Origin of the sequence: Conexibacter sp. CPCC 205762 (assembly GCF_030646155.1) — a bacterium.
Lineage (GTDB): Bacteria > Actinomycetota > Thermoleophilia > Solirubrobacterales > Solirubrobacteraceae > Conexibacter.
On record NZ_JAUTDN010000011.1, the window covers coordinates 54,089 to 110,156 of the forward strand.

Below are 56,068 nucleotides of genomic sequence, written 5' to 3' on the forward strand. Positions count from 1 at the left end.
CGCCGCGGCGGCGACGAGCACGAGCAGGCCGACCTGCACGACACGGCGCGGCGAGAAGCCGGCCGCCAGCCGCGGCCCGGCGAGTGCCGCGAGCACCATCGTCACCGACAGCGGGAAGAGCCGCTTGCCGGTCTCGAAGGCGTCGAGGCCGAGCACGACCTGGAGGTAGACCGGCAGCACGAAGAACGTCCCCAGCAGCAGGAACTGCTGCATCGTCAGCGTGATCAGCCCGGCTCGCAGCGGCGGGATCCGCAGCAGCGAGCGGTCCAGCAGCGGCGACTCGCCGCGCCGTTCGCGCCGCTCCTCCCAGCGGAAGAAGAGCGTCAGCAGGCCGGCGCCGATCAGCACCAGGAACGGCACCGCCGAGAAGCCGAGCGGCGTGATCTCCTGCCCGCCGATCGTCAGCGCCCCGCGCGGGACGATCCAGCCCCACTCGCTCGACTTGAGGATCCCGAAGGCGGCGATCCCGAGCCCCGCTGCCGAGAGCGCGACGCCGACGACGTCGAGCGCCGGTCTGCGCGCCAGCCGCGCCGGCACGGGCAGCGCTCTGCGCAGCAGGAGGATCGCGACCACGACGACGGTCTCGGCGGCGAAGACGTAGCGCCAGCTCAGCTCGGTCGTCACCCAGCCGCCGATCAGCGGCCCGACCGCGATCGCCGCGCCGGCGACGCCGCCGACGATCCCGAACGCGAGCGCCCGCGCTCTGCCCTCGTAGGTGGAGGCGATCAGCGCGACGATCGCCGGCAGCACGAGCGCCGCGCCGATCCCCTCGACGCCCGACCAGCCGATCAGCAGCACCGTCAGGTTCGGGCTCAGCGCCGTCGTCAGCGAGCCGCAGCCGTAGATCGCGAGGCCGAGCGCGAAGGCGCGGTCGCGGCCGAGGATGTCGCCGAGCTTGGCCCCGGCCAGCATCAGCGCCGCCATCACGAGCGTGTAGGCGGTGATCGCCAGCTGGACGCCCTGGATCGTCGTGTCGAGGTCGGCGACGATCTGCGAGATCGAGACGTTCATGACGCTGCTGTCGAGCACCATCACGAACTGCGCCGAGGCGAGGATCGCGATCGGAAGCCGGCCGGGGCGGTCCATGACGCGACGCTAGCCCCCGGCGCGGCGCCGGTCTCGGATGCAGGCACGACCCTGCGAGGGGTGTGCGCCTGCTTGCCGCCACGGCCGCCGGGGGCGAGCATCAGCGCAGACGAGGCCCGCGCCGCGCGACGGCTCCCGCCGCGCGCGGCCGGGCGGACAGGAGCCAACCGAGATGATCGTGTTCGCGGCCGACTACCCGTTTCTCGACGTCCTCTGGACGATGATCATCTTCTTCGCCTGGGTCGTCTGGATCTGGATGATGGTCGTCATCCTCACCGACCTGTTCGGGCGCCGCGACATCGGCGGCTGGAGGAAGGCGATCTGGTGCGTCTTCATGATCGTGGTGCCGTTCGTCGGCGTGCTCTGTTACCTGATCGCGCAGCACGACGGCATGACGCGCCGCCAGCTCGAGCGGACGCAGACGGTGCAGCAGCAGTTCGACGACCACGTCCGCGCCGTCGCGGGCGCGAACGGCGGCGCCAGCGGCGCGGTCGCGCAGATCGAGCGCGCCGAGGGCCTGCTCGCGAGAGGGACGATCAGCAGCGCCGAGTTCGACGCGCTCAAGCAGAAGGCGCTCGCCGCCCACTGAGCGCGGCGCGGGCGGCGGGGTGTGGCATGGGTTGCGGCGCGGCGTCGGCGTCGCGGCGGCCGGCGCGGACCTCGTCGCCGGCGGCGTGGGTCAGCGCCAGCAGCGCGGTCGCGAGCCAGTCGCGCGGGAGGTCGTCGCGCATGACGCCGGCGGCGCGGCCGCGATCGATCAGCTCGGTGAAGGCGGCCAGCACCTGGCCGTGGGCGCGATGCATCCGCTCGGGGCCGAGCTGCTCGGCGGCCGCCTGCGCGACGCCGAGACGCACAACGACATCTCGGGCAACTCCGCGTCGATGACGTCGACGGTCACGCCGAGCCTCTGACTCACCCCGCCCGTCGCAGCCCCGCGACGAGCAGCGTCACGAGGTGGCGCGCGTCGTAGTGACGCGCGCCGCCGGCGCCGGCGCAGATGCTGCCGACGCCGCGCATGAACTCGTACGCCTCCTGCCCGGGGCAGATCTCGCCGGCCTCCGCGGCGGCCTCGAGCAGCTCGCCACAGACGGGCACGAGCCGCTCGATGAAGTAGTCGTGCAGCGGGTCGAAGCAGGCGTCGCTCGACTGCAGCACGTGGGCGAGGCCGTGCTTGGTGACGAGGAATCCGACGAACTGGTCGATCCAGCTCGAGAGCGCCGTGTACGGGCTCCCGCCCGCCGCCAGCAGCGCCGGCCCGGCCTCGGCGAGCGCGTCGACCTGGTGGCGGTAGACGGCGACGATCAGGTCGGCGCGCGTCGGGAAGTGACGGTAGATCGTCGCCGTGCCGACGCCGGCCCGCGCGGCGACGTCGCGCACCGGCGCCTCGACGCCGGCCTCGACGAAGACGGCCGCCGCCGCGTCGAGCAGCGCCTTCTGGTTGCGCTGCGCATCGGCCCGCTTCGGTCTCGTGACGCCGTCTGCCATGCGGACATCTTGACAAAACGGAACAACGTCCCGTATCTTCAAAAGCGGGACAGCGTTCCGTTTTCGATCCGAAGGACCCCTCTGATGACCGCCACCGCCACCCCGATCCTCTCTGTCAAGCCCATCGTGCTCGACGCCCCCGAGCGCGGCGGCACGCCGCTGGAGGTCCGCGTCACGACGCCGGCCGACGGCGACACGCTGCCCGTGATCGTCCTCTCGCACGGCTTCGGCTGGTCGCTCGACGGCTACGCGCCGCTGGCCGACCACTGGGCCGCGCAGGGCTTCGCCGTGATCCAGCCGACCTACCTCGACTCGCGCCGGCTCGCGATCCCCGCCGAGGACCCGCGCACGCCGACGATCTGGCGCCAGCGCGTGCTCGACGCCAGACACGCGCTCGACCAGCTCGACCGGATCGAGGCCGCGCTCCCCGGCCCCAGCCGCCGCTTCGACCGCGACCGCATCGCCGTCGCCGGCCACTCGTTCGGCGCGCAGACGTCGAGCGTGCTGCTCGGCGCACGCGTGCTCGACGCCGACGGCACGCCCGGCGAGGACCTCTCCGACGCCCGCGTCAGCGCCGGCGTGATGCTCGCCGGCGCCGGCACCGGCGGCGCCGACCTGTCGCCGTTCGCGGCCGAGCACTTCCCCTTCATGAACCCGCACTTCGACACGCTGACGACGCGCACGCTCGTCGTCGCCGGCGACAGAGACGACTCGCCGCTGACCGTCCGCGGCCCCGAGTGGACGGTCGACCCGTACCGCCTCAGCCCCGGCGCCGAGGCGCTGTTGACGCTGTTCGGCGGCGAGCACACGCTCGGCGGGCTCGCCGGCTACGAGGTCGCCGAGACGACCGACGAGAGCCCCGCCCGCGTCGCGCTGATCCAGCGCGTCACGAGCGCGTACCTGCGCCACGCGCTGCGGCTCGGCAGCGACGACTGGGACGCCGCCCGCGCCGAGCTGTCAGAGCACCCGCTGGGAGCGATCGAAACGAAGTGAAGCTGCGCGGCGGCGGGGCCGGCACTGCTAGATTCGTCAGCAGGACGCTCACGATCCGGCGTTCGAGAGGTCACGACTGCCTCGGTCTCTGTCAGCCCCTGCCTTGAGGAGCCGGCCGTGCACGCGAGTGACCTCAGCTTTCCGACCTTCCCCGCATCCGCCCACCACACCAGCATCCGCTGGGCGCTGTTCACGCACCCGCAGATCCGCGACGTGCTGCCGACCCTCCACGGCGACACGCTGCGAGTCCTCCACGACGGGCCGATAGACGCCGTCGGCTGGAGCGCGACGCTGACCGCCGCCGGCTACCCGGCGCCGCGCGTCGGCGACGCGCCGACGCTCGCGGCGATCGTCGCGCGCTAAGCAGCGCGCCGCAGGTCCGGCGGCCCGACGACGGCGGTGAAGGTGACCGCGCAGAAGGCGTCGACGACGGCCGGGTCGAACTGCGCGCCGGCGCAACGGCGCAGCTCCGCGATCGCCTCCGCGTGGGTCGCCGGCAGCTGGTAGGGGCGCTCGCTCGTCATCGCGCTGTAGGAGTCGCAGACGGCGACGATCCGCGCGCCGAGCGGTATCTCCTCGCCGGCCAGCCGGTCCGGGTAGCCGCCGCCGTCCCAGCGCTCGTGCGAGGCGCGCACGAGTCTCGCGACCGGCCGCATCGCCGGTGACGCCTGCAGGATCCGGTCGCCTATGACCGTGTGCTGGCGCATCAGGTCCCACTCGCAGTCGTCGAGCGGGCCCGCCTTGTGGAGGACCGACTCCGGGATCGCGATCTTGCCGATGTCGTGCAGCTCGGCCGCGCGCGCCAGCTCGTCCAGCCGCTCGCTGCCCAGCCCCAGCCGCCTGCCGACGGCGAGCGCCATCGCCGTGACGCTGTCGGAGTGGTCGCGCAGTTCCGGCTCGCGCTCGCGCAGCACCTGCATCAGCACGTCGCAGGTGCCGCGGCACGTGACCGGCCGAGCGCTCTTCTCCGCGTACATCCGCGCGTCGGCGAGGCCGAGCGCGTCACTCGGCGTCCGCGCCTCGGCCGGCAGCACGACGGCGCCGAGCGAGGCGGTCAGCTCGAAGCCCTCGCCGTGCGAGGCGAGCGCGGCGCGGCAGCGGCGCAGCAGCTCGCCGTCGGCCTCGTGCCGCCCGTCCAGCAGCAGGCAGAACTCGTCGCCGCCGAGGCGGTAGGCGGCACCGGCCCTGCCGGTCTCGGCGCCGAGCGCATGGGCGACGCGCGCGAGCACGATGTCGCCGGCGAGGTGGCCGAAGCGGTCGTTGTACGGCTTGAAGCCGTCGAGGTCGAAGAAGGCGAGCGTGCGGGTGCGGCTGAGCGCGCCGTCGGCGAGCCCGTCGGCGAGGTCGTCCATCAGCTGGCGGCGGTTGGGCAGCCCGGTGAGCGTGTCGGTGCGCGCCTCCTGCTGCGACCGCGCCAGCATCGTCATGTGCTCGCGGAAGTTGGAGCTGGCGCGGTGGAGCGCGACGATCAGCGCCGCCAGCGCCAGCAGCGAGGCCGGCAGCGGCAGGTCGCGCAGCTGGCCGTAGAAGAGGACGGCGACGGCGGCGAGCGCGAACCCGGCCGGGAAGACGAACAGCTCGTGCCGCAGCACGCGGCCGGCGCCGACCGGCGTCCACGGCTGCCATGCCGCCCACGCCCAGCAGATCATCGCGATCGGCCACAGGACCGACGTCAGCGAGCCTTCGCGGTAGCCGCCGGTCGCGAGCTCGACCAGGTAGAGCGCGTCGGCGGCCGCTATCAGCGCGGCGCCGGCGCCGAGCAGCAGCCAGCCGGGGCTCGGCCGCCAGCCCTGCGTCGCGAACGCGACCAGCACCAGCCCGACGAGCGCGAGGTCGCCGATCGGATATGCCAGCTCGATGAAGGTCTGCAGCCCGTCGGTGCCACTCGTGCGCAGCAGCGTCTCGTACAGCAGCGCGGTCGCGACGGCGGCGAGCGCGAGGCCGCCGATCGCCCCGTCCAGCCACAGCCTGCGCCCGACGCGCCTGTCGCTGCCGGCGAGCAGCAGCACGATCCCGGCGCCGCAGAGCGGATACCAGGCGAGGTAGAAGGCGTGGGCGACGGCCGGGTAGTGCGACTGCTGCTCGGTCATCGTCCAGATCGTGTCGCCGATCAGCCAGCTGACGGCGGCGATCGCGATCAGCGTCCAGGCGGCGCGGCGCTGGCGCACGAGCACGGCGCGCGCGACGCACGAGAGCGCGCCGGCCAGCTCCATCGACAGGTACAGCCCATGGTCGAAGAGGTAGTGCGCGACCTCGCTCTCGTCCGGCAGCAGCGCGTGCAGCAGCAGCGCCGCGACGCTCGCGACCGACGCGGCGAGCAGCGTTCGCCGGACGAGCTGCGAGGGAGTGGAAGGCTGTCGAACAGCAATTGCGATAGCCGAGATGATCGGCTGCGAGCGAATGCGATTGATCGGCCTTACACCGTTCCCCTGACGTCGCTGGCACGTCTGTCCTCATACGTTCGTCCAGGCGAACGTGCGATACCCGCCAATGCGTCCTATTGACGGAGCGCCAACGCGCCGCGCGAGCGCCTATTCGGCAGATCCGGTCGCGCGCTCGATCGCACCGATCAGCAGTTCGACGCCGCTGTCGAATACAGCCCGCTGCGGCGGAAAGAGATGCGGCGCGGCAGCGACCGCGTGCGGCAGCTCCGCAGGGTCGAGCGCCGCATAGACACGCCGCATCGCGGCGCGATCGGAGATGCGCGGGTCGCCCGCGTGCTCCAGTGCCGTCGCGTACAGGCCGGAGCCGACGACCCAGTTCTCGATCAGGTGGAACATGTCCGCCGCAGCGGCCGGCGAGAGGCCCGCGTCGGCGAGGATCGCCAGCAGGCGATCGTTCATCCGCACCAGCCGCGGCTCGTCATCAGGCTGACGCGCCAGCAACGTCGCCAGCTCCGGATGGACGCGATAGCGCGCCAGTTCATGGTGCAATTCCGCACGCAAACGATCACGCCAGTCGTCGGCCGGGTCGAGCGCCGGCGACTCCGCGAAGCTGCGGCCGGCCAGCTCGACGAGCAGCTCGTCCTTGCTGCGGAAGTGGCGGTAGAGGGCGGTCGGGTCGACCTCCAGCTCGGCGCCGAGGCGGCGCATCGAGAGCGCGCCGAGCCCCTCGGCGGCGACGATCCGCGTCGCGGTCGCGAGGATCCGCTCGCGGTCGAGCCGTCTGCGTCCGGTCGCGCTCATGCCGGGGACGCTAGCGCAGCAGACGGCGGCCACCGGCTTGGAGTCAACGCGTTGTCAACGCGTTGACTTCGGCTCGACACGAGCGCTAGGCTGCGCATCATGAGCACCACCTCACGCCCCGCCGGGCTGCGGATGCCGGCCGAGTGGGCGCCCCACGAGCGGACCCTGATCGCATGGCCGGCGCGCGAGGAGGCGTGGCGCGGCGGTGCGACGATCGAGGACGCGCGCGACGCGCACGCCGAGGTCGTCGCCGCGGTCGCCGCCTTCGAGCCGGTGACGCTGGTCGCCGACCCCGCCCACGCCGAGGATGCGCGCAGACGCGTCCCGCACGACAGCGTCGAGGTCGTCTCGCTGCCGATCGACGACTCGTGGCTGCGCGACTCGGGACCGATCGTCGTCACCGACGGGATCGCGCGCGCCGGGATCGACTTCAGGTTCAACGCCTGGGGCGAGGCGTTCACGCCCTACGACAAGGACGCGGCGATCGCCCAGAGAGTGCTGGAGCATCTGGAGATCGAGCGCTTCGGCTCGCCGATCGTGCTCGAGGGCGGCTCGATCGCCGTCGACGGCGAGGGCACGCTGCTGAGCACCGAGCAGTGCCTGCTCAACCCCAACCGCAACCCGCTGCTGGACCGTGCCGAGATCGAGCAGGAGCTGCGCCTCCAGCTCGGCGTCGAGCGGATCGTCTGGCTCGGCCAGGGCCTCGTCGAGGACGCCGACACCGACGGCCACGTCGACAACGTCGCCGCGTTCGTCGGCCCCGGCCGCGTGCTGCTGCAGACGGTCGCGGAGCAGGACGACCCCAACTGGGCCAACGCACGTGAGAACAGACGACGGCTGCAGGAGGCCGGCCTCGACGTCATAGACCTCACGCTGCTGCCGCGCACCAAGCACGCCGACGACGGCGACACGGTCGCGGTCCCGTACATGAACTTCTACCTCTGCAACGGCGCCGCGATCGTCCCCGTCGCGCAGCTCGACCACGACATGGACGAGGAGGCGCTGACGCGCCTGCGCGCGCTGCTGCCCGGCCGCGAGGTCGTCGGCGTCCCCGGCCGCGTGCTCGCGCTCGGCGGCGGCGGCGTCCACTGCATCACCCAACAGATCCCGAAGGCGAGCGCATGAGCGACTACCAGCTGATCGTCAACACCACCCCGCCGCCGTCGCTCGCCGCCGGCGAGGGCAGAGCCGGCCCGCGCGCGCCGTTCCGCGTCGGCGCCGTGCAGCAGGCGTGGAACCCCGACGCCGACGCGCACAAGGCCGCCCTCAGCGAGGGCATCGGGCTGGCGGCGCGCGAGGGCGCGACGCTCGTCTGCCTGCAGGAGCTGACGCTGTCGAAGTACTTCGCGATCACGCCCGACGGCCCGGCCGCCGCCGGCGCCGCGCCGGAGCCGCTCGCCGACGGGCCGACCGCGACCTTCGCGCGCACGGCCGCCGCCGCGCACGGCGTCCACGTCCACGCCTCGCTGTTCGAGGCCGCCGACGGGCCGGATGGTCCTGACGGCCTCGGCTACAACACGGCGATCGTCGTCTCGCCGCAGGGCGAGATCGTCAGCCGCACGCGCAAGCTGCACATCCCCGTCACGGCCGGCTACTACGAGGACAGATACTTCCGCGCCGGCCCGACCGCGGCCGAGGGCGGCGATCCCTACAGAGTGGTCGAGCTGCCGGGCGCGAAGTTCGGCTTCCCGACCTGCTGGGACCAGTGGTTCCCCGAGCTGGCGCGGGCCTACTCGCTCGGCGGCGCCGAGGTGCTCGTCTACCCGACCGCGATCGGCTCCGAGCCCGACCACCCCGAGTTCGACACCGAGCCGCTGTGGGAGAAGGTGATCGTCGCCAACGGGATCGCCAACGGCACCTTCATGGTCGCCGTCAACCGCATCGGCCACGAGGAGCCGCTGGACTTCTACGGCTCCTCGTTCGTCAGCGACCCGTACGGGCGCGTGCTGGCGCAGGCGCCGCGCGACGCGCCGGCCGTCCTCGTCGCCGACCTGGAGCTGACGCAGCGCGACGACTGGCTGACGCTGTTCCCGTTCCTGACGACGCGCCGGCCCGACACGTACGCGGGGCTGACGCGGATTCCCTGAATCGCAACGTGACGGGGGTCGCGATCGGGCATATGTTGATCGCGACCCCCCCGCCACCGCTTCGACCAGGAAGGCCGTGCAATGCCCTTCATCACCACCCCGGACGGCGTCGAGATCTTCTACAAGGACTGGGGCTCGGGCCCGGCCGTGATCCTCTCCCACGGCTGGCCGCTGAACTCCGACTCGTGGGAGGCGCAGCAGCTCCACCTCGCGACCCACGGCTTCCGCGCGATCGCCCACGACCGCCGCGGCCACGGCCGCTCCGAGCAGGTCTGGGACGGCAACGACATGGACCACTACGCCGACGACCTGCACGCGCTGATCGAGGCGCTCGGGCTGAGCGAGGTCGCGCTCGTCGGCTTCTCGACCGGCGGCGGCGAGGTCGTCCGCTACATCGGCCGCCACGGCACCGCCAAGGTCTCCAAGCTGGCGCTCGTCTCGGCCGTCCCGCCGTTCATGCTGCAGACCGAGGACAACCCCGGCGGCGTGCCGATCGAGGTCTTCGACGGGATCCGCGAGAACTCGCTGAAGGACCGCTCGCAGCTGTACAGAGACTTCGCCGACACGATCTTCTTCGGCCACAACAGAACGGGCGACGTCTCGCAGGGCACGCGCGACGCCTTCTGGCGCCAGGGCCTGCAGGCCGGCCACAAGAACACGTACGACTCGATCGCCGCCTTCTCGGCGACCGACATGCGCCCCGACCTCGCGAAGGTCGACGTGCCGACGCTCGTGATCCACTCCGACACCGACCAGGTCGTCCCGTTCGAGGTCGGCGGCAAGGCGTCGGCGGCGCTGATCGACGGCGCCGAGCTGAAGGTCTACGAAGGCGGCCCCCACGGTGTCACCGACACCCACAAGGACCGCCTCAACGACGACCTGCTCGCCTTCCTGCAGAGCTAGGCCGCGGCCTGCGTCAGGCGGCTGCCGCGGGTGCGGCGGCCGCCTCGCCGGCCGCCGTCTGGCGCCGGTGGATCGTCATCGGGATGCCGTGCAGCGGGCGGATCGTGACGGTCGGGTCGAGCACGATTCTCGCGCCCGGCACGAGGTCGAAGCGGAAGCGCTGGGCGATCATCGCCGCCAGCAGCGTCGCGTTCATCATCGCGAAGCCGTGGCCGACGCAGATCCGCCGCCCGCCGCCGAACGGCAGGTAGGCGAAGCGCGAGCGCTCTCTCGGCGCGTCGCCGAGCCAGCGGCGCGGGTCGAAGCCGGCCGGGTTGGGCCACACCTTCGGGTCGCGGTGGGTCGACCAGATCGAGACGAACACCAGCGTCCCCTTCGGGATCAGATGGCCGCAGACGACGTCGTCCTGCGCCGCGACCCGCTGGACGTGCCAGACCGGCGGGAAGATCCGCATCGCCTCCTGGAAGCAGGCGGTCGTCCACGGCAGCTGCTCCGCGTCCTCCGCGGTCGGCACGCGCCCCTGCAGGACCGCGTCGACCTCCTGCTCCATCTGCTCGCGCGCTTGGGGGTGCTGCGAGAGCAGGTAGTACATCCAGGCGAGGCCGTGGGCGGTCGTCTCGTGGCCGGCGGCGGTGAACGTCATCAGCTCGTCGAGCACCTGCTCGCGGCTCATCTGCTCGCCGGTCTCCTCGTCGCGCGCCTCCATCAGCAGCTTCAGCAGGTCGTCGCGCTCGCCGTGGCCGTTGCGCAGCCGGTCGTCGATGATCTCGCGCCCGATCGTGGTGAGCACGTCGGCCGCCTTGACGCCTCTGCGCCAACGCAGCGGATGGGTCGTTCTGGCTGCCTGCTGGATCCCCTTCACGCCGGGCAGGTACTGGCCTATCGCGACGCCGGTCGAGCGGCCGATCGCGCCGGCCTCGTGCAGCGCCTCGCCGAGCGCGACGCCGAACTCCTCGGCGCGGCCGCGGAAGTCGTGGCCGACGAGCGCGCGGCCGACGGTGTCGAGGCCGATGTGGAGGATCTCGCTGGCGACCTCGACGCGCTCGCCCTCGCCGCGGGTCCGCTCCCAGGTGTCGAGCGCGTCGCCGGCGGCGGCGGCCATGTGGTCGGCGAACGGGGCGAGGTGGCGCTTGGCGAACATCGGCTGCACGAGCTTGCGCTGGCGCTGCCACAGCGCGCCCTCGCTCGTGACCAGGCCCTTGCCGAGGACCGGCTCCAGCAACTCGTACTGGTTCGACTTGCGGTAGGCGTCTTGGTTGGCGACGAGCACGTGGCGGACGGCCTCCGGCCCGCGCACGATCGCGAGGCGCTGGCGCGGCAGGTCGAGCATCGCGACGTCGCCGTACTGCTCGCCGATGTCGGCGAGCACCTCCAGCGGACCCTCCTGGCGGCGGAACTTGAGCATCCAGCGCCAGGCGTCGGCGCCGGAGGGACCGGGCGGAAGCGGGGCGTCAGTTGCCTCGGAGACGGGTGCGGGGGCGACTCTCAAAGCTGACATGCCCGAATGTTACACGAACCGATGTCACATCAAACTGTGAGTGGAGTCACAGCTCGACGCTGCCGCGCACGAGCGTGCGGGTGCCGCCGCCGACCCAGATCGCGCCGTCGTCGTCCTGCGTCACGTGGACGCGGCCGGCGCGGCCGATCGCGGTTCCCTGGGCCGCCACGTACGGCGCCGTCGCGCGGCCGCTGCCCAGCAGCCACTGCGCCAGCGAGGCGTTGAGGCTGCCGGTGACCGGGTCCTCGACGAGCGCCTCGTCGACCGGGAAGAAGGCGCGCACCTCGAAGGCCGTCTCGCTGCCGGGCGGGTGCGGCCCGACGACGCCGACGTCGAGCCCTCTGCCGGGCGGCCGCAGCGCCAGCACCGCCTCCGCGTCCTTCAGCAGCAGCGCGACCCAGCCCGGCCCGTTGTCGGCCCAGGCCGCGTCGACGACGTCGTCGCGGGCGATCCCCAGCAGCGCGACGACCTGCTCCAGCAGCTCCGGCTCCAGCGGCCCGGAGCGCAGCAGCGGCGGCGCCTGGAAGGCGAGCCCGTCGGCCGTCCGCCGCACCGGCACGAGCCCGGCGCCGCACTCCTGCACGACCGTCTCGCCGGCGCGCGGGCGGCCGCCGGCCTCCAGCCAGGCGTGGCAGCTGCCGAGCGTCGGATGACCGGCGAACGGCAGCTCCAGCGACGGCGTGAAGATCCGCACGCGGTAGTCGGCGGCGGGGTCCGACGGCGGCAGCAGGAAGGTCGTCTCCGACAGATTCGTCCAGCGCGCGACGCGCTGCAGCTCCTCGCTGCTGAGGCCTTCGCCGTCGAGCACGACGGCGACCGGGTTGCCGGCGTACGGTGTGGTGGTGAAGACGTCGACCTGCGCGAACGGGCGGCTGCTGCTCATCCGCGCGACGCTAGCGCGCGCGGATGCCAGGTTCAAGCGGTTGCGCGCACAACCGATCATCTAGATCGATGGGCATTCTCCGCGCACGTTGGCGCTCGCTCCCGATAGCGATCGCGACGCTGATGGTGATGGACGTCGCAGCCGGCACCGTCGCGCTGCTCGGCGGCATCGACCCGGTCAGCGAGGACGCGCCGATCGCGGTCGACTTCGGGCTCGCGGCGCTCGCCTTCGGCTTCGCGCTGCTGTTGCTGCTGCTCGGCGCGCGGATGCCGAAATGGGCGCTGCTCGGCAACACGATCGTCGCGATCGTCGCCGCGAGCGCGATGATCGCGGGCGCGAGATCGCCCGGCGGCGAGCTGCTCGCCGGCTTCGTGCTGACGTGGGTGACCGTCTACGTGACGCTCCACCACAGCCGCCGCAACGCCCGTCTGTGGGCGACCGCGGCGACGGCGGGCGTCACGATCGGCGTGCTGATCGCCAGACACGACGGCGGCGTGACGATCTGGTTCGTGATCACCGCGACGATCTGGCTCGTCGTCTCCGTCGTCGGCGGGCTCGTCAAGCGGCTGCACGCGCAGGCCGAGACCGACGCCCTCACCGGCACGCTCAACCGCGCCGGCTTCGAGCGCGCCGCCCGCCGCGAGCAGGCGATCGCGCGCCGCACCGGCACGCCGCCGACGCTCGTGCTGATCGACCTCGACGGCTTCAAGGCCGTCAACGACCGCGACGGCCACGCGGCCGGCGACCGCGTGCTGATCGAGCTGGCCGACGCCTGGCGCAGCGCGCTGCGGCCGGGCGATCTGCTCGGCCGCCACGGCGGCGACGAGTTCGTCGTGCTGCTGCCGGCGACCGCCCCGCGCGACGCCACCGCGATCGTCGCCCGCCTCGCCGCCGCCCACGACTTCGCCTGGACCCACGGCCTCGAGCCGTGGCCGGCCGACGAGCCGCTGCAAGCCTGCATGGCGCGCGCCGACCGGCGCCTCTACGACGCCAAGGCCGCGGCGGTCTGATTCCGGCGGGGCGCGGTCAGGCCAGCAGCGCGGCGGCGTCAGCGCGGCCGGCGTGCTCGGCCCAGGCGGCCGGAGTCGCGTCGTGGCGCGCGTCGCGGGCGGTGCGATCGGCGCCGGCGTCGAGCAGCGCCGCGATCGTCGCGCGGTCGCCGGACTCGGCGGCGAGATGGAGTGCGGTCGCCTGCTCGCCGTGGCCGTCACCGCCGAAGCTGGTGCGCGCGCCGGGGTCGGCGCCGAGCGCCAGCAGCGTTCTGACCGCCTCGGCGCGGCCGCGTGCGGCCGCCCACGCGAGCGCGGTGCCGCGGTAGACGTCGGCGTCGAGCGACGCGCCGCGCGCGGCGAGCAGCTCCAGCGCCTCGACGCGGCCGTTGCGGGCCGCCCACGCGAGCGCCTCGTCGCGCACCTCGGCGGCGTCGTCGGCCGGCTCCCAGCCGGGGAAGCCGGAGTGCGGGCGGTGGAACTCGCGCGCGCTGCCGGCGGCCGGCGCGAGCGTGCCGTCGGCGGCGATCAGGCGGTCCAGCAGCGGCTGGTCGCCGAGGCCGGCGGCGACGCGCAGGTTCGCGGGTGCGACGCCGCCGCGGGCGGCGAGCAGCTCCGCCGTTCTCGCGTGGCCCCAGAAGAGCGCGACGACGAGCGCGGTGCCGCCCTCCCCGCGCGCCTCCATGTGGGTCGGGGCGCCGGCGTCGAGCAGCTGCTCGGCGAGCGCCGGCTCGCCGACGTAGGCGGCCTGATGCAGCGCGGTCCAGCCGTGGACGTTGACGTGCGCCGGGCTGGCGCCGTGGTCGAGCAGCAGCTCCGCCGCGCGCGCGTCACGCCGGGCGACGGCGAAGGCGAGCAGATCGTTCTCGTTGTCGCCGCTGGCGACGACCAGTCCCGGCCGCCGCACGAGTGCCGCTCTGAGGCCGTCGAGGTCGCCGGCCTCGATCTGTGCCCAGGCGTCGTCGAACGCGCTCATTCACGGAGCATCGCCGATCGCAGCCGGGCGTGTCCAGTGTCGCTGAGCCGCCGCGGGCGCGGTGCGTCGCGCCCGCGGCGGGAGGTCGCTCAGCCGACGGGGTGAATCAGCGGACGGTCACCTTCGCCGTCAGCAGCTTGCCGCCCTTCTGGGCGATGCGCAGCTGGTACGTGCCGCGCGTGACCTTGCGGGTCGCTCTGAGGTTGCCGACGCGGCCCTTCGCGTAGGTCTTGCCCTGCTTCACCAGACGCGCCTTGGCGGACGCCGAGGCGGCTCTCGCGCCGTTGGTGTAAGTGACCGAGCAGGACACTCTGACCGTGCTGGAGCCGGTGATCTTGCACGTCACGAGCGCGTCGCGGCCGTTGGCGCCTCTGGCACCCTGGTCGCCCTTCGCGCCCTGGTCGCCCTTGGCGCCGTTCGCGCCGACCGGGCCGGTCGCGCCGGTCGGACCCGCGACGCCGGGCGTGCCCTGATCGCCCTTGTCGCCCTTGTCGCCGGCGTCGCCCTTGTCGCCCTTCGGACCCTCGGGGCCGGGGATGCCGCCGCCCGGGGTGCCGTCGCCGACCTGGACGATGACGCCCGTCGAGCTGGAGCGCTCGAAGGCGCCGGCGTCGGCCGGCAGGAAGGCGGCCGTCAGCGCGTGCGCGCCGGCCGTCAGGACGCTCGTCTTGAACGTCGCGACGCCGCCGTCGACCTCGACCGGATCGCCGAGCTTGGCGGCGCCGTCGAGGAACTGGATCTGGCCGGCGGCTCTCTGCGCCACGCGCGCCTCGAGCACGACCTGCTCGCCGACGGCGACCGTCGACTTGGCGGCGGCCAGCGTCGTCTTCGTCGACAGCGCGTCCCCGTTGGTCGCCTTCGGCGCGTCCGGATCGTTTCTGAGGTCGATGACGGTCTTGGCGCCGTTCCATCTGTCGCCGGACTTCTCGACCTTGTAGCCGTCGAAGAACTTGCCGTTGGCCAGGCGCGCCTGGTAGGTCAGCGTGTCCTGCGCGACGTCGACCAGCTGGTAGAGCTGGATGTGGCTCGCTCTGACGCGCAGTCTGGCGCCGTTGTCGGCCCAGTTCTGGCCGGCGTTGAGCTCGTACATCTTGCCGCCGGAGACCGAGATCGAGTAGACCGCGCCGTGCGACTTGGTCGGGTCGAGCGCGTCGTCGTCCTTGATCTGGTTGCCGCGGTTGTAGACGTGGTCGTGACCCTGCAGGACGAGGTCGACGCCGTATCTGTCGATCAGCGGGTTCCAGTTGTCGCGCACGAGCTGGTTGTTGCGCGAGCTGGTGCCGGCGTAGACCGGGTGGTGGAACGTGACGACGGTCCACTTGGGACGGTTCGGGTCGCTCAGGACCTCCTCGAACCATCTCGTCTGCGCCGTCAGGACGTCGGTCTGGACCGGGCCGTTCTGGAGCGGGCTGGAGTCGAGCGCGATGTAGCGGACGCCCTGGAAGTCGACGTAGTACGCGCTGCTTCTGACCGCCTCCAGGACGCTGCCGTCAGCGTTCTTGGGGCCGTTGGCCGGGAACGGGAACTGCGGCTTCCAGAACGCCGAGATCTGCGTCGAGCTGTTGTACTCGTGGTTGCCCGGGATCGCGAGGACGTTGCGGGTCTGGTTGTTGTAGCCGCCGGCCTCGAACCACTGGCCCCACTCCTGCTCCTGGCGCTGCATGTTCGCGTCGGTGACGCCCGTCTCGTTGACGAGGTCGCCGGCGTGCAGCATCAGCTTCGACTTCGGACGGTCGAGGACCGCCTGGTGGAAGACGCGCGGGACGGCGGAGTCGATGTAGTTCTGCGCGTCGCCGAAGTAGATGAAGGAGTACGGCTTGAGGCTGTCGTCGGCGGTGGTGAAGTCCTCCCACGCCGTCCAGTTCGTGACGGGCCAGCCGTTGGGGTTGGTGCCGTCGCCGACGCGGTAGGCGTAGCGCGTGTTCGGCTTCAGGCCGGTCAGCTCAGCCGCGTGGTAGTTGTTCAGGTAACCCGTTCTCGGGTTCATCGTCGTCGTGTCGGCGCCGACGGTGACGATTCTCGAGTAGTCGGTGCCGTCGATCGGCGTGAGGCCGTCCAGCATCGTGTCGCCGAAGGCAGCCGGCGCCTCGATGAACTGGACCTGCGGCGCCTCCGAGTTAGAGCGCCAGGAGATCTTCTGGCTGTGGGCCGGATCGGCGGTCGGGATCAGCACGACGCGGTCCGGGACGACCGACGGCGCGTAGCGCTCGATCGCCGACTGGGGCGTGTCGGCAGCCTGCGCCGGAAGCGCGACGACGGCGGGCAGCGTGGCCGCCACGGCGCACGCCGAGAGCGCCCGCCGCAGCATCTTGCCGGCGGCGAGCGATGAAGCGAGACGAGTGGTCACTCGTTCTCCTTGGATCTAAATAATTGAGGGAGGACGGCGAGCGAATTCCTGCTGCGCGCCGCCGGGTACCCTCACTGACCAGGTCGGGAACCTCGTAAAGTTCCGGTAAAGGTTCCCCGACTCTTCACGGGTGAACGTCACCCGCGGCCGATATCACTCCGGAGCGCCCTCGGTGATCGGGTCGACGGTGAAGGTGCCGAGGTGCGAGTAGACGACGCACATCGCGTTGCGGTCATCGCGCTCGACCCACGTCTGCTGCGTCGGCAGCACCGGGTAGACGTCGAGCCGCGCGCGGCCCGAGCCCGGTCTGCCCCACAGCTCGCGAAAGACCTGCTCACAGAGGGCGCTGCCCTCGACGGTGACGCGTCTGGCATCCCATGCGCCGTCTCTCAGCGTGACGAAGGTGAAGACCTCGTTCTCGGAGCCGATGCAGCCGGTCGTGTTCAGCCGCGGCTCGCCCATCGCCGCGTTGATCGCGGGGTCGTGGAAGCAGTCGCCGTTCTCGAACGTGAGCACGCCCGGCGTCTCGGCGTTGATGAAGTGCGGGCCCTTGACGACGTTGGCCGCCGCCGGCGCGGCGTCACCGCCGCGCACGGCAATTGTCACGGTGACAGCAACGATGACGGCGAGCAACAGGGAGAGCAGGAGCGCGCCGCGACGGCGCGTGACGGTGAACGAGCGCATGATCGCGCGTCACCCTATGACCGAGTGGTGACCGCCGGGGGCTTTAGTTGTGAACGCCGCGCGGCGTTCCCGCGCGCACGAGCTGGTCGACGAAGGTCAGCTTGCGCTGGACCGCCGGGCCGAGCACGAACGGGTAGAGGTCCTCGACCCCCATGCTGCGGTTGACGGCGTTGAGCGCCAGCGTCAGCGGGATCCACGCCTCCAGCCGCTCGCTCAGGTCGCCGCCGCGCTCGGCGTCGGCCGGGTCCGACTGCAGCGGCTCGGCCGAGGTGACGGCGCTCGGCGGGCCGGAGACGCGCACGCCCCACGCCGCCGCCGTCTGCAGCGCGTCGTTGACGTGCAGGTAGTGGGCGAACGTCTCGGCCCAGTCCTCCCACGGATGCATCGTCGCGTAGGCGGAGACGAACTGCTCTCTCCAGCCGGCCGGCGGCCCCTCGGCGTAGTGGCGGCTCATCGCCGCCTGGTAGTCGGCGCGCTCGTCGCCGAAGAGGCGCCGGCAGGCCTCCTCTCTCTCCGAGCCGGGCGCGACGAGCACCGTCTGGTACCAGTGGCCGACCTCGTGGCGCAGATGGCCGAGCAGCGTCCGGTAGGGCTCGCCGAGCTGGACCCTCAGCCGCTCGCGGTGGACCGGGTCGGCCTCCGCCAGGTCGATCGTGACGATCCCGTCCGCGTGGCCGGTGACGACCGGCTCGTACGCGCTCGACAGCAGGTCGAAGCCGAGCCCGCCGTCGCGCTCGTCCCAGCGCGCCAGCGGCAGCTCCAGCTCGCTCAGCTCGAACAGCAGCCGCCGCTTGGCGCCCTCGACCAGCGCGAAGCCGGCGAGGCCGGCGGCATCGCCGTCGGCCGGCCGCGTGCGCGTGAAGCGGCAGCTCGCACAGAGCGCGCCGGGGGCGGGCGCGAGCCAGTTGCAGGCGGCGACCAGCGCGTTGGCGCAGGGCGCGCCGGCGCCGCCGTCGGCGCGCGCGATCGTGCGCGCGACCGGGTCGTACGCGAGCGCGGTGCCGCAGTTGACGCACGAGGTCGACTCGAACTGGACGACGTGGGCGCAGTGGGGGCAGGCGAAGACGCGCATCGCAGTGTCAGGCCGCCGCCAGCTCCGCGCTCAGCTCGGGCGAGCGGGCGAGCGTCTGCAGCACGACGCAGTAGCGCTCGGTCAGCTTCAGCAGCGTCACCAGCGCCGCCTCCGGCTCGTCCCGGTAGCGCTCCTTCAGCGGCGCCTGCAGCGGCCGCAGCTCGTCTCGGTCCATGCGGTCCAGCGTAGCCCTGTCGGAGGCCCGAGTCATCGGGTGGTCGCCCGGCCGTGCGCGCGTCATCTCGTGCTCCGCTGTGCGTGCGCCGTCAGGAAGGGGGCGATCGCGGCCGCGACGCGCTCTGGCGCGGTCGTGTGCGCGACGTGGCCGAGACCGTCCAGCGGCGCGACCGTCACGTCCGGCAGCACCGCCGCCAGCTCGTGGCAGTTGGCCTGCGCGCGCGGCGGGCTCTCGCTGCCGACGAGCAGCAGCGTCGGCAGCGCGATCGCGCCGCAGGAGGCGATGTGGCCGGGACCGAGCGTCGCGACCGCGCCGATCTCGCGCGGGACGGTCGCGGCGAGGCGGCGGAAGGCCGGCGTCGGCTTGATCTTCAGCGTCGCGAGCGGGCCGTCGGCGGTGACGAGGCCGGCGCTGTCGAGCACGCGCATCGACAGCGGCACCGCCTGCTCGGGCACGCCGTCGAGCACGCACTGGTTCAGCGCCGCGAGCTGCTCGGCGGAGATCGCGCCGTCGATCCCGACCGCCGGCTCGTACAGCAGCAGCGCGCCGGTCTCGCCCGGCGCCGCGACGCGCGCCGTCTCCAGCGCGACCGCGCCGCCGTAGGAGTGGCCCAGCAGCGCCGCGCCGGGGCCGGCCGCGCGCAGCACCGCGCGCGTGTCGGCGACCTCCTGCGCGAGCGTGTGGGCTCGTGCGCCGTCGTCGCTGTCGCCGCGCCCGCGGCGGTCGACGAGCAGGAACTCGAAGCGGTCGGCGAGCTGGCGCGCGACCGCCTCCCAGCTGCGCCACGAGCCGAGCCCGCCGTGCAGCGCGACGACCGCCGGGCCGCTGCCGAGGCGGCGGTAGGCGATCCGCGTGCCGTCGGCGGAGGTGACCTGCTCGGGCGGCGGGGCTGCGGCGCGAGAGTCCATCGTCCCGCTGACGCTAGCGCGCCTGCGGACAACTACGGAGCAGTGACCGGAGCTTGCGCGCTGCACGGCGACCGTCGCCGCGCCTATCGTCTACGCGATGTCAGACGCCGCTGCCGAGGAGATCCGCGTCGTGCTCGCCGACGACCACCGCGTCGTCCGCACCGGCCTGCGCCTGGTGCTCGACGCCGAGCCCGACATCACCGTCGTCGCCGAGGCCGGCGACATCCCCGCCGCCGGCCGCGCGCTGCTCGTCCACAGACCGGACGTGATCGTGCTCGACCTCAACATGCCGGGCGAGCAGAGCCTGAGCGCGATCCCGCGCTTCGTCGCCGACCATCCGCAGACGGCGATCGTCGTGCTGACGATGCAGCAGGACCCGGCCTTCGCGCGCGAGGCGCTGCGCGGCGGCGCGCGCGGCTACGTGCTGAAGGAGGCGGCCGACGACGAGCTGGTGCAGGCGGTCCGCCTGGCGCACGGCGGCCGCACCTACCTCAACCCCGAGCTGGGCGCGAAGATGGCCGCCGAGCCGGCTCCAAGCGGCCCGCCCGACGACCTCACCGAGCGCGAGCTGGAGGTGCTGAGGCTGATCGCGCTCGGCCACACCAACAGCGAGATCGCCGCCCAGCTCTACCTCAGCGTCCGCACGGTCGAGTCCCACCGCGCCCACATCCAGCAGAAGATCCGCCGCTCGACCCGCGCCGAGCTGGTCCGCTACGCGCTCGACCACGGCCTCGTCGACGCGGGCGGCTGAGCTGCGAGAATCCTCCCGTCGACATCAGATCGGGGGATCGGGGATGAAGGGCATCGAGGGGAAGGCCGTCGCGTTCGCACTGGCGGCGGCGCTCGCGGTCGGCGGCCTCGCCGGCTGCGGCGGCAACGACGACCAGACGGCCGGCGGCGCCGGCGGCGTGCGCACGAGCACGACTGCGAAGCCGGGCTCGCTGGCGGCCGCGGCGGCGGCCGAGGGCGTGCCGGTGAGACCGGTCTCAGGCGCCGAGGCGACCGAGCGGCGGCTGCGCGGGATCCCGCAGCAGGGGCTGGAGCTGGGCGCGCATGACGCGCCGGTGACGGTCGTCCTGTTCGCCGACGTGCAGTGCCCCTATTGCAAGGCGTTCTGGCTCAGAGTGCTGCCGCACGTCGTCGACCACTACGTGCGCGACGGCCGCGCCAAGGTCGTCCTGCGCGACGTCGCCTTCCTCGGCACCGACTCGATCCGCGGCGCGCAGTTCGCCGGCGCGGCGGGCCTGCAGGACAAGCTGTGGGACGTCGTCGACCTGCTCTACCGCCACCAGGGCGCCGAGAACAGCGGCTGGGTGACCGACGAGCTGCTGCGCCGGATCGGCGCCGGCGTGCCCGGCCTCGCGACCGAGCGCGCGCTCGCCGACCGCGGCGACAGACGCGTCAACCGGCAGCTGAAGCAGGCGAGAGCGATCGCCGCCGACTACAGAGTGACCGGAACGCCGACGCTGCTCGTCGGCGAGACCGACGGCTTCGTCTTCCCCGTCCCCGGCGGCGAGACGCTCGCCGGGCTCAGCGCCGCGATCGACGGCGCACTGAGCAATCTGTCAGGAGGATGACGGCCTGAAAGCGGTGCATCGGCAGCGCGCATGAACGTTTTGCTCAACGGTGCGCCAGGAGCCCTAAACCATCTGTTGAGCCCTGCCGATGACCTGGTTCGATGCGATCCAAGTCGAACAAGCCGAAGCGGCAATGGGGCAGTGACAGACGCAGAGCGCTGCCGGTCGTGGCGCCCGTCGCGTCCGAGAGCACGATGCTGATCGGACAGCTCGCGATCGTCGTGACGGTGATCGGCTGGGTGCTGTTCATCGTCACCACGCTGACGCGAACCTCGATCACCGGCTCCCCCGACCGCCCGTCGCTGGGGCTGGCGACGATCAGCTACATGGCGATCATGACGCTGCTGGCGTGCTCCGCGCTCGCCTACCTGACGACGCGTCTTGGCTACTACTCGCGCACCCGCAGTCACCGCCGCGCGACCCGCACCGAGCTGGGCCAGACGGCCGAGGGCGGGGCGCCGAAGCTGAACGTGCTGATCCCCTCCTACCAGGAGGACGAGCGCGTCAACCGGATGACGGTCCTGTCGGCGGCGCTGCAGGAGTACCCCGACCTCGAGGTGACGCTGCTGATCGACGACCCGCCGACGCCGAAGTACCGGCGCGCGGCCGAGATGCTGCAGTCGGCGCAGGCGCTGCCGGAGCAGATCATGGCGCTGCTGGCGGTCCCGAAGCAGCGCGTCCACGACGCGCTCGACCTGTTCGACACGACGTTCATCGAGGGGCGCGAGTCGACGCCCGAGGACGTGCTCGAGGTCGCCGTCGAGTACGACGCCGCCTCACAGTGGCTGCGCGACTACGCCGCCGCCTACGAGATCGCCGACCACACCGACCAGTTCTTCGTCGACAGGGTGCTGCTGACGCTCGCCGACGACATGAGCGGCTCCGCCGAGGCGCTGCGCGCCGCCGCCGCCGACGGCGAGGCGCTGACCGAGCGCCAGCTGCGCTTCATGCTGCGGCGGCTGATGTGGACCTTCGGCGCGCGCATCAACGGCTTCCAGCGCAAGCGCTACGTGTCGCTCTCGCACGAGCCGAACAAGGCGATGAACCTCAACAGCTACATCGGGCTGATGGGCGGCGAGTACAGAGAGATCGCCGTCCCCGGCGGCGGCATAGCGCTGCTGAAGACCGACCACGAGCCCGACATCGCGGTCCGCAACCCCGACTACATCCTCACGCTCGACGCCGACTCGCTGCTGCTGCCCGAGTACTGCCTGCGGATCGTCCACCTGCTGGAGCGCAGAGAGCACGTCAAGGTCGCCGTCGCGCAGGCGCCCTACACCTCCTTCCCGGGCGCGACGACGCGGCTCGAGCGGATGGCCGGCGCGACCACCGACCTGCAGTACATGGTCCACCAGGGGATGACGCACTACGACGCGACCTTCTGGGTCGGCGCCAACGCGATCCTGCGCAAGGCCGCGATCGACGACCTCGCCGACGTCAGCCACGACGGCGACTGGGCGATCACGCGCTACATCTCCGACCGCACCGTGATCGAGGACACCGAGTCGAGCATCGACCTCGGCGTCCACGGCTGGAGACTGCTCAACTACCCCGAGCGGCTCAGCTACTCGGCGACCCCGCCCGACTTCGGCGCGCTCGCGATCCAGCGCCAGCGCTGGGCCAACGGCGGCCTGCTGATCCTGCCCGCGCTGTGGCGCCAGCTGAAGGCCAGACGCGCGCGCGGCGAGCGCACGCGGCTGGGCGAGCTGTTCCTGCGGATCAACTACATGGCGTCGATCGCGTGGTCCTCGACGGCGCTGCTGTTCCTGCTGCTCTACCAGTTCAACGACCGCCTGATCAGCCCGCTCGTGCTGCTGATCTCGATCCCCTACTTCCTGATGATGGCGATCGACCTGAAGCACTGCGGCTACCGGCGCTCGGACGTCTTCGGGCTGTACGGCTTCAACCTCGTGCTGCTGGGGGTGAACCTCGCCGGCGTCGGCGCCTCGCTGCTGCAGCTGCTGGTCGGCGGGCGACCGGCCTTCAAGCGCACGCCGAAGGTCCGCAGCCGCACGACGCCGGGCCTCAGCTTCATCGTGCTGCCCTACGTCTTCGTCGCCTTCTCGATCTGGACGCTGACGATGGACCTCGGTCGCGACCGCTGGGTCAACGTCGCGCTGGCCGGCCTCAACGCCGCCACCGCGACGTACGCGATCGTCGCCTACATCGGCGTCGGCCACTCGATCGTCGACGTCTGGACGAACGTCCTCTCGTGGCTCTGCAAGCCGCAGAAGCAGAGCCGGCGCGCCCGCCGCGCCGCGCGCCGCGCGGCCGCCGCGCCGCAGCCCGCGCACTGGTCGCAGACGCTCGCGTACGCGCCCGCCGACGGCGTCCGCCGCGGCGAGCGCCGCTCCACCTCGCGCCGCGACGGCAGCCCCGCCGACCGCCGTGACGGACCGGACCGCCGCAGAGGCCCCGGCCGCCGCGAGACCGACGTCGCGACCTACATGGGCCGCCGCGCGACCGACCGCCCGTCCGGCACCGCCGAGGACGCGATCGCCTCCGGGCCGCACCCGCTGCGCCGCGCAGGCGACCTGCCGTCCGACGACATCGCCCCGGCCGCCGACGTGCTGCCGGCCCCGACCGATCCTGAGCTGGAGGAGCTCACGTGAGCGCGATCGACCCCGCCTCGCTCCCCGACGAGCCGAGACCGAGCATCTCGCCGCTGCGCGTGCTGGTCGCGCTGCTGATCGTCGCGCTCGTCGCCGGCGGTGCCTACGGCATCCGCGAGGTGACCAGGACCGACCCGGCGATGGCGAAGGTGAAGGGCGGCAGAGGGCCGTGGTTCGCGCCCTACGTCGACGCGACGCTGACGCCGACGATCGCCTTCCAGGACCCCTCCGCCAACCCTGCCGGCAACGCCGTGCTCGGCTTCGTCGTCGCCGGCAGAGAGGATGACCAGCGCTGCACGCCGACGTGGGGCGCCTACCACACGCTCGACGAGGCGGCCGTCGCGCTCGACCTCGACCGCCGCGTCGCGCAGCTGCGCGGCCAGGGCCGTGACGCGATCATCTCCTTCGGCGGCCAGGCCAACGACGAGCTGGCGGTCGCCTGCTCCTCCGCGGACGAGCTGAAGCAGGCGTACGCGGAGACGATCGAGCGCTACGACGCCGACACGGTCGACTTCGACGTCGAGGGCGACGCGCTCAGAGACACGGCCGCGAACACGCGCCGGGCCGAGGCGGTCAAGGCGCTGCAGGACGAGATCCGCGCCAGAGACGGCAGGCTCGCCGTCTGGCTGACGCTGCCGGTCACCCCCGACGGCCTCCAGGACGACGCGCTCGCGGTCGTGCGCGCGATGCTCGACGCGAGAGTCGACCTCGCCGGCGTGAACATCATGGCGATGGACTTCGGCGTCGAGTCGGCGGCGAAGGACATGCGCGGCGCGATCCTGTCGGCGACGAAGGCGACGCGCGAGCAGCTCGCGGCGGTCTTCGCGCAGGCCGGCCTGTCGCTCAACACGCGCAACGTCTGGCGCAAGGTCGGCGTGACGATCATGATCGGCCAGAACGACGTCGCCGGCGAGCGCGTCTCGGTCGAGGACGCCGAGACGGTCGCGCAGTACGCGCTCGACCACGGCCTCGGGCGCGCCGCGATCTGGTCGCTCAACCGCGACCAGCAGTGCGGCGCGACCTTCGCCGTGATCGGCCAGCACTCCAACACCTGCTCCGGCGTCAGACAGAAGCCGCTCGCCTTCTCCAGAGCGTTCGCGAAGCTGCGCGGCAGCGTCGGCGCGGCAGCCTCGTCGGTCACGACCAGAGACCTGCTGCCGGAGGTGAGCAGCGACTCCTCCACGGCCGACGACCCGGCCAGAAGCCCGTACCCGATCTGGCAGCCCGAGCAGGCCTACCGCGAGGGCTACAAGGTCGTCTGGCACCGCGCCGTCTACGTCGCCAAGTGGTTCTCGCAGGGCCAGACGCCGGACGCCCAGAACGTCCCCGCGGGCCAGAACCCGTGGCGGCTGATCGGCCCCGTGCTGAAGACCGACCGCGCGCCGAGAATCCCGACGCTGCCGGCCGGCACCCACCCGAAGTGGAGCGCCGGCGCCGTCTACACGGCCGGCAACAAGGTCCTCTACAGAGGCCTGCCGTACTCCGCGCAGTGGTACACGCAGGGCGACGTCCCGGGCGAGCCGGGCCCGAACGGGACCCCCTCCCCCTGGAAGCCGCTCTACCGCATCCCGGGCGAGCCGGCGCCGACCGAGTAGGTCGGCGGCGGCTCGGCGCAGGGCGGGCGCGGCGGGCGGCGTCAGCGCGGCGCGGCCTCGTCGAGGCGATCGTCGCCCCACAGCAGGCGCTCGCCGAGCGCCAGCGTGGGGACGCCGAAGACGCCGCGGGCGTGGGCGGCGCCGGTCCAGTCGCGCAGCGCCTGCTTGACGGGCGCGGTCGCGGCGGCGGCGAGCAGCTCGCCGGGATCCTGGCCGGCGTCGGCTGTCGCGGCGCGCAGGACGTGCTCCTGCGCGAGGTCCTCGCCGGCGACGAACATCCGCCGGAAGCCGGCGCGCAGCACCGCCTCGCCGGCCGCCGGCGAGCGCAGCCACGCGGCCGTGACGACGCGCATCGGGCGCAGGTAGTCGCCCGGCCACGGCTCCGGCCAGCGCAGCGGCGGCAGCCCGTAGCGCAGCGCCCGCGCCTCGATCTCGGCCATCCCGGCGTTGCGGCGGGCGGCGTCCCCGAGCGCCCACGAGCTGCGCCCGGTCAGCTTGAAGAGCCCGCCGAGCAGGACCGGCTGCAGCCGCGGCGCCGCGCCGAGCACGGCGGCGGCGCGCTCAGCGGCGAGGTAGGCGTACGGCGAGCCGACGTCGACGTACAGCACCGCCTCGCCCGCGGTCGGCGCGAGCGCCGCTTCGCGCGTGGAGTCCTCGTGTTCGGTCATCGTTCGACATACCGTACGATATGTTCGGTATGAGTGCATCCGATCGAGCGGCGACGCACGCCGCGCTGGCCGCCAACGTGCGCCGGCTGCGGATCGCGGCGCGGCTGTCGCTGTCGCAGCTGGCGGCCGCGACCGGGGTCGGCAAGGCGACGCTGTCGGGGATCGAGCGCGGCCAGGGCAACGCGACGATCGACACCGTCAGCGCGATCGCCGCGGCGCTGCGCGTCTCCCCCGCCGAGCTGCTCGCCGCGCCGGCCGTCGCCGCGCCGACGATCGTCCGCGCCAGCTCGCCGCCCACGCCGCGCGGGCCCGGCGGTCCCGCCCGCCGGCTCGACACGCTCGCGACCGAGGCGACGACGAGCGTCTGGGAGCTGACGCTCGCGGAACGCGAGCGGCGGGAGCTGGAGCCGGCGGCGGCCGGCAGCCGCGCGCTGCACGTGCTCGCCGGCAGCGTCGTCGCCGGCCCGGCGGGGCAGATCAGCCAGCTCGACGCCGGCGACTGGCTCTCCTGCCCCGCGACCGTCCCCTTCCAGCTCGAGGCCGAGCGCAGACCGGCCCGGCTGCTGCTCCTGCTCTCGCACAGCCCGCTGCACTGAGATACGTTGCGGCGCATGGAGAGTTCGACTGGCACCGTCATCCGCGGGCTGTGCGCGGCGCTCGCCGCCGCCCTGCCCGCCTTCGCCGCCGCCGACGTCGCGGCCGCCGCCAAGGCCGACCCGGCCAGCTGCAGCGTCCGCGGCCTGTCGCCGAGCAGACACGAGGACGGCGTCACCTACGCGGTCACGGTCTCGAAGCTGCGCGCCGACGGCGCAAGCTGCCGCGCCGCGCGCTCGCTCGCGCGCAGAGCGGCCGTCGCGCTGCTGGACCGCAACCGCGTCCCGCGCCGGATCGGCGACTACACGCTGCGCTCGCAGGCGCCGTGCGCCGGCTGCACGCCGCAGCGGACCGTCACCGCCACCGCGCCCGGCCGCCGCGTCACGTTCGTGCTGTTCGGCTGACGCCGCCGCGGTTGACGGCGCGCGACCGCTCGATACGGTGTCGCCATGACTGAGCACGCGGGCGCGAACGGCGACGAGCGGGTGTGGGAGTCGGCGGCGGTCGCCGACTCGTCTGGGATCGTCGGCTCGGCCGGCGTGACGAACGCGATCGGCGTCGTCGGCTCGGCCGGCGTCGCGGGCGCGGCCGGCGTCGTCGGCTCCGCGGGCGTCGCCGGCGCCTCGGGCGTCCTCAGCAGCGCCGCCGTCGGCGGCTCCTCGGTCGTCGTCGGCAGCCTCGGCGTGGCGCTCAGCATCGGCGTCGTCGGCTCGCTCGGCGTCGTCGCCGGGATCGGCAACGTCGGCTGCGTGGGCTGCGTCGGCTGCATCGGCTGCGTCAACTGCACGGGCTGCGTCGGCTGTGTCGGCTGCGTGGGCCTGACGGGCGCCGTCGGCCAGGTCGGCGCCCGCGCCTGACGCCGGCACGCAGCGCGGCGCCGCCCGCCCGCCGCGCCTGGCCCCGCCGCCCGACGCCGCTCAGCGCCGCTTCTTCGCCGGCGCTCTTCTGCCGGCTCTCTTCGCTCTGAACGTCACCTTGACGGCCTTGATGCGCTTGCCGACGCCGTCGGCGCCTCTCTGCGTCGCCGTCAAGTAGAGCGTCAGCTTGCCCGATCTCTTCAGCAGCCTTCTGCCGGCTGCGTTGAGCGTGACTCTGACCTTCGCTCTCTGCCCGCCCTTCAGCGTCACGAACTTCTGCCCGAGGATCAGCGCGCGCGTTCTTCTTCTGGCGGCTCTCTTCGTCGGCTTCTTCTTCGCGGCGGCTGAGGCGCTCGCGAGCGCGCGGGTTCCGCGGTCGCGGTCGTCGGTTCTCGTGTTCGGGAAGCCGGTCACGTACTCGTGCGCCGAGATGATGTAGACGAGCGAGCACTTGTCCTCGGGCGGGCCGACGCAGATCTGGTCGATCGTCGCCGTGTCGCCGCTGACGGTCGGTCTGCCGGGCGGCGTGGCGGTCGCGCGGACCGTTCTCGGCGGCGGGACCGGCGTCGCCGGCGTTCCGCCGGGAGGCGTCACGCCGCCGCCCGGATCTCTGTTGCCCGGGTCCGGAGTGCCGCCGCCGACGACGCCCGCAAGCCGGCCGAAGCTGCTCGCCGTCGTGCTGGAGATGGCGCTGACCGAGAACCAGATGTTGCCGCGACGGTCGTCGGTGACCGCCAGCGGCTGACGCTCGAAGCCGAGTCTCCAGACGTTGAAGCCGGCGTCCGCGTCCTCTCTCGTCTGCGGCGTGATCTTGACGATCGCGTTCGCCGCCGCGCTCGAGTAGCCGCCGTAGATCGCGGCCCAGATCGTCCCGTCGGAGGCGGTCGTGACCGCGAACGGGCGGCCCGCGGCGAGCGCCGGGTCGATGTCCGCGAGCCGGTACGCCTTGAAGCTGGAACGGTCCGGCGAGAGGCGGCCGATCTCTCTTCTCAGCTCGTTCGTGAACCAGAGCGCGTTGTCCGCACCGACCGCGACGTCGGTGACGCCGGTGCCCGTATAGGAGCCCGAGCAGGGCGCGCCGACGCCGCACGGCAGCGAGATCTCGTCGTACACGGTCGCGCTTCTCGGCGTCGCCAGCCGCCAGCCGGGGTTGCCGGGGTCGGACTCCGCGAACCACGGCTTTCCGTCCGGCCCGACCGCGATCCCGGCCGGCTGGGCGTCGTAACGGAGGCTGTCGATCGATCTCGACGTGCCCTGCACGGCGATGTTCGCGTACTCGAACGGAACCCCGGCGGCGTTGCTCATCGAACCGATCCGCGCACCCGGGAACGGGTCGACGTTGGTCGTGCTGCGCTCGGTGAACCAGACCGTGCCGCTGCCTCTCGGGTCGGCGGCGAGGTCCGCGACGTCAGGCGAGAAGGCGCTTCTGGCCACGTTGTTCAGCTGTGTCCGCAGCAGCACCGCCTCGAAGCCGGTGCTGGTGCCGGGCACGGTCGCCGCCGGGTTGGCGGTGCCGACGATGCCATCGGCCTGCGAGAACCAGATCTTTCTTCTCGACGGCTCGAAGGTGAGGCTGCGGACGAGGTTCGCGCAGCAGCCGACGTCGGGCAGCTTCGGCGTCGGGTACAGCTCGACCGCGCCCGTCGCGACGCGCAGCCGCGCCAGCTCCGGCGCGTCCGATCTGCTGCCGCTGCCGAGCCAGACGTCGCCGTCGGCGTCTGCCGCGATCCCGCCCGCCGCCGGGTGGCCGACGGGCAGGTCGAAGTACTGGGGCGCGACGTCGGCGCGCGCGGCGGCGGCGCTCAGCGCGAGCACGACCAGCAGCAGAGTGGCGGAGAGCGAGATTCGGGGCACCGCGCAGATCTACCACGCGGACACGCCCGTTTCGGCCGCCGTACCCACTATTGACCGCCCTGTCTGCGGACCGTCACGGTCTTCGTTCTGACGACCGATCTGGTCGAACCGCTGCCGGTGCCGCGACCGAGCCGCTCGGGCGCCCCGGCAGTCAGGGGGCGTGCGGCGGCACGAGCATCGCCGCCAGCTCGCGCGCGAAGGCACTCCGCTCGCGGCCGGCGAGCAGCGTCTCGTCGGCGCTGACGAGCTGGGCGAGGCCGACGTAGGCGGCGTAGACGGCGAGCGCGCGGCGGCGAGCGGCGGCGGGCGCGAGGCCGGTGTCGCGGAAAGCGCGCGCGAGGAAGTCGACGCGGCGGCCGCGCGAGCGGTTGAGGATCTCGGCGGCGAGCGGCTCGCGCGTCTGCGCCGCGAGCAGGCGGATGAACAGCGACGGCGGCTTCGAGGTGGCGGCGTCGAGCAGCAGCCGCAGCCGCTCGCGCGGATCCGCGACGGCTGCGAGCGCGTCGAGCACGGCGTCGGAGTGGTCGCGCTCCCAGCGTTCGAGCACGGCGCGGAGCAGCTCGTCGCGGCTGGCGAAGTGCCAGTAGAAGCTGCCGCGCGTGACGCCGAGCCGCTTCGCCAGCGCGGAGGCGCTGACCGCGTCGGTGCCGCCTTCTTCGAGCGCGTCGAGCCCGGCGGCGATCCAGGCCTCGCGGTCGAGCCGCTCGTCACCCGCGCGGGCCGCGTCGCCGCCGTCGCTCGCCTTCGCCGCCTTCGCCATCGCGCGCCAAACCGTACACCCCTGTTTGGAGCCGTGCTACCGTACACCCCTGTATGGAGAGAATCGCCGACGGACTTCAGCTGCTGCGCGGCACGCCGCGCCACGCCTTCAACGTCTACCTCGCGGACGGCTACGTCGTCGACGCCGCGACCCGCTGGGCGCGGCGGCGGATCATCCGCCAGCTCGCCGGGGAGCGGCTCGCCGGCCACGTGATCACCCACGCCCACGCCGACCACCAGGGCGCCAGCGCCGCGCTCGCGCGCGAGCTGGGCCTGCCGATCCTGGCCGGCCACGCCGACGCCGACGCGATCGCGTCCGGCGACCTGCGCGACCGCGCGCCGGTCAACCCGCTCACCCGCTGGCAGCTGCGCAACTGGGCCGGCCCGGCCGCGCCGGTCGCGACCCGCCTGCGCGAGGGCGACCGCGTCGGCTCCTTCACCGTGCTGGAGACGCCCGGCCACGCGCCCGGCCTGATCTCGCTCTGGCGCGAGTCCGACCGCACCCTGATCGCCGCCGACGTCCTCTTCGGCCAGCACCCCGTCACGAGCCGCCCCGGCCTCCACGAGCCGCCCGCCCGCTTCACGCTCGACCCGGCCCTCAACCGCACCCAGATCCGCCGCCTCGCCGCCCTCGAACCGGCCGTCGTCTGCTTCGGCCACGGCCCGCCCTCCCGCGACCCCACCGCCCTCACCCGCTTCGCGGCGGGGCTGCCGGACTAGGCGGCGCCGACGTACTCCGCCAGGTGCTCGCCGGTCAGCGTCGCGCGCGCCTCCACGAGCGACGCCGGCGTCCCCTCGAAGACGACGTCGCCGCCGTCGTGGCCGGCGCCGGGGCCGAGGTCGATGATCCAGTCGGCGTGCGCCATCACCGCCTGGTGGTGCTCGATCACGATCACCGACTTGCCGGCGTCGACCAGCCGGTCCAGCAGCGCGAGCAGCTGCTCGACGTCGGCGAGGTGGAGGCCGGTCGTCGGCTCGTCGAGCACGTAGACGCCGCCTCTGTCGCCCATGTGGACGGCCAGCTTCAGCCGCTGGCGCTCGCCGCCGGAGAGCGTCGTCAGCGGCTGGCCGAGCGCGATGTAGCCGAGCCCGACGTCGCGCAGCCGCTCCAGCACTCTGTGCGCGGCCGGCGTTCTCGCGTCGCCGGAGCCGAAGAAGTCGAGCGCCTCGACGACCGGCATCGCCAGCACCTCGCTGATGTTCTTGCCGCCGAACTCGTACTCCAGCACCGACGCCTGGAAGCGCTTGCCCTCGCACTCCTCGCAGACGGTCTCGACGCCGGCCATCATGCCGAGGTCGGTGTAGATCACGCCGGCGCCGTTGCAGACCGGGCAGGCGCCCTCGGAGTTCGCGCTGAAGAGCGCCGGCTTGACGCCGTTGGCTCTCGCGAACGCTCTGCGGATCGGCTCCAGCAGTCTCGTGTACGTCGCCGGGTTGGAGCGGCCCGAGCCGCGGATCGGCGCCTGGTCGACTGCGACGACGCCCTCTCCGCCGGCGACCGAGCCGTGGATCAGCGACGACTTGCCCGAGCCGGCGACGCCGGTCACGACGCACAGCACGCCGAGGGGAATGTCGACGTCGACGTCGCGCAGGTTGTGGGTCGATGCGCCGCGGATTCTGAGCGCGCCCGAGGCGCTCCGCAGCGAGTCCTTCAGCGCCGCGCGGTCGTCCAGATGCCGCCCGGTCAGCGTGTCGGCCTCGCGCAGGCCCGCGACGGTGCCCTCGAAGACGATCTCGCCGCCGGCCGAGCCGGCGCGCGGGCCGATGTCGACGACGTGGTCGGCGATCGCGATCGCCTCCGGCTTGTGCTCGACCACGAGCACGGTGTTGCCCTTGTCGCGCAGCTGCAGCAGCAGCTCGTTCATCCGCTGGATGTCGTGCGGGTGGAGGCCGATCGTCGGCTCGTCGAAGACATAGGTGACGTCGGTCAGCGATGAGCCGAGCTGGCGGATCATCTTCGTCCGCTGCGCCTCGCCGCCCGACAGCGTCCCCGACGGCCGCTCCAGCGACAGGTAGCCGAGCCCGATCTCGACGAACGAGTCGAGCGTCTCGCCGAGCGACTCCAGCAGCGGCGCGACCGACGGCTCGTCGAGCCCGCGCACCCACTCGGCCAGGTCGGTGATCTGCATCGCGCAGGCGTCGGCGATGTTGATCCCGCCGATCTTCGAGGAGCGCGCCTCCGGCGCCAGCCGCGTGCCGTCGCAGTCGGGGCAGGTGGTGAAGGTGACCGCCCGCTCCACGAACGCGCGGATGTGCGGCTGCAGCGCGTCGACGTCCTTCGACAGGAACGACTTCTGGATCGACGGGATCAGGCCCGAGTAGGTGAGGTTGATCCCCTCGACCTTGATTCTCGTCGGCTCCTTGTGGAGCAGGTCGTACCGCTCTCTTCTGTTGAACTTCCCGATCGGCTTGTCGGCGTCGAAGAAGCCGGAGCCGCGGAAGATCCGCCCGTACCAGCCCTCCATGCTGTAGCCGGGGATCGTGATCGCGCCCTCGTTCAGCGACTTGTCGGCGTCGAACAGCGCGGTCAGGTCGAAGTCGGTGACCGCGCCGCGGCCCTCGCAGCGCGGGCACATGCCGCCGAGGCGGTTGAAGCTCGCTCTCTCGGTCTTCGTCTTGCCGCCGCGCTCGACGGTGATGCCGCCGCTCGCTCTGACCGACGGGACGTTGAAGGCGAACGCGCTCGGCGAGCCGATGTGCGGTCTGCCGAGGCGGCTGAAGAGGATCCGCAGCAGCGCGTTGGCGTCGGTCGCGGTGCCGACGGTCGAGCGCGGGTCGGCCCCGAGCCGCTGCTGGTCGACGATGATCGCCGTCGTCAGCCCCTCCAGCACGTCGACGTCGGGCCGCGCCAGCGTCGGCATGAAGCCCTGCACGAACGAGCTGTAGGTCTCGTTGATCAGCCGCTGCGACTCGGCCGCGATCGTGCTGAAGACGAGCGAGGACTTGCCCGAGCCGGAAACGCCGGTGAAGACGGTCAGCCGCCGCTTGGGCAGGTCGACGCTGACGTCCTTGAGGTTGTTGACGCGCGCGCCGAGCACGCGGATCAGGTCGTGGCTGTCAGCGGCGTGGGTGCTCGACGCCGGCGTTTCCGTCGTAGCCATCGTGGTTCAGCTCACCTGCTGGATTCGGAGGAGGTTGCCCGCGGGGTCGCGGAAGGCGCAGTCGCGCACGCCGTACGGCTGATCGGTCGGCTCCTGCACGACCTCGCCGCTGTCGCCGGCCTGCAGCTTCTCGAAGGTGCCGTCGACGTCGGTCGTGGCGAGGTTGAGGCTGGCGTAGGTGCCCTTCGCCATCATCTCGGCGATCGTTCTCTGCTCGGCCTCGGTGACGCCCGGGTCGGCCTGCGGCGGGTAGAGCACGATCGACGTGCCGGGCTGGTTCGGCGGCCCGACCGTGATCCAGTGCATGCCGTTGTACTCGACGTCGTTGCGGATCTCGAAGCCGAGCGTGTCGCGGTAGAAGGCCGTCGTCTCGGCCGCATCGTTGTGCGGGAGCATGGCCTGGAAGATCGTGATGTCCATGGCGGCCACTCTAGGCACGGGTGGCGGGGTGCGCTTCTCGATTTCTGATCGGTTTGGTGACGCGCTTGGCGACGCACGGCGCGACCCCGCTCAGCTCCCCCGCCGCCTGCTCGCGATAGACGCTCGGCGGCACTCCGACGAGCTGCGCGAAGCGGCTGCTGAAGGTGCCCAGCGAGCTGAAGCCGACCTCGAAGCAGACCTCGGTGACGCTCAGGTCGCCGCGCCGCAGCAGCGCCATCGCGCGCTCGATCCGGCGCGTCATCAGGTAGTTGTACGGCGGCTCGCCGTAGGCGGCCTTGAACTGGCGGCTGAGGTGGCCGGCCGACATGCCGACCGCGCGCCCGAGCGCCTCGACGTCGAGCGGCTGCGCGTACTCGCGATCGATCCGGTCGCGCACGCGCCGCAGCAGCGCCAGGTCGCGCAGGCGCTGCTGCTCCGCGGCCGCTCTCGCTCTGCTGCTCACGTGTCCGATCGTGTCACATCGGATCTGCGCGCGGGCGTCAGCGCACGAGCGTGAACTTGACCGTTCTCGCTCTGCCGCGGTTGCCGGCGGCGTCGGTCGCCACGAGCTGCAGCTCGTAGCTGCCGGCCGGCAGCGCGCGGCCGCCGAAGCGAGCGCTGAAGGGGATCGAGCTGGCGCCGCCGCGGACGCCGCGCGCGAACGTCTTGACGGTCGTGCGGAGCGTGCAGCGTCTGCCTCTGCGCGCGCCCGCGCGGCACTTGCCGCGCTGCTTGCGGCCGCTTCTGACGCGCACGACGGCGATCTTCACGGTCGCCGCCTCGGAGCTGCTGAGGCGGATCGTCGTGCCGCTCGGCGTGCTCGTGCGGCGGCGTCTTCTGGCCGCGGCGCGGGCGCTCGGGGGTGCGGGCGCGGCTGCGCGGGCGCTGCTCGCCCGTGCCGACAGCGCCGTGTTGCCTCTGCCGGCGCGGAAGCGGGTCGCCGACAGGCGCACGCCGGCGAGCGCCGGCGCGGTGCGGTCGCCGCCGCCTCCGCCGCCGGGCGGCGCCGCGACGACGTCGATCGTCGCGCTCGCGCCGCTGGCGTTGCCGACGGCGTCGGTCGCCGTCACGACGACGGTGCGCGCGCCCGGCGTGGCGAAGGTGTGGTCGACCTCGGCGCCCTGGGCGGTGCCGCCGTCGCCGAAGCTCCAGCCGACGGTCACCGGCCCGCTCATGTCGCTGACGTTCGCCCGCAGCTGGACCGGTCTGCCGGCGGTCGCGGTCGGCGGCACCGTCAGCGTCAGCCGCGGCGGGGCGCCGTCGAGCCGCCGCAGCACGATCGTCGCGGGGCCGCTCGCGGGCGCCTCACGTGTCGCGACGAGCGCCAACGGCTGCGCCGCCGTGCCGGCGACCGCGACGCGCGGCAGCGTCACCGCGCGCGTCTGCGCGCCGGCCTCGACCGGCGTGAGCGTGCCGCCGAGCGAGCGCTGCTGCAGCGACAGCGAGGGCGTCGCTCTCGCGCTCGTCTGCGCCGCGAGCGCGATCAGGCCGCTGCCGTCGGGCCAGGTCGCGGCGTGCGGGTCGGCGTAGGGCGCCGACGGCTGATAGCTGGGCGCCCCGACCTCCGCGAGGTCGCCGAGCGAGCCGGTCGCGAACAGCGGACGCTCGATCGCCTGCTGGCTGCCGTCGCCGAGTCTCAGCTGGGACAGCAGCAGCGCGTCGCCGCCGAGCGGGACCAGCGCGGGCGCCGCGATCCCGCCGAGGGCGTCGGCGACCGTCACCCCCATGTTCATCGCGCCGGCGTCGCTCCCGACCGCCGTCAGCAGTCTCGCGCCGACGCGCCAGACGACGATCGTCGCGCCGCCGGCGGTGACGACCGGCGCGGCGGCGTCGCTGCCGGATCCGTACGGCGTCCCGTCGATGCCGTCGACCGTCCAGGGCGCGTCCGCTCTGTTGCGGATCGCGAGGAAGCAGACGTCCGAACCGGGGAGGCAGAGCGTCGCGCTCGCGCGTCCGCCCTCTCCGGCTGCCGCGCGTGCGACGCCGACCTGTGCCGGACAGCCGCCGTTGCCGGACCAGTGCGAATCGGGCTGCTGGTCGCTGGTGAGGACCGTGCCGCCGGAGGTGACCTCGAAGACGCGCAGGACCTGGTCCGAGTACGAGCCTATGACGAGGCAGGTGGGGACAGCGACGAGGCCGCTGCCGTCCGTGCGCAGCGCGACCGACGGCGTGCCCCAGATGCCCGGGTCGAAGTCGCCCGGCCGGTCGATCGCCGTCGCCGCCGCGAAGCCGCCGCGCGGCTGACGCGTCGTGACCCGCAGTCTGCCGTCGGAGCCGGTCCAAGCGGCGAGCGCGTGGCCGTCGGGCGCCATCGCGACGTCGGGGTCGCTGCCGAGACCGCCGTCGACGACGACCGGCGCGGACGCGGACGCGCTCCAGAGCGCGAGCTTGACGGCGCCGGTCACGCTGCCGCCGCCGCGCCAGGCGGCGATCGCGTCGCCGCCGTCGGAGACGCCGACCGCGAGCGCGGTCGTGCTCGGCACGTCGAAGGAGCGGTCGATCGTGCTGTCGATCGACACCGGCGGGCTGAGGGCGGGGGCGGCGTCAGCGGCGACCGGCGCGAGCGCTGCTGAGGCGAACGCGACGACGGCGACGATCAGGGAGCGGCGGGGCCAGGACACGCGCCGCATCGTACTCCGCGCGCGCCAGGCCGGACAGGTTTCCGGCCGAGCGATGACCGCCCGGCGGGTGCGACGGGCGGGCGTGCACACCGGTTGGTCGACCGCCCGCACCCATTCTTGAGTTGAGTCGTAACGACGGTGACAGTTCATGAATTCCCAGTTACGGAGTGAGCGTCTACGTGTCATCGTCACGCGCATGTCCTCCCACTCCTTGCGCGGTCGCGCGCGTGGGGCACGTCGCGCTGCCCTGCCGCTCCTCATCGCCGCCCCGGTCGCGCTCGCGACCCTCCCCGCCGTCGCCCAGGCGGGCACCACCACGTTCAGAACCCAGGGCTGCGGCCAGACCTGGGAGGTCCCGGCCGGCGTCACCTCGGCGACCTTCGAGGTCCAGGGCGCCCAGGGCAAGAGCAGCGGCGGCCGCGGCGCGCTCGTCACCGCCGGCCTCGACGTCACGCCCGGCCAGACGCTGTACCTCTGCGTCGACAGAGGCGGCGGCGCGGGCGGCACGTCCGCCGGCGCCGCCGGCGGCGGCTACAGCTCGGTCGCCACCGGCCCCGACACGAGCGACGTGCGGATCGTCGCGGCCGGCGGCGGTGGCAGAGGCGCGAGCCTCGGCATCGGCACCGGCGGCGCGGGCGGCAACGCCGGCACGATCAGCGTCGCCGCCCAGGGCGGCGACGCCGGTGCCGCGAACGGCGGCCGGCCGGCCTCACCCAGCCCGGCCTCACCCGGCGTCGGCGGCGGCAACGCGGACAACATGGCGATGAGCGGCAGAAACGGCGACGCCTACGCCGGCGGGGCCGGCGGCAACGGCGCCGCCGGATCGGCCGGCGGCGGCGGTGGCGGCGCCGGCTACTACGGCGGCGGCGGCGGGTCCGGCGCTGCCTCCGGCGGCGCCAACAGCGCCGGCGCCGGCGGTGGCGGCGGTTCCAGCTTCTGCGCCTCGCCGACGTGCACGGCCGTGCTCGGCAGCGGCGAGGCCTACGTCACGATCAGCTGGACCGACCCGATCGCGACGACGACGGTCGCGACGGTCAGCAGCGGCCAGGTGCTCGCGGGCGATCCGGTCACGTACCGCGCGACCGTCAGCCCCGTGCCGAGCGGCGGGACCGTCCACTTCAGCGTCGGCGGCTTCACGCTCGAGAACTGCGACGCGAAGCCGGTCGACGCTGAGTCCGGCGTCGCCGAGTGCCAGTCGTGGATCACGGGCCCCCGGCGTGACGCCGAGCTGACGGCGACCTACAGCGGCGACGCCGCCCACGCGGGCTCGGAGGGCAGAGAGAGCTTCCACGTCTACGCCGGCGAGATCACCGCGACGCCGTCGCCGGACGCGCTGTTCGGCGAGGTCGAGTTGGGCGCCAGCACGACCAGAACGATCACCGTCGCCAACGTCGGCGACGCCGACGTCGCGATCAGCGAGCTGACCGGCATCCGCATCGGCGTCTACATGCCGACCGCGCCGATCGAGCTGAGCCCTCACTACAGCGCCGCCGACGACCAGTGCAGCGGCAGAACGCTGGCGCCGGGCGCGACCTGCGCCGTCGTCGTCAGATTCGCGCCGAGCGCGCTCGGCGAGCTGCTGGGCGAGTTCAGCGTCCGCTCCGACGCCTGGACCGGCAACGGTCGCGTCAAGCTGATCGGCACCGGGCTCGAGCCGAGACCGCAGGAGAGACAGCCGGAGACGAGAGATCCGGAGACCAGAGACCCGGAGACGAGACAGCCGCAGACGCCGAGCACGCCGGTCCCCACGCCGTCGAACCCGGCCCCGGCGGCCCCCGCTCCGGTGACGCCCGTCAAGCCGGCTGAGGTGCCTGCGCCGAGAAACCCGGCCGTTCCGGTTGGCGCCTCCTCGCCGATCGGCGTCGCGCAGCCGGCCGTGGTGACGCAGTCCGGCGCCGTCAGACTGCCGCTGGTCTGCCCGCCCGGCCAGCCGTGCAGCGTCTCCGGCACGCTGACGCTGGCGATCACCGGCGGTCGGGCGCGCAGCTCGGCGTCGAAGACGACGCGTGTGCTGGTCCGCTTCTCCGGGATCAAGGTCGCCGCCGGCAAGACCAAGACGCTGCCGCTGAAGCTGCCGGCCTCCTTCGTCAAGGAGCAGCAGCGCAAGGGCGTGCGCAAGCTGCGCACCACGCTGACCGTGAACACGACGCTCGGCAACGGCGCCAGAGTCACCAGACGCCAGGCCGTCACCCTGCTGATCCCGCGCGCCAGAGTCGCGCAGAGAACAGCCGCCCCGAGACAGACGGAGCGGCCCTCCTTCACCGGCTAGGTCAGTCGCGACAGGCCGAGCCGCCGCCCGCGACCGGACCGCCGTCCAGCAGCCCACCGAGCGAGGGCCGCGGGCGCGGGTCGGGCTCGGGCACGACGTAGCCGTCGCGCGCGACGTAGGTCCAGCTCGCGCCGTCGCGCGCGAGCCGCTGCACCGCGCTCAGCAGGCGATCGATGTCGTCGGCGGAGGTGCCGACGCCGATGCTGGCGCGGACGGCGTCGCGCAAGCGCCCGCCGTGGCCGTCGCCGCTGCCAGCGGCGAAGTGGTCCATCAGCGGATGGGCGCAGAAGGCGCCGTCGCGCACGCCTATGCCGTGCTCGGCGGCGAGCGCCGCCGCCAGCAGCGCCGGGTCGACGCCGTCGACGTTGAAGCTGACGACGCCGACGCGGTCGTGGCCGCGCTCCCACAGCTCGTAGGTGCGCACGCCGTCGAGCGCGTCGAGCCCGGCGAGCAGGCGCTCCAGCAGCTCCTGCTCGTGCGCGACGACGCGCTCCCAGCCGACCTCGTCCAGCGCCCGCACCGCCGCGGCGATCGCGACGGCGCCGAGCGCGGCCGGCGTGCCGGCCTCGTGGCGCGCCGCGCCGGTCGTCCACTCGACCTCCTCGACGGTGACGCGGCGGACCGCGCCGCCGCCGGCGATGTACGGCCGCCCCTGGTCGAGCCAGTCGGCCCGCCCGGCCAGCACGCCCGCGCCGTAGGGCGCGTACAGCTTGTGGCCGGAGAAGGCGACGTAGTCGACGTCCCAGGCGGCGACGTCGATCGGCCGGTGGGCGGCCAGCTGCGCGGCGTCGAGCGCGACGCGCGCGCCGTGGCGGTGCGCGAGCTGGGCGATCTGCTCGATCGGCCAGATCTCGCCCGTCACGTTCGAGGCGCCCGTGACGGAGACGAGCGCCGGGCCGCCGCCGAGTCCCGCCAGCTCCGTCTCCAGCGCTGCGAGCGCCGCGGCGGGGCTGGCCGGGATCGGCAGGTGGCGGACGTCGCCGCGCCGCCACGGCAGCAGGTTGGCGTGGTGCTCGCCGGCGAACGTCAGCGCCGTCGTGCCCGCGGGCAGCGCGCCCGCGAGCAGGTTGAACGCGTCGGTCGTGTTGCGCGTGAACAGCACGAGGTCGTCCTCGCGCGCGCCGACGAAGCCGCGCACGATCTCACGTGCGCGGATGTACGCCTCGGTGCTGACGAGCGACGCGAACCCCGCGCCGCGGTGGACGCTGCCGTAGTACGGCAGCAGCTCCGCGACGACGTCGGCGACCTGCTCCAGCGCCGGAGCGCTCGCCGCGTTGTCGAGGTTCGCGTACCGGACCCGTTCGCCGCCCACGAGCGGCACTTCGAGGTCGCTGCCGACGAGCGCGAGCAGGCGCTCGCCGGCGTGGACATGCTGCTCCGTGGCCGACACGCGTGCGACTACTTCTTGACCTTGACGGTGGCGGTCGTCTTGACGGCCAGGTAGCGCGCGTCGCCGGCCCACGCGATCGTCGCCTTCCAGGTGCCCTTCGGCAGCTTCGGCAGCTTCACCGTGACGACGCCCTTCTTCAGCGTGCCGGTGACCTTCTTGGTCGTCTTGCCCTTCTTCAGCGTGATCGTGACCTTGCCGGTCGCGGCGGCCGTGCCCTTGGGCGCGGCGACCGTCAGCTTGAGGCTGCCGCCGGCCTTGCTCGTCGGCAACTTCGTGACAGCGGCCTTGACGCTCTTGGCCTTGACCTTCTTGACCGCCGGCGCCGGCGCCGGGCTTCTCGTCTCCGGCGGGTTGCCGGTGCCGCCGGGCGGCGTGACCGGGGTTCTGTCGACCGGCGGGGGCGGGATGACCGCGTCGGCCGGCGTGACCGTCAGCGAGCCGCTCTTGCTGAACGGCGCGATCTGGTCGTCGCCAGCGTACGCGAGCGTGTAGTCGTAGCTGCCCGCGGCCAACGGCGGCAGCGCGAACGAGGCCGCGTTGCCGACGACCGTCGCCGAGCCCGTCACGACCGTCGCGCCGCCCTGCTTGACGACGAGCGAGACGTCGCCGGCCGGGACGCGCCCGTACTCGTTCGCGATCGCGATCGAGATCGAGCCGTTGGTGCCGGCCTTGAACGGGTCGGCCGTGACCGTCTGCGTCGAGACGACGCCGCCCGGGAGACCGCCGAAGAAGACCTCGGCCGCGCGCTTGGCGGCGGCGCCGCCGGCGATGCTGCTCGGGGTCGTGGCGTTGCCCCAGACTCTGTTGATGCTGTTCTTGCGGTTCTGCGCCAGGCCCCAGGCGGCGACGACCGTCGTCAGCGCCTCGCTCGGCGACGGCTGCGCCGCGACGTAGGCGGCCTTCGCGTCGTTGTAGCTGGCCGGTGCGGAGCCGCCGAGCGTCGTCAGCGCCGCGCTCAGCGCGGCCGGGCTGACCGCTCTCGGGTTGGCGCCGCCTCTGGCGACGGCGACCGTCGAGGGAGCGGTGTAGGTGACCGTCGCCGTGTCGGCGTCGGTCAGGAACTGCGCCGCGTCGGAGTCGATCGCGGTGTTCTGGTAGAGCGTCGCCGGATCGGTCTGCCAGCTGAACGCCGCCAGCTGGGCGTTGAGCGTCGTCCAGATCGGCGCGTCGAGCGGCAGCGTGCTGAGGTTGAGCTGGTTCGGCTGCGGGTTGACGTACGCCCACGACGACATGTACTCGGTGTAGGTGCCGTCGCCCTTGTCGATGATCCACTGGCGCGTGACGCCGGCGTTCGGATCGCTGCTCGTGCTGCCTCTGTAGCCGAGCAGGAACGGGACCTGCAGCTTTCTCGTCGTCTTCAGCGAGCTGCCGCTGTCGCCGCCGGAGTAGTACGTGACCGACTGCGAGGCGCTTCTCGACGGGTCGTACTGCGTTCTGATGTTCGTCAGGTGCTGGTCGACGAGGTCGCCGTAGAGGAAGCTCGCGTTGGCGTTCGTCGTGGCGCCGCTGGCGGCGAGGTTGCGCGTCTGCAGCGGGTTGACCGCGCTCGTCGTCGCGCCGCCGACCGTGCCGCCGTCGAGGACGGTGTCGAAGTTGAAGACGTGGACGTCGTTCTCCTGCGCGTATCTGTTGATCGCGGGGAGGACGGGCCGCGTGTTCGGGCACCAGGTGCCGCCGAAGAGGATGACCGCGTCTCTTCTCGCGTCGCTCTTCAGCAGGTGGACCAGCTCGGGGTAGGTGATCTGCTCGATCCGCCACTCGTCGGCGTCGTCGGCGTCGGTGATGACCGGGACGGTGCCGCCGGCCGAGACGCTGCCGGCCTGCTCGACCTGGCGCTCGTTGCTCTCCTCCTTCCACCAGTGGAACTGGTCGATCTCGGAGAGTCTCGAGGCGCCGCCCGCGGTCGCGATCGCGGTGCCGGCGTCTCTTCTGGCCGAGGCGGAGTCGGCCTGCTCGGTCAGGTTCGTCCAGGAGACGATTCTCTGCGGCTGGCCGCCGGCCGTGTTGTCCTTGTCGTAGATGAAGAAGTACGAGTCCGACGCGTCCGGGTCGAGGTCGGTCGCCGTGTAGTCGTAGAGCGCCCCGCCGGCGGTGTCGCCGACCTTCGTGCTGGTGCCGCTGCCACCCGCGTCGTTGACGACGCTCGCTCTCGTCGTGCCTCTGATGACCGTGCTCTCGGAGCCGACCGCGCCGCCCGAGAAGGCGAGGCTGACGCCGTTGCCGAGGTACTGGCCGACGAGGTTCAGCCAGGCGTTGCCGTAGATCGTCCGCGACGCGGTCGGCAGCGAGGTGATGCCGGCCGGGTTGCGGATGTCGAGGTTCGGCTCGTTGACGTTGCCGACTCTGACGCTGCCCGAGAGGTTCGGGTCGAACCAGAAGACGCGCTCGACGCCGGCGGCGTCGGCGGCGGCCTCGACGTCCTGGGCGCGCGCGGCAAAGCTCGCGTCGAGCGCCGGGTCGCCGATCAGGACGGCGAACTTGCCCTCCTGCTGCAGCAGCCACTGGAAGTGGTCATAGGTGACCGGCTCGATCGCCGGGTCGCTGTCGCTGGTCGACAGGCCGAGCGTCGACTGCAGGAATCTCGCGGTCGTGTAGTCGGTCGTGTTCGCGCTGCGCGACGGCGCGGCAGCGGCGTTCGTCACGCCGACGGCGAGGGGAGCGACCGCTGCCAGGACAGCAGCGGACCGCTTCCAGCGATGGAAGTTCGTCACGATCTCTCGTCTCTTCGTGGGTGTCAGTGTGTGGTGGTGGTGCTGCTGCGCGGGCGTGAGCGCTTGCCGAAGCCGAACAGCAGGCCGAGCCCGGTCAGCCCCGCGAGGGCGGCCAGGATCAGCTCTCCGGCGAGGCGGGTGTCGGTGCCGGCCGGCGAGCTGGCCAGCTCGTAGTCGGCGCTCGTCTCGGTGCCGTTGGCGGGAGCGGCGGCGCCGTCGGCAGCGGTCCCGTCGCCGGAGGCCGCGGCGCCTGCAGCGGCAGCGCCGTCGCCGGAGCCGTCGCCGTTGCCGGCCGCGGCGCCATCGCCGTTGTCGGCCGCGCCGCCGCCCTTGCCGCCGGCGGCCTTGCCGGCGCCGGCCTTGCCCGCGCCGGCCGCGCCCGCGCCCGCCACCGCGCCGGCGGCGTCGCCGCCGTCAGCCGAGGAGGTCGACGAGCCGCCGGCGGTCGAGGTCGACCCGCCCGTCGAGGTCGTCTTCGAGCCGGAGCTGGTCGTCTTGCCGCCCGAGCTGGTCGTCTTCGACCCGGAGTTCGTCGTCTTCGAGCCGGAGCTCGTCTTCTTGCCGCCCGAGCTGGTCGTCTTCGACCCGGAGCTGGTCGTCTTCGAACCCGAGCTGGTCTTCGTGCCCGAGCCGCTCGTCGTGGTCGTCGTGCCGCCGCCGCTGGTCGTCGGCGCGGACGTCGTCGGCGCGGAGGTCGACGGCGTCTGCGTCTGGGTCTGCGTCGGCGTCTGGGTCGCCGGCGGCGGAGTCGTCGTGGTCGGTGTCGTCGTGGTCGGCGTTCTCGTGCCGGTCCCTGATCTCTGCTGCGCCAGCCAGGTTCTGTAGGAGCTGATGCGGTCCCACTCGGTCCAGTTCGCCGTTCTCAGCAGGTTGCCGTCGTCGTCGTAGTACTGGATCTGGTTCGCGCCGAAGTCGTACTCGACGTTGGGGATCGGCGTGCAGGCCTCGTCGTCGTACCCGGGCAGCGTGTCTTCGCCATCGTGGTACGTCTGGCCGCCAATCGTGATGCTGATCGGCGCCGGATGGTCGGCCGGGTTCGTGATCGCGTGTGCAGGTGCCGCCCCGAAGAGGGCGACGCCGAGCGCGATGCCGCCGACGGGGAGCGCGCCTGCTGCGCGCGTCCAAGGCTTCACTGTCTTTTTCTCCTGGCTATCTCTGCTCGTCGGCGACGGCGAGTTCGTCCGCGCCCCAGTAGACCCTCGGGTGGTGCGGCGCCGGGTTGGCCGGCGGCTGCCACGCGGGGTCGGGGACGCCCTCGTACGGCACGACGTAGCGCGGCCAGGTGACCGGGATGCCGTGGTACGGGACTGGAACAGCTTGGTGTGCACCGACCGGCTGCTGCTGCGGCCAGGCGGGTGCGGGAAGGCCGGGGTAGGCGCCGGCGGGCGGCATGCCCGGGTACGCGCCGTTGTGCGCACCGTTGCCGACGACCTCCGACTCCGACAGCTCGTCGTCGTCGTAGAACTCGACGCGGCCGTCGAAGATGTCGTCGTCGAGCAGCCCTGTCTGGCGCGCGACGACGGTCGCGCTGACCGCCGCGGCGGTGACGTTCGTCGACGTCCGCGCCATGTCGGCGATGATGCTGATCGGGATCGTCGCGGCGACGAACTCCAGCGGCAGGTTGGCGGCCGACAGCACGGTCGCGGCCGCGACCGTCGCCGCACCCGGGACGCCGGCGGTGCCGACCGAGACGATCACGCCGAGCAGCGCCAGCAGCGCGTAGTCGCCGAGCGTGTAGTGGAGGCCGTAGGCGTTGATGCCCCAGACGGCGACCATGATCGGCCAGATGCCGGAGCAGCCGGGCATGCCGATCGTGCTCCCAAGCGGCGCCGTGAAGTGGGCGATCTCGGAGTGGACGCCGACCTGGCGGGTCAGCCGCGCGGTCGTCACCGGCAGCGTGCCGACGCTGCTCTGGGTGCTGAACGCGGTCAGCTGCGCCGGGAAGATCTTGCGGAAGAACGGCACGATCGGCACGTCCGCGAACGCCTTCAGGATCGCCGCGTTGACGAGGTACATGTGGATGAAGCAGGCGACCCAGACGAGCGCCAGCAGGCCCAGCAGCGACTTGAACGCGTCGCCGAGGTTGGAGCTGCTGCCGACCATGTGGGCGGTGAGCGCGACGACCGCGTACGGCGTGAGCCGGATGACGTAGCCGACCGCCTTGAAGATGACGAGCTTGAGCGCCTCGGCGCCGTCGCGGAAGATGCGGACCTGGGCCAGCTCCTTCTCGGCGATCGCGAGATAGGCGACGCCGAGCACGACCGCGATCAGGATGATCGGGATGATGTCGTTGGCGCCGAAGTTCTGGACGACGTTCGACGGGAAGAAGTCGACGACGACCTGGCTGAACGTCTGCACCTGACCCTGGACGGCGTCGGTCGAGAGGCCGCCGAGCTGGTTGCCGACGCCCTTGCCGGGCTGGAAGGTGAGCGCGAGGCCGAGCGCGAGCACGACCGCGAGCGCGTTGCTCAGCAGCAGCCAGAAGATCGAGCGCAGGCCGATGCTGCGCAGCTTCGCGAGGCTGTCGAGCGAGGTGATCGCGGAGATGATCGCGATCAGGATCAGCGGCGCGACGGTCGCCAGCAGGACGTTGATGTAGATCGTCCCGATCGGGGCGATCGCGTCGACGTGCTCCTTCGCGACGAGGCCGATCGGCACGCCGACCGCGAGCGCGAACAGCGCGATGAGGCTGAAGTTGAGGTTCCGCTTGCGCAGGAACCAGATGGCGACCCAGCTCACCGCCACCGCGGCGAGCGTTGCCGCCCCCGACCCGTTCGCATTCATGCCTGCTGCCCTTCGCCCTTCCGTAGACCTGACGCGCCCTGCCGACCTGCGTCCTCTGACTTCGGCTTAAACTACACCAACCTGGTCGAGTTTGTCTGGTAAAGCGAACGCGCCCAGTCGAACGTCCGATGCGACCAATCGCGCGACGTGGTGTCAGCGCATGCGCACTTGGCGCGTTCGCATCACACGAACGTAACGCGAAAGGGGCGACCGATCCGGACGATGTCGCGGTCATCGGCGCGATGCCTGCCAGAGGCCCGCGCCACTGTCCGATCACGGAGTCCAATGGTTCCCCGCCCCTCCTCGCGGCCGTCGGCCGGAGCGCTCGGTCGTTCCCGCACGGGCGCGCTCGCCGGCGCCGCCGCGGCGCTGCTGCTGACCGGCGGGCTGACGCTCGCGCCGGCCTCGATCCCGCTCGCCCCCGCCGCGGCCCGCGCCGCCGACAGCGACGTCGTCGCGATCCCCGACGCCACCCTCAAGGCGCAGATCAACAGAAAGATCAGCACGAGCCGCCCCGCCGACCAGGACGTCACCTACGGCGACGCGGCGAGAGTGACCGGCTCGCAGAGCCTGACGGGCCCGTTCACCGACCTGACCGGCATCGAGTCGCTCGTGAACCTCAGAGGCATCACGCTGCCGAACACGGCGACGCCGAGCACCTACACCACCCTCGCGCCGGTGGCGAACCTGACCGGCCTCCAGCTGCTGAGCGTCGGCAGCAGCGCCGTGCGCGACCTGAGACCGATCGCGGGGCTGACGAACCTGGTCAACCTGACGGTGTCCGGCGGCAGAGTGATCGACCCGTCGCCGCTGGCCTCGCTCACGAGACTCGCGACGCTGTCGCTGGCCAACAACTCGATCAGCGACGTCAGCGGGCTGCCGAGCCTCAAGAGCGCGACGGCGCTGAACCTGAGCGGCAACCGCATCGCGGACCCGTCACCGCTGGCCGCCAAGCTCGACAGCGCGACGATCACGACGCTGAACCTGAGCAGAAACCGGATCACCGACATCTCCTCGCTGGCCCCGTTCGGCAGCGGCAAGCTCGGTCAGTACACGACGTCCACCAGCGGCCTCAGCGTCAGCTTCAACCGCATCACCGACCTGACCCCATTGGACAGCTGGACCAGACTGCCGTCCTCCAACCAGAGCGGCAGCCAGAACCTCTACGTCGGGCCCTACCACGCCGGCGGGATCGTCCTGCCGCCGTTGAGACAGATGACGGCGTACGCCAACCCGGTCGCGGTCAATCCCGTGACAGCGGGCAGCTACGACCCCGCGACGGGCCTGCTGACGGTGACCGACGAGAGCGCCGCGAGCGTCGCGCTCGCATCGATCGCACCCGGAGCGGCGGTGCCGGACACGCGCTGGGTCGTCACCTTCTCGACCCCGCCGGCCGACCCCAACGACGGCACCCCGCCGACGGTCAGCGGGGACGCCACGGTCTGGTCGACGCTGACCGTGACCGACCCCGGCACGCTCGGCGACGCGCCGGGCGACGCCCCCGCCTGCCTGAGCGCAGACCTCAGATACCAGTGGCTGCGCGACGGTCAGGAGATCGTCGTCAACCCGCACAGCGCCAGAATCGACGCGCCCGAGAACCCGCCGTTCGGCGCCAACCCGCCGACCGCCGTCTATTACACCGTCTCGCCGCAAGACCTCGGGCACAGACTGTCGGTGCGCGTCTCCTGCTTCACCAGCGGCCGGCAGTCGACCTCCGACCTCAGCGCAACGGTCACCAACGGCGAGGTCGAGAAGCCCGTGATCGGGGTTCAGGACGGCACGCAGTACCGCGATCCGCTGATCCCGGGGACGACCACCGCGACGACGCTGCCGGAGGGCCGCTCAGGCGTCGCGCTCGAGCCCGGCGGGACGAGAATCCCGTTCTACGTCGGTGCCCTCGGCGCCGACGGCCGGCTGATCGACGCCGCGCAGCTGAGACTCAGCGTCAGCGTCGCGAACGCGACCACCGAGACCGTGCGCGACCCCGCGACCGTCCTCGGTCCCGACGACGTCGAAGTGGGCGGCAGCGGCGCCGATCGCTGGATCGTCCTGCATCCGCAGCAGCACACCGCCGGAAGCGCGTTGACGGTCACCGTCACGGTGACGGGCCCGACCGGCAAGAGCGAGCAGGTCGCCTTCCCCTACGTCGTCTCGCGCGCGACGACGCCGACCAGCCGCGTGCTGCTCGGCACCAGCGACGCCTCGACGGCGATCGCCGTCGGCGACGGTCACCTGCTCGTCGCCGACGACGAGCAGACCGCGATCCGCCTCTACGACGCGCGCGTCTCCGGCCGCGAGGTCGCGACCTTCAGCCCCGGCGGCACCAACGGCGAGATCGACTTCGAGTCCGCGGCGCGCAAGGGCGACCGCGTCTACTGGCTCGGCTCGCACGGCAACAAGAAGAGCGGCAACCCGGAGCCGAGCCGTCACCGCATCTTCCAGACGCGCCTGAGCGGCAGCGGCGCGAGCGCGCGGCTTGAGCCGGTCGGCCTCCCTTACCAGAACCTGCGCAGCGACCTGAGAGCGTGGGACCATGCGAGCTTCGGCGGCAGACTCGGCCTCGACGACACCGACATCGGCAACCTCCCGCCGACCGAGCTGAAGGGCTTCAACATCGAGGGCGCCGAGTTCTCGCCCGACGACAGCGCGCTGTACCTCGGCTTCCGCTCGCCGGTCGTCCCGGCCGCCGCCGACGGCAGAGCGCTGATCGTGCCGCTGCTGAACGTCGCGGCGCTGACCGAGGGCAGCGAGACGAGAGCGCGCTTCGGCGACCCGATCCTGCTCGACCTCGGCGGCCATAGCATCCGCGAGATCCGCAAGAACGCCGCCGGCGAGTACCTGATCCTGTCCGGCACCGCCGGCCCGGCGACGAGCGCGAGCGAACAGGCGCTGTGGGCGTGGGACGGCGACCCCGCCGTCGCCCCGGTGCGGCTGACGACGCCGGTCCCGGCCGACCTCGAGCCCGACCACAGCGACAACGCCGGCGCCTGGGAGGGGATCGGCGAGATGCCGGCACGGCTCGCGCCCGGCCAGTCGCTGCAGCTGATCATGGACCAGGGCTACGACAAGCTCCACACGGGGCTGGACAACAAGGACGAGCGCAACGACTGGCGGCGCAAGTCCCGCACCGACCGGTTCGAGCTGACCGGCCCCGTCGGCACGATCGCCGCCGCGAACGTGGCGTCGATCGCCTTCGCCGCGCAGGCGGCGCAGACGACCGGCGCGCCGAGAGTCCTCACCGTCACCAACGGCGGCTCCGGCAGACTGCGGATCGGCAGAGTGCGCAAGCTCGACAGCGACGGCGAGTCGGTCCACGACTTCCTCGTCACGCTCGACGACTGCGCCGGCGAGACGCTGCTGCCGGGTCAGTCGTGCAGCGTCGGCCTGCGCTTCTCCCCGGCGCGCGAGAACACCGCGTCGAGCGCGACGCTCGTCGTCGCGACGAACACCGCGAGCGGCGAGCTGCGCGTGCCGCTGACGGGCACCAGCACGTTGCTCCCAACCGGGCCGGCCGGCAGAGACGGTTCCGACGGCTCCAACGGCAGAGACGGCGCCGACGGCAGAGACGGTTCCGACGGCTCAAACGGGAGAGACGGCACGGACGGCGCCGACGGCAGCGATGGCGCCAACGGCAGAGACGGCGCGACCGGCGCCACGGGCAGAGACGGCGCCAACGGAGGTGCCGGCGCCAAGGGCGACACGGGCGCCAACGGCGCTGACGGCCGCGACGGCGCGGCCGGACCGTCCGGTCCCGCGGGCCCGGCCGGCCCGAAGGGCGACGCGGGCGCGAAGGGCGACGCGGGCGCCGACGGCAGAGACGGCACCTTCTCGCTGGCGGCGACGAGAGCCGGCGCGACGAGAGTCCGCCGCGGCCGCACCGCGACGGTCTCGTTCCGCCTCCGCAACGACACGAGCGCCGCGTTCGCCGGGTCGCGGCTGACGCTGACGGCGCCGAAGTCGCTGAAGGCCAGCGGCACGCGCTCCCTCAAGCTCGCGACGCTGGCCGCCGGGAGATCGCGCGTGGTGCGCGTGCGCCTGACGATCGGCCGCACGGCGGCGCTCGGCACCCACACCGTCACGGTCCGCATGAAGGTCGGCGGCGAGACGGTCACGCAGCAGGTCAAGCTGCGCGTCACGCGGTAACGACAGCCGCCGCCCGGCCCGCCGCGGCCGGGCGGCGTCGCTGAGCTGGCCCGCGGGGACGCCTCCCCGCGGGCCGGCCGCTTCAGCCGGCGGCCGCGCGGCCGATCGATGGGGCATGACCGCCCCTGTCCGTCGAGCGCTGCTCGCCGCCGCGCTGCTCCCGCTGCTCGCCGTGCTCGCCCCCGCGCCGGCCGCGAGCGCGCTCCAGCTGCAGCTCGTCAACGACAGCGGCGTGCCGGACGACGACGTCTACGTGACCGTCGCCGGCGACTCGTTCGACGTGCCGGGGATGAGCGACGACGTGCCGGTCACGCTCGCCTCGATCCCCGGCGGCACGCTGACGGTCGACACGCTGGTCTCCGGTCGCGTCTACGTCGCCTACGGCGCGCCGGTCACGACGAGCGTCCCCTTCTCCTCGCCGACGCGCTTCGACTGGGCCGAGCTGACGGTCAAGCCCAGCTCCTCCGACGTCGCCAACCTGACCGCCGTCGACCAGTTCGGGATCGGCATGCAGCTGGCGACGCTCGACGGCGCCGGCAGAACGCTGGAGACGCTCGGCGCGGCCAACTCGCAGACGATCTTCAGCGCCCTGCAGCAGATCCCCGGCGGCCCGCAGGCGACCGTGCGCGGCGCGGGCGGCGAGATCGTGCGCGTCGTCTCGCCGCTGCACAGCGACGCCTACCCCGACCTCGGCGACTACGTCCGCTCGCTCGCCGGCCAGACCGTCACGCTGCACACGGCCTTCTTCGGCAGCCCCTTCACGACGAGCGCCTACAGCGGCACCTTCGCCGCCGACGGCTCGATCGCGCTGTCCGGCACGAGCGATCCCGCGGGCGCCGCGCCGGCGAGCTTCCAGCTCGCAGGCGAGACGCTGATCGACGCGATCTACACCGGCGCGGGCACGCCGAACACGCTCCAGGGCGCGATCACGCGCGACCTCTACGCCGGCTTCAGCACCGGGCTGTGGGGCGGCGTCTACGGCAACGACGCGATCGCCTTCTGCAGCGACGCGGTCACGACCGCGCAGGGCTCCTGGTGCCCGAACGGCTTCAACCAGCCGGCCTTCGGCGATGCCCGCGCGAGACTGTCGCCGTTCGCCACCTGCGAGAAGTACGCGGCCGTCATCAACGCCTACGCCGACGTCTACGGCAACCCCTACAGCGACGCCTCCAAGCGCGTCACCGTCGGGCTCGACCAGCCGGGCAGCGGCGGCACGGTGCAGACGCTGAAGCTGACGATCCTGCCCGACAGCGGCGACGCCAGACCGGTCGCCGGCGGCAACCTCGCCTGCGGCGCCGCGGTGCCGGCGAACCCGCTGCCGGAGCCGCCCGCGCAGCCGGCCGATCCGATCACGCCGGGTCCGGCGGCCGGCGCGGCCCCCGCACCGGCACCGGCGGCGAGACGCCCCGGCCGCGCGACCGCCCCGCACCGCCGCATCGCCGCCCGCGTGGCGCTGCGCAGACGCGTGCGCGTGGAGCGCCGCGTCGTGTGGGTCGGGAGCGTCCGCTGCGGCCGCCTGCGCTGCGGCCGCGTCGCGCTCGGCGCCCGTCACGACCGCCGCCTCGTCGCGCGCGGCCGGATCGCGCACGCCGGCCCGCGCGCGGCGCTGCGCCTGCGGCTGACCCGCCACGGCCTGCGCGCGCTGCGCCGCCACCACCGCCTGCGCACGCGCGTGGTGGTCGTCGTCCGCCGGCCGCACGCGAAGCCGCTGCGCCGCTCGGCGATCGTCGTGCTCGTGCGCAGGTGAGCCGTCGCACCCGGCCGAGCGGCGCGATCGCGTCCACCGCCGCGACGCCCGCGAGCGGGCCGAGCGGCGTGGTCGCGTAGATTGGTCTGGATGGTCCGTCGTCCCCCGCGCAGCCGTTGACGCGCTCGCGCCCTCGCCCCGCTCGCCAGCGCCGCCGCCGTCGCCCGCTGCTGCTGGCGGTCGTCCCACCGGTCCTGCTCGTGCTGGCGCTGATCGCGACCCCGCTGATCGTGCGGCTGACGCATCGCGGCGAGGCGCTGCCGGGCACGACCGTCGCCGGGATCGACGTCGGCGGGCGCGACAGAGCCGCGCTGCGGGCGCAGCTGAGACCGCTCGCGAACCCGCGCAGCGCGGTCGTCGTGATCGCCGGCGGCAGACGGCTGACGGTCCAGCCGCGCCAGGCCGGCTATCGCGTCGCCGTCGACGCGACCGTGCGCGAGGCGCTCCGTGCCGGCCGCGGCGGGCTGTTCGGCGGGCTGCCCTCGACGCTCGCGGGGCTCGTCTCGACGCGCCACGTCGAGCCGGTCGCCCAGGTCGACCCGGTCGCGCTGCGGCGAGCCGTGCAGCGGATCGCCAGAGCGGTCGACGAGCCCTCCTTCAGCGGCGAGCTGCAGATATCCGACAGCCTCGACGTCAGCGCCGACCCGCCGCACGCCGGCCGCGTGATCGACGCCGACCAGCTGCAGGCGCGGCTGAGAGCGGCGCTGCTGGCGCGTTCGAGCGGGCCGCTGCGGATCGCGATGAGAGCGGCGCCGGTCGTCTCGGCCGCCGAGGTCGACGCGGCCGCGAACGAGGCGAGCGACTACCTCACCGAGCCGCTGACGGTGGCCGGTGCCGGGGCGCCGACGCAGGTCGCGCCGCGCGAGCTGGCGAGGGTGCTGGCGCTGGAGCCGATAGACGGCGGCCGCCGCGTGCGGCTCGGCGTCGACGCGGAGGCGGTCGACCAGCTCGTCGCCGGGATCGCGAAGGCGCGCGACAGAGCCCCGCGCGACGCCCACGTCGCCGACGCCGCGAGCACGGTCGTGGTCGACGGCAGAGGTGACCTGTCGTGGAGACCGCGGCGCGTGCGCGTGACGATCGCGCCGGCACGGGCCGGCAGCAGAATCGACCAGCCGGCGCTCGCGCGCGCGGTCACCGCCGCCGTGCGCGAGGACCGCCACAGCGTGCGCGCGCGGACGACCAGGATCGCGCCGGAGGTGACGACGAGCGCCGCGCGCAGATCGAGCCAGCTGATCGGCACCTTCACGACCTACTACGAGCCGGGCCAGCCGCGCGTCAGGAACATCCGCACGATGGCGAGCGCGGTCAACGGCACCGTGATCGCGCCCGGCGAGCAGTTCTCGCTCAACGGCGTCACCGGCGAGCGCACGCGCGCGAAGGGCTACGTGCCGGCGCCGTTCATCGCCGACGGCAGACTCGAGCCGTCGGTCGGCGGCGGCGTCTCGCAGTTCTCCACGACGATGTACAACGCCGCCTACTTCGCCGGCCTGCAGCTCGACAGCAGCCAGCCGCACAGCGCCTTCATCGACCGCTATCCGCCCGGCCGCGAATCGACGCTCAACTACCCCGACATCGACCTCACCTGGACCAACGACACCGGCGCCCCGATCCTCGTCCGCGCCACCAGCACCGACACCTCGGTGACGGTCAGCCTCTACGGCGACAACGGCGGCCGCAGCGTCCGCGCGATCACCGGCCCGCGCAGAGCGGACGGCGACGGCTTCTCGATCGAGGTCACGCGCGTCGTCAGGTACGGCGACGGCAGAGTCACCCGCACCCCGCGCACGACGACGTACAGACCGCTCGACGAGTAGCGGCCCGCGTCAGCCGCGGACCCACTCCTTCGCCTCCTCCAGCTGGCCGGGCTCGGCGACGAGCACGTCGCCGGGGACCATCCAGGTGAACAGGCGCATCGATCTGGCGACCCAGCCGACGTCGGTGACGAACGCGAACCGCCGCCAGGCGGCGTGGTCGCGGACCATCGCCTGCAAACCGGTCTTGACGTCCTCGGCCCAGGCGCCGGGCGCGAGGCCGTGGAAGTCGGTCAGCAGGAACACAAGCCGCAGCTCGCCGGAGGCGACGCCGTCGCGCAGCGCCGGCTCCAGCACGTCGGTGTAGTCGCTCTTGCTGAGCGTGCCCGACGCGCGCAGGCCGACGGTCCCGGGCGGCATGTCCTCGATGCGCTCGATCATGGAGCGGTCCTACCCGAACGGGCCGTCGACGACGAGCGGCGTCGCGCGGCGGGTGCAGGTGGCGGCGACGAGCAGCGTCGCGGTCGTTCTCGGGATGCCGGCGTTGACGTTGACCGGCGGATTGACGACGGTGACGCTGTACGAGTTCGTCTTCGAGGTGACGGCGGCGGCCATCGGATGCGTCAGCACCGAGTTGCCGCCGATCAGGTGGGAGCCGCCGAAGACCACGTAGCCGGCCGGGCATCTGGCGCTGACCGTGCGGACGCTGCCGGAGACGATCCCGCCGACCTGCTTCTTCACGAGCTTGACGGTGCCGCGCATTCTCGGCGTTCTTCTCGCTCTCGATCTCGCTCTCGCGGCCGTCCGCGCGCTCGCCATCGTCGGCCCGTCGTTGAAGACGACCGGCCGGCGGTTGGCCGCGCAGATCGCCAGCACGCGGATCGACGCGTTCGCTCTGAAGACGCCGAGCGACGGGTTCGACGGCGGCGTCACGAGCGTCGCCGAGTAGTCGTTGCTCTGCGACAGGACGGCCGCGTTGGCGGCGTGGCCCCAGAGCGAGTCGCCGATCGTGTAGCCGCCGCTGAAGACCGACAGCGCGCCGGAGCGGCAGCCCGTGTTGACGTTGCGCACGTCACCGTTCTGGACGCCGGTCGCCTCGTCCACGCGGAAGTCGACCGTCGAGGGCAGGTTGCCGTTGCGCAGCCCCGGGTCGGGGATCGTGCTGTCGCCGCCGCGGTGCTTCGGCGGCCCGATCGGCCCGTCGAAGACGACCGGGCGGCCGTCCTCGGCGCAGATCGCCGCCGCCGTGATCGTCGCGTCTTGCGCGCCGACGCCGGCGAACGCGTTGACGGGCGGGTTGACGACGATCGCGCGGTAGAGGTTCTTGTCCGGGACCGGAGTCGCCCCGGCCGCGTGCGCGAACAGCGAGCCGCCGCCGATGATGTAGGAGCCGCCGAGCACCGAGTAGCCGCCGGGGCATCTCGCCTCCGCGACCCCGACGTCGCCGACCGCGACTCCGTCGACCTTCGCTCTCACGAGCGCGACCGTCGGCGCCCAGCGATCCGCTCTCGGTCTCGCCGCCGCGGCGGCCGTGCCGTCCGACGCGCCGACTCCCGCCAGCACGGTCAGCGCGAGCGCCGTGCAGCGGTTCCGGGTGTGCCGTGACACCGTCATGCGGCGCGATCCTACAGATCGCGGGACCGCGCGCCCAGACCGTTCAACGCTGGTCAACACTGTCCCTCCCAGGATCGACTTTCCTCGCGGGCGATTCCCACCCCGGAAGGAAGTGACCTGTTGCCCCGTAGTCCGTTCGCCCGACCGTCCCGGCTCGTGGCGCCGCTGCTGGCCGTCTCGATCACGGCGTCGCGTCGCTGCCCGACGGCAACGGCAGATTCCCGCAGATCAGCGGCTTCACCGCCGGCCTCACGACCGGCGGCAGAGGCGGCGACGGCTACCCGTTCGAGGGCCTGACGAGCGTCGCGGCGACGCAGGGCGGCGGCTTCCTGCCGTACCAGCAGACGCTGTACCAGTACCTCACCGACCCGAGCACGAGCGTCGTCGCCGGCACGCCGGCACTCGGCGGCGCGGTCACCACGACCACCCACCCGGGCACGGGCCGCATAACCTTCGTCCCTGAACGCAGGCCGCAAACCGACCGCAGTGCGACGGCCCTCTCCGGAGGGCCGTCGCCTTTGCCGACCGGGAGGCAGGAGCCCGCCGCGCTGCTGTTCGCCCTCGACGCCGATCGCCTGGATGCTGCTCAACAACTGCCAGAATCGTGGTCATGCCCGAAACGCTGGCGATCCTCTCCGATAGAGCGACGTTGGAAAAGATCCGCGAAGGCGACGCTGCCATCGCCGCCGACGACTCGATCTCGCTCGAAGCACTGCGGGCGCAGCTCCAGCAGTCATCCAGTGCCTGCCTGACAAGTACGCCACAGCGGTAGTCGAAGTACTCGCACGCATCGCCGAGGACCTGGGACGCCTCGGCAAGCCGCTGCGCCTCGGACTCGACGACTCGGCGTGGACCGTCCGAATCGTCTCTACGCTCGATGGCGCCGAGGGCTGCGGGACTGTGTGCCCACCACATCTGTCTTGCGGTGTGGCGAATCGCTGGCGCGTGAGCGATACGGTCACACGGTGACCGCCAAGGAGCGTCTGCACCAAGCGCTGAACACCATGACCGAGGAGGAAGCTGGCGCTGCGCTGCACACACTCGCCAAGGCATCCGGCGATCCGGTCGCGTGGATGCTCAACCGCGCTCCGGTCGACGACGAGCCGGAGATGGACGAGGAGCGTCGGGCGGTCGCGGAGGCGCGTGCTGACCACGAGCGCGGCATCGGGCCGGTACCGCTCAACAACGTGAACGTCGAGTTCGGCATCCGATGAGGTCACCCAGCGCGAAGGCGATGGAGCGCGCGATCTCCGATGACCTCGCCGGACGTGAATCGCGCTATCCCGATCGGGTCGCGTTCATCGACGCCAACGAACACCACGCTGGGCGCGAGATCGCCAGGGCGCTCGACCACGGGTACGCCGTCGCGCTCACGTCCCCCGATGGTCGCGAGCGCCTCGTCGCCAACCAGACCCGGGGCGCTACCCCCTGCGGCTCTTGACCTGGATTTGGCGTGGAAGTCGTCCTCCACACTCGGACGCCCGAGGGCATCGACGTCGTGCTCTTTGCGCTCGTCTACGCGAAGATTCTTCAGGAACACGCGTCGGTGGCAGATCTCGCGCTCATCGACCGGACCATCCGCGTGCCTGACGAACGCCGCCCGGATCCGCGCCCCGGTCGTGAACGCTTCTTCCGCCGCCAGGCGGGTGTCTGGACGCTTGCGGTCGTGGAGTTCGGGCAACGTCCTGCGATCATCACTACTGTGTTCGCAGCCGATCGTCCACCGA

50 protein-coding genes (2 of these 50 cut by a window edge) are annotated in these 56,068 nt (G+C 72.8%); 23 read left to right on the top strand and 27 right to left on the bottom strand.

Annotation, left to right across the window (positions count from 1 at the left end; translation table 11 throughout):
- On the bottom strand, positions 1–1,086 hold the 5' portion of the coding sequence (locus Q7L73_RS11605) for an MFS transporter (RefSeq protein ID WP_304689900.1). The gene continues 525 nt to the left of window position 1, outside the view; 1,086 of the gene's 1,611 nt are visible here — the first part of the coding sequence; it begins with the start codon at positions 1,084–1,086; its stop codon lies off the left edge, out of view.
- Between the two features lie 172 nt (positions 1,087–1,258).
- Between Q7L73_RS11605 and Q7L73_RS11610 the strand changes: the two genes are divergently transcribed.
- Complete coding sequence (locus tag Q7L73_RS11610; RefSeq protein WP_304689902.1) at positions 1,259–1,675, top strand: SHOCT domain-containing protein; 417 nt, start codon at positions 1,259–1,261, stop codon at positions 1,673–1,675.
- On the opposite strand, the gene Q7L73_RS11615 is transcribed toward Q7L73_RS11610, so the two are convergent.
- Positions 1,647–1,940, bottom strand: a complete 294-nt coding sequence (locus Q7L73_RS11615; RefSeq protein WP_304689904.1) for a hypothetical protein — start codon at positions 1,938–1,940, stop codon at positions 1,647–1,649. The two genes, Q7L73_RS11610 and Q7L73_RS11615, sit on opposite strands and share 29 nt — an antisense overlap.
- Positions 1,941–1,998: 58 nt before the next feature.
- A complete protein-coding gene (locus tag Q7L73_RS11620) occupies positions 1,999–2,571 on the bottom strand; it encodes a TetR/AcrR family transcriptional regulator (RefSeq protein ID WP_304689905.1) in 573 nt (190 codons plus the stop codon).
- Positions 2,572–2,655: 84 nt separating this feature from the next.
- On the opposite strand from Q7L73_RS11620, the gene Q7L73_RS11625 reads away from it, so the two are divergent.
- Both Q7L73_RS11625 and Q7L73_RS11630 read left to right on the top strand, forming a co-directional pair.
- The gene (locus tag Q7L73_RS11625) at positions 2,656–3,564 is read left to right on the top strand and encodes a hypothetical protein (protein ID WP_304689907.1); all 909 of its coding nucleotides are present in this window, start codon (positions 2,656–2,658) and stop codon (positions 3,562–3,564) included.
- Positions 3,565–3,681: 117 nt separating this feature from the next.
- Positions 3,682–3,927, top strand: coding sequence for a hypothetical protein (locus Q7L73_RS11630; RefSeq protein WP_304689909.1), 246 nt, complete (start codon positions 3,682–3,684; stop codon positions 3,925–3,927).
- On the opposite strand, the gene Q7L73_RS11635 is transcribed toward Q7L73_RS11630, so the two are convergent.
- Positions 3,924–5,777 (bottom strand): diguanylate cyclase, encoded by a 1,854-nt coding sequence (locus tag Q7L73_RS11635; protein WP_304689911.1) that lies wholly within the window; start codon positions 5,775–5,777, stop codon positions 3,924–3,926. The two genes, Q7L73_RS11630 and Q7L73_RS11635, sit on opposite strands and share 4 nt — an antisense overlap.
- Positions 5,778–6,095: 318 nt before the next feature.
- On the bottom strand, positions 6,096–6,749 hold the full coding sequence (locus tag Q7L73_RS11640) for a TetR/AcrR family transcriptional regulator (RefSeq protein ID WP_304689913.1): 654 nt from the start codon (positions 6,747–6,749) through the stop codon (positions 6,096–6,098).
- A gap of 99 nt (positions 6,750–6,848) precedes the next feature.
- Here Q7L73_RS11640 and Q7L73_RS11645 point away from each other — a divergent pair, with 99 nt between their 5' ends.
- The 3 genes from Q7L73_RS11645 (at position 6,849) to Q7L73_RS11655 (ending at position 9,739) form a co-directional block, all read left to right on the top strand.
- On the top strand, positions 6,849–7,874 hold the full coding sequence (locus Q7L73_RS11645) for an agmatine/peptidylarginine deiminase (protein WP_304689914.1): 1,026 nt from the start codon (positions 6,849–6,851) through the stop codon (positions 7,872–7,874).
- Positions 7,871–8,836 carry a nitrilase-related carbon-nitrogen hydrolase gene (locus tag Q7L73_RS11650; RefSeq protein ID WP_304689916.1) on the top strand — a complete coding sequence of 322 codons (966 nt, stop codon included), beginning with the start codon at positions 7,871–7,873 and terminating at the stop codon, positions 8,834–8,836. Before Q7L73_RS11645 ends, Q7L73_RS11650 begins: the two co-directional genes overlap by 4 nt.
- Before the next feature lie 81 nt (positions 8,837–8,917).
- Entirely contained in the window at positions 8,918–9,739 is an 822-nt protein-coding gene (locus Q7L73_RS11655) for an alpha/beta fold hydrolase (RefSeq protein WP_304689918.1), read from the top strand.
- 13 nt (positions 9,740–9,752) lie between these two features.
- Here the strand turns inward: Q7L73_RS11655 and Q7L73_RS11660 are convergent, their stop codons facing one another.
- Both Q7L73_RS11660 and Q7L73_RS11665 read right to left on the bottom strand, forming a co-directional pair.
- On the bottom strand, positions 9,753–11,237 hold the full coding sequence (locus Q7L73_RS11660; protein ID WP_304689919.1) for a cytochrome P450: 1,485 nt from the start codon (positions 11,235–11,237) through the stop codon (positions 9,753–9,755).
- Positions 11,238–11,283: 46 nt separating this feature from the next.
- A complete protein-coding gene (locus tag Q7L73_RS11665) occupies positions 11,284–12,120 on the bottom strand; it encodes a PhzF family phenazine biosynthesis protein (RefSeq protein WP_304689921.1) in 837 nt (278 codons plus the stop codon).
- 68 nt (positions 12,121–12,188) lie between these two features.
- On the opposite strand from Q7L73_RS11665, the gene Q7L73_RS11670 reads away from it, so the two are divergent.
- Positions 12,189–13,130 carry a diguanylate cyclase gene (locus tag Q7L73_RS11670; protein WP_304689923.1) on the top strand — a complete coding sequence of 314 codons (942 nt, stop codon included), beginning with the start codon at positions 12,189–12,191 and terminating at the stop codon, positions 13,128–13,130.
- 16 nt (positions 13,131–13,146) lie between these two features.
- Here the strand turns inward: Q7L73_RS11670 and Q7L73_RS11675 are convergent, their stop codons facing one another.
- From Q7L73_RS11675 to Q7L73_RS11700, 6 genes are all read right to left on the bottom strand, one after another.
- On the bottom strand, positions 13,147–14,085 hold the full coding sequence (locus Q7L73_RS11675) for an ankyrin repeat domain-containing protein (protein WP_304689925.1): 939 nt from the start codon (positions 14,083–14,085) through the stop codon (positions 13,147–13,149).
- Positions 14,086–14,191: 106 nt separating this feature from the next.
- On the bottom strand, positions 14,192–16,432 hold the full coding sequence (locus Q7L73_RS11680; RefSeq protein ID WP_304689927.1) for a metallophosphoesterase: 2,241 nt from the start codon (positions 16,430–16,432) through the stop codon (positions 14,192–14,194).
- Positions 16,433–16,585: 153 nt separating this feature from the next.
- Positions 16,586–17,116 carry a hypothetical protein gene (locus tag Q7L73_RS11685; protein WP_304689929.1) on the bottom strand — a complete coding sequence of 177 codons (531 nt, stop codon included), beginning with the start codon at positions 17,114–17,116 and terminating at the stop codon, positions 16,586–16,588.
- Between the two features lie 43 nt (positions 17,117–17,159).
- Positions 17,160–18,188, bottom strand: a complete 1,029-nt coding sequence (locus Q7L73_RS11690; RefSeq protein ID WP_304689931.1) for a putative zinc-binding metallopeptidase — start codon at positions 18,186–18,188, stop codon at positions 17,160–17,162.
- A gap of 7 nt (positions 18,189–18,195) precedes the next feature.
- Positions 18,196–18,363, bottom strand: coding sequence for a hypothetical protein (locus Q7L73_RS11695; protein ID WP_304689933.1), 168 nt, complete (start codon positions 18,361–18,363; stop codon positions 18,196–18,198).
- Between the two features lie 62 nt (positions 18,364–18,425).
- Entirely contained in the window at positions 18,426–19,274 is an 849-nt protein-coding gene (locus Q7L73_RS11700) for an alpha/beta fold hydrolase (protein ID WP_304689935.1), read from the bottom strand.
- 97 nt (positions 19,275–19,371) lie between these two features.
- Between Q7L73_RS11700 and Q7L73_RS11705 the strand changes: the two genes are divergently transcribed.
- The 4 genes from Q7L73_RS11705 to Q7L73_RS11720 all read left to right on the top strand — a co-directional run bounded on the left by Q7L73_RS11705 (position 19,372) and on the right by Q7L73_RS11720 (position 25,058).
- Positions 19,372–20,025, top strand: a complete 654-nt coding sequence (locus Q7L73_RS11705) for a response regulator transcription factor (RefSeq protein WP_304689937.1) — start codon at positions 19,372–19,374, stop codon at positions 20,023–20,025.
- Positions 20,026–20,068: 43 nt separating this feature from the next.
- On the top strand, positions 20,069–20,851 hold the full coding sequence (locus tag Q7L73_RS11710) for a thioredoxin domain-containing protein (protein ID WP_304689938.1): 783 nt from the start codon (positions 20,069–20,071) through the stop codon (positions 20,849–20,851).
- Between the two features lie 101 nt (positions 20,852–20,952).
- Positions 20,953–23,463, top strand: coding sequence for a glycosyltransferase family 2 protein (locus Q7L73_RS11715; protein WP_304689940.1), 2,511 nt, complete (start codon positions 20,953–20,955; stop codon positions 23,461–23,463).
- On the top strand, positions 23,460–25,058 hold the full coding sequence (locus Q7L73_RS11720) for a chitinase (protein ID WP_304689941.1): 1,599 nt from the start codon (positions 23,460–23,462) through the stop codon (positions 25,056–25,058). The genes Q7L73_RS11715 and Q7L73_RS11720 overlap by 4 nt, the downstream gene beginning before the upstream one ends.
- A gap of 41 nt (positions 25,059–25,099) precedes the next feature.
- Here the strand turns inward: Q7L73_RS11720 and Q7L73_RS11725 are convergent, their stop codons facing one another.
- On the bottom strand, positions 25,100–25,726 hold the full coding sequence (locus tag Q7L73_RS11725; RefSeq protein ID WP_304689942.1) for a DsbA family protein: 627 nt from the start codon (positions 25,724–25,726) through the stop codon (positions 25,100–25,102).
- Between the two features lie 29 nt (positions 25,727–25,755).
- Between Q7L73_RS11725 and Q7L73_RS11730 the strand changes: the two genes are divergently transcribed.
- From Q7L73_RS11730 to Q7L73_RS11740, 3 genes are read left to right on the top strand one after another with little or no spacing between them, the layout of a single operon-like run.
- Positions 25,756–26,322: a helix-turn-helix domain-containing protein gene (locus Q7L73_RS11730; RefSeq protein WP_304689944.1), complete on the top strand. Its 567-nt coding sequence runs from the start codon at positions 25,756–25,758 to the stop codon at positions 26,320–26,322.
- A gap of 15 nt (positions 26,323–26,337) precedes the next feature.
- On the top strand, positions 26,338–26,724 hold the full coding sequence (locus Q7L73_RS11735; RefSeq protein ID WP_304689946.1) for a hypothetical protein: 387 nt from the start codon (positions 26,338–26,340) through the stop codon (positions 26,722–26,724).
- 45 nt (positions 26,725–26,769) lie between these two features.
- The gene (locus tag Q7L73_RS11740; protein WP_304689947.1) at positions 26,770–27,177 is read left to right on the top strand and encodes a hypothetical protein; all 408 of its coding nucleotides are present in this window, start codon (positions 26,770–26,772) and stop codon (positions 27,175–27,177) included.
- A 60-nt stretch (positions 27,178–27,237) separates the two neighbouring features.
- On the opposite strand, the gene Q7L73_RS11745 is transcribed toward Q7L73_RS11740, so the two are convergent.
- Complete coding sequence (locus tag Q7L73_RS11745; RefSeq protein ID WP_304689948.1) at positions 27,238–29,031, bottom strand: hypothetical protein; 1,794 nt, start codon at positions 29,029–29,031, stop codon at positions 27,238–27,240.
- Between the two features lie 151 nt (positions 29,032–29,182).
- Entirely contained in the window at positions 29,183–29,791 is a 609-nt protein-coding gene (locus tag Q7L73_RS11750; RefSeq protein WP_304689950.1) for a TetR/AcrR family transcriptional regulator, read from the bottom strand.
- A 53-nt stretch (positions 29,792–29,844) separates the two neighbouring features.
- On the opposite strand from Q7L73_RS11750, the gene Q7L73_RS11755 reads away from it, so the two are divergent.
- Complete coding sequence (locus Q7L73_RS11755) at positions 29,845–30,510, top strand: MBL fold metallo-hydrolase (RefSeq protein WP_304689951.1); 666 nt, start codon at positions 29,845–29,847, stop codon at positions 30,508–30,510.
- Here Q7L73_RS11755 and Q7L73_RS11760 read toward each other — a convergent pair.
- Genes Q7L73_RS11760 through Q7L73_RS11775 form a run of 4 tightly spaced genes read right to left on the bottom strand, consistent with a single transcriptional unit; the run spans position 30,507 to position 35,932 of the window.
- Complete coding sequence (locus Q7L73_RS11760) at positions 30,507–32,891, bottom strand: excinuclease ABC subunit UvrA (RefSeq protein ID WP_304689952.1); 2,385 nt, start codon at positions 32,889–32,891, stop codon at positions 30,507–30,509. The genes Q7L73_RS11755 and Q7L73_RS11760 overlap by 4 nt on opposite strands.
- Before the next feature lie 6 nt (positions 32,892–32,897).
- Positions 32,898–33,311 (bottom strand): VOC family protein, encoded by a 414-nt coding sequence (locus tag Q7L73_RS11765; protein ID WP_304689953.1) that lies wholly within the window; start codon positions 33,309–33,311, stop codon positions 32,898–32,900.
- Between the two features lie 10 nt (positions 33,312–33,321).
- On the bottom strand, positions 33,322–33,774 hold the full coding sequence (locus Q7L73_RS11770) for a helix-turn-helix transcriptional regulator (protein WP_304689954.1): 453 nt from the start codon (positions 33,772–33,774) through the stop codon (positions 33,322–33,324).
- Positions 33,775–33,811: 37 nt separating this feature from the next.
- A complete protein-coding gene (locus Q7L73_RS11775; RefSeq protein WP_304689956.1) occupies positions 33,812–35,932 on the bottom strand; it encodes a PKD domain-containing protein in 2,121 nt (706 codons plus the stop codon).
- A gap of 196 nt (positions 35,933–36,128) precedes the next feature.
- On the opposite strand from Q7L73_RS11775, the gene Q7L73_RS11780 reads away from it, so the two are divergent.
- Positions 36,129–38,201 (top strand): hypothetical protein, encoded by a 2,073-nt coding sequence (locus tag Q7L73_RS11780; RefSeq protein ID WP_304689958.1) that lies wholly within the window; start codon positions 36,129–36,131, stop codon positions 38,199–38,201.
- 1 nt (position 38,202) lies between these two features.
- On the opposite strand, the gene Q7L73_RS11785 is transcribed toward Q7L73_RS11780, so the two are convergent.
- From Q7L73_RS11785 to Q7L73_RS11800, 4 genes are all read right to left on the bottom strand, one after another.
- Positions 38,203–39,591, bottom strand: a complete 1,389-nt coding sequence (locus tag Q7L73_RS11785) for an aminotransferase class V-fold PLP-dependent enzyme (RefSeq protein ID WP_304689960.1) — start codon at positions 39,589–39,591, stop codon at positions 38,203–38,205.
- Between the two features lie 8 nt (positions 39,592–39,599).
- Positions 39,600–42,233 (bottom strand): Ig-like domain-containing protein, encoded by a 2,634-nt coding sequence (locus tag Q7L73_RS11790; RefSeq protein WP_304689962.1) that lies wholly within the window; start codon positions 42,231–42,233, stop codon positions 39,600–39,602.
- Between the two features lie 92 nt (positions 42,234–42,325).
- Positions 42,326–43,435, bottom strand: a complete 1,110-nt coding sequence (locus tag Q7L73_RS11795; protein ID WP_304689964.1) for a hypothetical protein — start codon at positions 43,433–43,435, stop codon at positions 42,326–42,328.
- Between the two features lie 16 nt (positions 43,436–43,451).
- Complete coding sequence (locus Q7L73_RS11800; protein ID WP_304689965.1) at positions 43,452–45,041, bottom strand: cation:dicarboxylate symporter family transporter; 1,590 nt, start codon at positions 45,039–45,041, stop codon at positions 43,452–43,454.
- Positions 45,042–45,371: 330 nt separating this feature from the next.
- Here Q7L73_RS11800 and Q7L73_RS11805 point away from each other — a divergent pair, with 330 nt between their 5' ends.
- From Q7L73_RS11805 to Q7L73_RS11815, 3 genes are all read left to right on the top strand, one after another.
- Complete coding sequence (locus Q7L73_RS11805; RefSeq protein WP_304689966.1) at positions 45,372–49,229, top strand: NEW3 domain-containing protein; 3,858 nt, start codon at positions 45,372–45,374, stop codon at positions 49,227–49,229.
- 115 nt (positions 49,230–49,344) lie between these two features.
- The gene (locus tag Q7L73_RS11810) at positions 49,345–50,976 is read left to right on the top strand and encodes a beta-1,3-glucanase family protein (RefSeq protein WP_304689967.1); all 1,632 of its coding nucleotides are present in this window, start codon (positions 49,345–49,347) and stop codon (positions 50,974–50,976) included.
- A 116-nt stretch (positions 50,977–51,092) separates the two neighbouring features.
- Positions 51,093–52,790 (top strand): VanW family protein, encoded by a 1,698-nt coding sequence (locus Q7L73_RS11815; protein ID WP_304689968.1) that lies wholly within the window; start codon positions 51,093–51,095, stop codon positions 52,788–52,790.
- Between the two features lie 9 nt (positions 52,791–52,799).
- Here Q7L73_RS11815 and Q7L73_RS11820 read toward each other — a convergent pair whose 3' ends face one another.
- The 3 genes from Q7L73_RS11820 to Q7L73_RS11830 form a co-directional block, all read right to left on the bottom strand.
- The gene (locus Q7L73_RS11820) at positions 52,800–53,168 is read right to left on the bottom strand and encodes an STAS/SEC14 domain-containing protein (protein ID WP_304689969.1); all 369 of its coding nucleotides are present in this window, start codon (positions 53,166–53,168) and stop codon (positions 52,800–52,802) included.
- A 9-nt stretch (positions 53,169–53,177) separates the two neighbouring features.
- Entirely contained in the window at positions 53,178–54,341 is a 1,164-nt protein-coding gene (locus Q7L73_RS11825; protein WP_304689970.1) for a hypothetical protein, read from the bottom strand.
- Positions 54,342–54,618: 277 nt separating this feature from the next.
- Positions 54,619–54,780, bottom strand: a complete 162-nt coding sequence (locus Q7L73_RS11830) for a hypothetical protein (RefSeq protein WP_304689975.1) — start codon at positions 54,778–54,780, stop codon at positions 54,619–54,621.
- A 171-nt stretch (positions 54,781–54,951) separates the two neighbouring features.
- On the opposite strand from Q7L73_RS11830, the gene Q7L73_RS11835 reads away from it, so the two are divergent.
- The 4 genes from Q7L73_RS11835 to Q7L73_RS11850 all read left to right on the top strand — a co-directional run.
- Positions 54,952–55,113 (top strand): hypothetical protein, encoded by a 162-nt coding sequence (locus Q7L73_RS11835; RefSeq protein ID WP_304689977.1) that lies wholly within the window; start codon positions 54,952–54,954, stop codon positions 55,111–55,113.
- A gap of 193 nt (positions 55,114–55,306) precedes the next feature.
- Positions 55,307–55,555: a hypothetical protein gene (locus Q7L73_RS11840; protein WP_304689980.1), complete on the top strand. Its 249-nt coding sequence runs from the start codon at positions 55,307–55,309 to the stop codon at positions 55,553–55,555.
- 20 nt (positions 55,556–55,575) lie between these two features.
- On the top strand, positions 55,576–55,782 hold the full coding sequence (locus tag Q7L73_RS11845) for a hypothetical protein (protein ID WP_304689981.1): 207 nt from the start codon (positions 55,576–55,578) through the stop codon (positions 55,780–55,782).
- A 12-nt stretch (positions 55,783–55,794) separates the two neighbouring features.
- Positions 55,795–56,068, top strand: partial view of a hypothetical protein gene (locus Q7L73_RS11850; protein WP_304689982.1) — the 5' portion only. It continues 5 nt past the right edge of the window; only the first 274 of its 279 coding nucleotides appear in the window; the start codon lies at positions 55,795–55,797; its stop codon lies beyond the right edge, outside the window.

What these genes read in the sequence shown, in the direction of transcription:
- Q7L73_RS11610 (WP_304689902.1), top strand. Translation starts at nt 1,259, where the DNA reads ATGATCGTGTTCGCGGCCGACTACCCGTTTCTCGACGTCCTCTGGACG.
- Q7L73_RS11620 (WP_304689905.1), bottom strand. Translation starts at nt 2,571, where the DNA reads ATGGCAGACGGCGTCACGAGACCGAAGCGGGCCGATGCGCAGCGCAAC.
- Q7L73_RS11625 (WP_304689907.1), top strand. Translation starts at nt 2,656, where the DNA reads ATGACCGCCACCGCCACCCCGATCCTCTCTGTCAAGCCCATCGTGCTC.
- Q7L73_RS11635 (WP_304689911.1), bottom strand. Translation starts at nt 5,777, where the DNA reads ATGGAGCTGGCCGGCGCGCTCTCGTGCGTCGCGCGCGCCGTGCTCGTG.
- Q7L73_RS11640 (WP_304689913.1), bottom strand. Translation starts at nt 6,749, where the DNA reads ATGAGCGCGACCGGACGCAGACGGCTCGACCGCGAGCGGATCCTCGCG.
- Q7L73_RS11645 (WP_304689914.1), top strand. Translation starts at nt 6,849, where the DNA reads ATGAGCACCACCTCACGCCCCGCCGGGCTGCGGATGCCGGCCGAGTGG.
- Q7L73_RS11650 (WP_304689916.1), top strand. Translation starts at nt 7,871, where the DNA reads ATGAGCGACTACCAGCTGATCGTCAACACCACCCCGCCGCCGTCGCTC.
- Q7L73_RS11655 (WP_304689918.1), top strand. Translation starts at nt 8,918, where the DNA reads ATGCCCTTCATCACCACCCCGGACGGCGTCGAGATCTTCTACAAGGAC.
- Q7L73_RS11660 (WP_304689919.1), bottom strand. Translation starts at nt 11,237, where the DNA reads ATGTCAGCTTTGAGAGTCGCCCCCGCACCCGTCTCCGAGGCAACTGAC.
- Q7L73_RS11665 (WP_304689921.1), bottom strand. Translation starts at nt 12,120, where the DNA reads ATGAGCAGCAGCCGCCCGTTCGCGCAGGTCGACGTCTTCACCACCACA.
- Q7L73_RS11670 (WP_304689923.1), top strand. Translation starts at nt 12,189, where the DNA reads ATGGGCATTCTCCGCGCACGTTGGCGCTCGCTCCCGATAGCGATCGCG.
- Q7L73_RS11675 (WP_304689925.1), bottom strand. Translation starts at nt 14,085, where the DNA reads ATGAGCGCGTTCGACGACGCCTGGGCACAGATCGAGGCCGGCGACCTC.
- Q7L73_RS11685 (WP_304689929.1), bottom strand. Translation starts at nt 17,116, where the DNA reads ATGCGCTCGTTCACCGTCACGCGCCGTCGCGGCGCGCTCCTGCTCTCC.
- Q7L73_RS11690 (WP_304689931.1), bottom strand. Translation starts at nt 18,188, where the DNA reads ATGCGCGTCTTCGCCTGCCCCCACTGCGCCCACGTCGTCCAGTTCGAG.
- Q7L73_RS11695 (WP_304689933.1), bottom strand. Translation starts at nt 18,363, where the DNA reads ATGGACCGAGACGAGCTGCGGCCGCTGCAGGCGCCGCTGAAGGAGCGC.
- Q7L73_RS11700 (WP_304689935.1), bottom strand. Translation starts at nt 19,274, where the DNA reads ATGGACTCTCGCGCCGCAGCCCCGCCGCCCGAGCAGGTCACCTCCGCC.
- Q7L73_RS11705 (WP_304689937.1), top strand. Translation starts at nt 19,372, where the DNA reads ATGTCAGACGCCGCTGCCGAGGAGATCCGCGTCGTGCTCGCCGACGAC.
- Q7L73_RS11710 (WP_304689938.1), top strand. Translation starts at nt 20,069, where the DNA reads ATGAAGGGCATCGAGGGGAAGGCCGTCGCGTTCGCACTGGCGGCGGCG.
- Q7L73_RS11715 (WP_304689940.1), top strand. Translation starts at nt 20,953, where the DNA reads ATGCGATCCAAGTCGAACAAGCCGAAGCGGCAATGGGGCAGTGACAGA.
- Q7L73_RS11725 (WP_304689942.1), bottom strand. Translation starts at nt 25,726, where the DNA reads ATGACCGAACACGAGGACTCCACGCGCGAAGCGGCGCTCGCGCCGACC.
- Q7L73_RS11730 (WP_304689944.1), top strand. Translation starts at nt 25,756, where the DNA reads ATGAGTGCATCCGATCGAGCGGCGACGCACGCCGCGCTGGCCGCCAAC.
- Q7L73_RS11735 (WP_304689946.1), top strand. Translation starts at nt 26,338, where the DNA reads ATGGAGAGTTCGACTGGCACCGTCATCCGCGGGCTGTGCGCGGCGCTC.
- Q7L73_RS11740 (WP_304689947.1), top strand. Translation starts at nt 26,770, where the DNA reads ATGACTGAGCACGCGGGCGCGAACGGCGACGAGCGGGTGTGGGAGTCG.
- Q7L73_RS11750 (WP_304689950.1), bottom strand. Translation starts at nt 29,791, where the DNA reads ATGGCGAAGGCGGCGAAGGCGAGCGACGGCGGCGACGCGGCCCGCGCG.
- Q7L73_RS11755 (WP_304689951.1), top strand. Translation starts at nt 29,845, where the DNA reads ATGGAGAGAATCGCCGACGGACTTCAGCTGCTGCGCGGCACGCCGCGC.
- Q7L73_RS11760 (WP_304689952.1), bottom strand. Translation starts at nt 32,891, where the DNA reads ATGGCTACGACGGAAACGCCGGCGTCGAGCACCCACGCCGCTGACAGC.
- Q7L73_RS11765 (WP_304689953.1), bottom strand. Translation starts at nt 33,311, where the DNA reads ATGGACATCACGATCTTCCAGGCCATGCTCCCGCACAACGATGCGGCC.
- Q7L73_RS11780 (WP_304689958.1), top strand. Translation starts at nt 36,129, where the DNA reads ATGTCCTCCCACTCCTTGCGCGGTCGCGCGCGTGGGGCACGTCGCGCT.
- Q7L73_RS11805 (WP_304689966.1), top strand. Translation starts at nt 45,372, where the DNA reads ATGGTTCCCCGCCCCTCCTCGCGGCCGTCGGCCGGAGCGCTCGGTCGT.
- Q7L73_RS11810 (WP_304689967.1), top strand. Translation starts at nt 49,345, where the DNA reads ATGACCGCCCCTGTCCGTCGAGCGCTGCTCGCCGCCGCGCTGCTCCCG.
- Q7L73_RS11820 (WP_304689969.1), bottom strand. Translation starts at nt 53,168, where the DNA reads ATGATCGAGCGCATCGAGGACATGCCGCCCGGGACCGTCGGCCTGCGC.
- Q7L73_RS11825 (WP_304689970.1), bottom strand. Translation starts at nt 54,341, where the DNA reads ATGACGGTGTCACGGCACACCCGGAACCGCTGCACGGCGCTCGCGCTG.
- Q7L73_RS11835 (WP_304689977.1), top strand. Translation starts at nt 54,952, where the DNA reads ATGCCCGAAACGCTGGCGATCCTCTCCGATAGAGCGACGTTGGAAAAG.
- Q7L73_RS11845 (WP_304689981.1), top strand. Translation starts at nt 55,576, where the DNA reads ATGGAGCGCGCGATCTCCGATGACCTCGCCGGACGTGAATCGCGCTAT.